General features: G+C 69.8%; 50 protein-coding genes and 1 pseudogene (1 of these 51 running past the window's edge). 37 read left to right on the top strand and 14 right to left on the bottom strand.

What is annotated here, in order from left to right:
* The 13 genes from ACFZCY_RS13915 to ACFZCY_RS13855 form a co-directional block, all read left to right on the top strand.
* Positions 1-3,371, top strand: the 3' portion of a protein-coding gene (locus ACFZCY_RS13915; protein WP_391172263.1) for a DUF4157 domain-containing protein. It extends 3,169 nt beyond the left edge of the window; the window shows 3,371 of its 6,540 coding nt (coding positions 3,170-6,540); its start codon lies beyond the left edge, outside the window; the stop codon is at positions 3,369-3,371.
* A 7-nt stretch (positions 3,372-3,378) separates the two neighbouring features.
* On the top strand, positions 3,379-4,089 hold the full coding sequence (locus ACFZCY_RS13910; RefSeq protein ID WP_391172261.1) for a hypothetical protein: 711 nt from the start codon (positions 3,379-3,381) through the stop codon (positions 4,087-4,089).
* Positions 4,086-4,772, top strand: coding sequence for a hypothetical protein (locus ACFZCY_RS13905; protein WP_391172258.1), 687 nt, complete (start codon positions 4,086-4,088; stop codon positions 4,770-4,772). Before ACFZCY_RS13910 ends, ACFZCY_RS13905 begins: the two co-directional genes overlap by 4 nt.
* 6 nt (positions 4,773-4,778) lie before the next feature.
* Positions 4,779-5,153: a hypothetical protein gene (locus tag ACFZCY_RS13900; protein ID WP_391172256.1), complete on the top strand. Its 375-nt coding sequence runs from the start codon at positions 4,779-4,781 to the stop codon at positions 5,151-5,153.
* On the top strand, positions 5,143-6,282 hold the full coding sequence (locus ACFZCY_RS13895) for a hypothetical protein (protein ID WP_391172254.1): 1,140 nt from the start codon (positions 5,143-5,145) through the stop codon (positions 6,280-6,282). The genes ACFZCY_RS13900 and ACFZCY_RS13895 overlap by 11 nt, the downstream gene beginning before the upstream one ends.
* 31 nt (positions 6,283-6,313) lie before the next feature.
* A complete protein-coding gene (locus tag ACFZCY_RS13890) occupies positions 6,314-6,847 on the top strand; it encodes a phage baseplate assembly protein V (RefSeq protein WP_391172252.1) in 534 nt (177 codons plus the stop codon).
* A 32-nt stretch (positions 6,848-6,879) separates the two neighbouring features.
* Positions 6,880-7,230 carry a hypothetical protein gene (locus ACFZCY_RS13885; RefSeq protein WP_391172250.1) on the top strand — a complete coding sequence of 117 codons (351 nt, stop codon included), beginning with the start codon at positions 6,880-6,882 and terminating at the stop codon, positions 7,228-7,230.
* Positions 7,227-7,610 (top strand): GPW/gp25 family protein, encoded by a 384-nt coding sequence (locus ACFZCY_RS13880; protein ID WP_391172248.1) that lies wholly within the window; start codon positions 7,227-7,229, stop codon positions 7,608-7,610. Before ACFZCY_RS13885 ends, ACFZCY_RS13880 begins: the two co-directional genes overlap by 4 nt.
* Positions 7,607-10,783, top strand: a complete 3,177-nt coding sequence (locus tag ACFZCY_RS13875) for a putative baseplate assembly protein (RefSeq protein WP_391172246.1) — start codon at positions 7,607-7,609, stop codon at positions 10,781-10,783. Before ACFZCY_RS13880 ends, ACFZCY_RS13875 begins: the two co-directional genes overlap by 4 nt.
* Positions 10,780-14,592, top strand: a complete 3,813-nt coding sequence (locus ACFZCY_RS13870) for a putative baseplate assembly protein (protein ID WP_391172244.1) — start codon at positions 10,780-10,782, stop codon at positions 14,590-14,592. Before ACFZCY_RS13875 ends, ACFZCY_RS13870 begins: the two co-directional genes overlap by 4 nt.
* Positions 14,589-16,757 carry a hypothetical protein gene (locus tag ACFZCY_RS13865; protein WP_391172242.1) on the top strand — a complete coding sequence of 723 codons (2,169 nt, stop codon included), beginning with the start codon at positions 14,589-14,591 and terminating at the stop codon, positions 16,755-16,757. The genes ACFZCY_RS13870 and ACFZCY_RS13865 overlap by 4 nt, the downstream gene beginning before the upstream one ends.
* 64 nt (positions 16,758-16,821) lie before the next feature.
* Positions 16,822-18,375 carry a DUF6519 domain-containing protein gene (locus tag ACFZCY_RS13860; protein ID WP_391172240.1) on the top strand — a complete coding sequence of 518 codons (1,554 nt, stop codon included), beginning with the start codon at positions 16,822-16,824 and terminating at the stop codon, positions 18,373-18,375.
* A gap of 86 nt (positions 18,376-18,461) precedes the next feature.
* Positions 18,462-19,343: a peptidoglycan-binding protein gene (locus tag ACFZCY_RS13855; protein ID WP_391172238.1), complete on the top strand. Its 882-nt coding sequence runs from the start codon at positions 18,462-18,464 to the stop codon at positions 19,341-19,343.
* A gap of 115 nt (positions 19,344-19,458) precedes the next feature.
* Here the strand turns inward: ACFZCY_RS13855 and ACFZCY_RS13850 are convergent, their stop codons facing one another.
* The 4 genes and pseudogenes from ACFZCY_RS13850 to ACFZCY_RS13835 form a co-directional block, all read right to left on the bottom strand.
* Entirely contained in the window at positions 19,459-20,400 is a 942-nt protein-coding gene (locus ACFZCY_RS13850; RefSeq protein ID WP_391172236.1) for a bacteriocin fulvocin C-related protein, read from the bottom strand.
* A gap of 122 nt (positions 20,401-20,522) precedes the next feature.
* Entirely contained in the window at positions 20,523-21,515 is a 993-nt protein-coding gene (locus tag ACFZCY_RS13845; RefSeq protein ID WP_391172234.1) for an ArsR family transcriptional regulator, read from the bottom strand.
* A 343-nt stretch (positions 21,516-21,858) separates the two neighbouring features.
* Positions 21,859-22,026, bottom strand: a pseudogene (locus tag ACFZCY_RS13840) (ADP-ribosylglycohydrolase family protein); the annotation flags it as partial.
* A 57-nt stretch (positions 22,027-22,083) separates the two neighbouring features.
* Positions 22,084-22,929 carry a putative RNA methyltransferase gene (locus ACFZCY_RS13835; RefSeq protein ID WP_391172232.1) on the bottom strand — a complete coding sequence of 282 codons (846 nt, stop codon included), beginning with the start codon at positions 22,927-22,929 and terminating at the stop codon, positions 22,084-22,086.
* Positions 22,930-23,360: 431 nt separating this feature from the next.
* Here ACFZCY_RS13835 and ACFZCY_RS13830 point away from each other — a divergent pair, with 431 nt between their 5' ends.
* The 3 genes from ACFZCY_RS13830 to ACFZCY_RS13820 all read left to right on the top strand — a co-directional run bounded on the left by ACFZCY_RS13830 (position 23,361) and on the right by ACFZCY_RS13820 (position 26,189).
* Positions 23,361-24,089, top strand: coding sequence for a short chain dehydrogenase (locus tag ACFZCY_RS13830; protein ID WP_391172230.1), 729 nt, complete (start codon positions 23,361-23,363; stop codon positions 24,087-24,089).
* 147 nt (positions 24,090-24,236) lie between these two features.
* Positions 24,237-25,301: a pyrimidine utilization protein A gene (gene rutA / locus ACFZCY_RS13825; protein WP_391172228.1), complete on the top strand. Its 1,065-nt coding sequence runs from the start codon at positions 24,237-24,239 to the stop codon at positions 25,299-25,301.
* Positions 25,302-25,400: 99 nt separating this feature from the next.
* The gene (locus ACFZCY_RS13820) at positions 25,401-26,189 is read left to right on the top strand and encodes an IclR family transcriptional regulator C-terminal domain-containing protein (protein ID WP_391172226.1); all 789 of its coding nucleotides are present in this window, start codon (positions 25,401-25,403) and stop codon (positions 26,187-26,189) included.
* 114 nt (positions 26,190-26,303) lie between these two features.
* Here ACFZCY_RS13820 and ACFZCY_RS13815 read toward each other — a convergent pair whose 3' ends face one another.
* The gene (locus ACFZCY_RS13815) at positions 26,304-26,813 is read right to left on the bottom strand and encodes a nuclear transport factor 2 family protein (protein WP_391172224.1); all 510 of its coding nucleotides are present in this window, start codon (positions 26,811-26,813) and stop codon (positions 26,304-26,306) included.
* Entirely contained in the window at positions 26,810-27,403 is a 594-nt protein-coding gene (locus ACFZCY_RS13810) for a ribonuclease activity regulator RraA (protein WP_391172222.1), read from the bottom strand. Before ACFZCY_RS13810 ends, ACFZCY_RS13815 begins: the two co-directional genes overlap by 4 nt.
* Before the next feature lie 194 nt (positions 27,404-27,597).
* Here ACFZCY_RS13810 and ACFZCY_RS13805 point away from each other — a divergent pair, with 194 nt between their 5' ends.
* The 4 genes from ACFZCY_RS13805 to ACFZCY_RS13790 all read left to right on the top strand — a co-directional run bounded on the left by ACFZCY_RS13805 (position 27,598) and on the right by ACFZCY_RS13790 (position 32,387).
* The gene (locus ACFZCY_RS13805) at positions 27,598-28,926 is read left to right on the top strand and encodes an MFS transporter (protein WP_391172220.1); all 1,329 of its coding nucleotides are present in this window, start codon (positions 27,598-27,600) and stop codon (positions 28,924-28,926) included.
* Positions 28,927-28,952: 26 nt separating this feature from the next.
* Positions 28,953-29,780, top strand: a complete 828-nt coding sequence (locus ACFZCY_RS13800) for a fumarylacetoacetate hydrolase family protein (protein WP_391172218.1) — start codon at positions 28,953-28,955, stop codon at positions 29,778-29,780.
* Positions 29,781-29,973: 193 nt separating this feature from the next.
* Entirely contained in the window at positions 29,974-31,026 is a 1,053-nt protein-coding gene (locus ACFZCY_RS13795) for an enolase C-terminal domain-like protein (RefSeq protein ID WP_391172216.1), read from the top strand.
* Between the two features lie 563 nt (positions 31,027-31,589).
* Positions 31,590-32,387: a BTAD domain-containing putative transcriptional regulator gene (locus tag ACFZCY_RS13790; protein WP_391172214.1), complete on the top strand. Its 798-nt coding sequence runs from the start codon at positions 31,590-31,592 to the stop codon at positions 32,385-32,387.
* 48 nt (positions 32,388-32,435) lie between these two features.
* On the opposite strand, the gene ACFZCY_RS13785 is transcribed toward ACFZCY_RS13790, so the two are convergent.
* The 6 genes from ACFZCY_RS13785 to ACFZCY_RS13760 form a co-directional block, all read right to left on the bottom strand.
* The gene (locus ACFZCY_RS13785) at positions 32,436-33,173 is read right to left on the bottom strand and encodes an SDR family oxidoreductase (RefSeq protein ID WP_391172211.1); all 738 of its coding nucleotides are present in this window, start codon (positions 33,171-33,173) and stop codon (positions 32,436-32,438) included.
* 132 nt (positions 33,174-33,305) lie between these two features.
* On the bottom strand, positions 33,306-34,538 hold the full coding sequence (locus tag ACFZCY_RS13780; RefSeq protein ID WP_391172209.1) for an AMP-binding protein: 1,233 nt from the start codon (positions 34,536-34,538) through the stop codon (positions 33,306-33,308).
* Positions 34,539-34,681: 143 nt separating this feature from the next.
* Entirely contained in the window at positions 34,682-35,233 is a 552-nt protein-coding gene (locus ACFZCY_RS13775) for a methylated-DNA--[protein]-cysteine S-methyltransferase (protein WP_391172207.1), read from the bottom strand.
* 30 nt (positions 35,234-35,263) lie between these two features.
* Positions 35,264-36,079, bottom strand: coding sequence for a methylated-DNA--[protein]-cysteine S-methyltransferase (locus tag ACFZCY_RS13770; RefSeq protein ID WP_391172205.1), 816 nt, complete (start codon positions 36,077-36,079; stop codon positions 35,264-35,266).
* On the bottom strand, positions 36,076-36,663 hold the full coding sequence (locus ACFZCY_RS13765) for a sigma-70 family RNA polymerase sigma factor (RefSeq protein ID WP_391172203.1): 588 nt from the start codon (positions 36,661-36,663) through the stop codon (positions 36,076-36,078). The genes ACFZCY_RS13770 and ACFZCY_RS13765 overlap by 4 nt, the downstream gene beginning before the upstream one ends.
* A 143-nt stretch (positions 36,664-36,806) precedes the next feature.
* Complete coding sequence (locus tag ACFZCY_RS13760) at positions 36,807-38,504, bottom strand: BBE domain-containing protein (RefSeq protein WP_391172201.1); 1,698 nt, start codon at positions 38,502-38,504, stop codon at positions 36,807-36,809.
* 305 nt (positions 38,505-38,809) lie between these two features.
* On the opposite strand from ACFZCY_RS13760, the gene ACFZCY_RS13755 reads away from it, so the two are divergent.
* The 13 genes from ACFZCY_RS13755 (at position 38,810) to metF (ending at position 53,851) form a co-directional block, all read left to right on the top strand.
* Positions 38,810-40,273 (top strand): MFS transporter, encoded by a 1,464-nt coding sequence (locus tag ACFZCY_RS13755; RefSeq protein ID WP_391172199.1) that lies wholly within the window; start codon positions 38,810-38,812, stop codon positions 40,271-40,273.
* Between the two features lie 80 nt (positions 40,274-40,353).
* Positions 40,354-40,794, top strand: coding sequence for a heme-binding protein (locus ACFZCY_RS13750; protein ID WP_391172197.1), 441 nt, complete (start codon positions 40,354-40,356; stop codon positions 40,792-40,794).
* A 90-nt stretch (positions 40,795-40,884) separates the two neighbouring features.
* On the top strand, positions 40,885-41,532 hold the full coding sequence (locus ACFZCY_RS13745; RefSeq protein WP_391172195.1) for a cupin domain-containing protein: 648 nt from the start codon (positions 40,885-40,887) through the stop codon (positions 41,530-41,532).
* 183 nt (positions 41,533-41,715) lie between these two features.
* The gene (locus ACFZCY_RS13740; protein WP_391172193.1) at positions 41,716-42,363 is read left to right on the top strand and encodes a class I SAM-dependent methyltransferase; all 648 of its coding nucleotides are present in this window, start codon (positions 41,716-41,718) and stop codon (positions 42,361-42,363) included.
* Between the two features lie 33 nt (positions 42,364-42,396).
* Positions 42,397-43,212: a 2-amino-3,7-dideoxy-D-threo-hept-6-ulosonate synthase gene (locus tag ACFZCY_RS13735; protein ID WP_391172191.1), complete on the top strand. Its 816-nt coding sequence runs from the start codon at positions 42,397-42,399 to the stop codon at positions 43,210-43,212.
* Positions 43,209-44,312: a 3-dehydroquinate synthase II family protein gene (locus ACFZCY_RS13730; protein WP_391172189.1), complete on the top strand. Its 1,104-nt coding sequence runs from the start codon at positions 43,209-43,211 to the stop codon at positions 44,310-44,312. The genes ACFZCY_RS13735 and ACFZCY_RS13730 overlap by 4 nt, the downstream gene beginning before the upstream one ends.
* Before the next feature lie 120 nt (positions 44,313-44,432).
* Positions 44,433-45,317, top strand: a complete 885-nt coding sequence (locus ACFZCY_RS13725) for an Ada metal-binding domain-containing protein (RefSeq protein ID WP_391172187.1) — start codon at positions 44,433-44,435, stop codon at positions 45,315-45,317.
* 13 nt (positions 45,318-45,330) lie between these two features.
* Positions 45,331-47,094 carry an AMP-binding protein gene (locus tag ACFZCY_RS13720; protein ID WP_391172185.1) on the top strand — a complete coding sequence of 588 codons (1,764 nt, stop codon included), beginning with the start codon at positions 45,331-45,333 and terminating at the stop codon, positions 47,092-47,094.
* A gap of 149 nt (positions 47,095-47,243) precedes the next feature.
* Positions 47,244-48,251 (top strand): methyltransferase, encoded by a 1,008-nt coding sequence (locus ACFZCY_RS13715; protein ID WP_391172183.1) that lies wholly within the window; start codon positions 47,244-47,246, stop codon positions 48,249-48,251.
* 44 nt (positions 48,252-48,295) lie between these two features.
* The gene (locus ACFZCY_RS13710) at positions 48,296-50,155 is read left to right on the top strand and encodes an FAD-dependent monooxygenase (protein ID WP_391172181.1); all 1,860 of its coding nucleotides are present in this window, start codon (positions 48,296-48,298) and stop codon (positions 50,153-50,155) included.
* 1 nt (position 50,156) lies between these two features.
* A complete protein-coding gene (locus tag ACFZCY_RS13705; RefSeq protein WP_391172179.1) occupies positions 50,157-51,839 on the top strand; it encodes an FAD-dependent monooxygenase in 1,683 nt (560 codons plus the stop codon).
* A 51-nt stretch (positions 51,840-51,890) separates the two neighbouring features.
* The gene (locus ACFZCY_RS13700) at positions 51,891-52,874 is read left to right on the top strand and encodes a PfkB family carbohydrate kinase (RefSeq protein ID WP_391172177.1); all 984 of its coding nucleotides are present in this window, start codon (positions 51,891-51,893) and stop codon (positions 52,872-52,874) included.
* Positions 52,871-53,851 (top strand): methylenetetrahydrofolate reductase [NAD(P)H], encoded by a 981-nt coding sequence (gene metF / locus ACFZCY_RS13695; RefSeq protein ID WP_391172175.1) that lies wholly within the window; start codon positions 52,871-52,873, stop codon positions 53,849-53,851. Before ACFZCY_RS13700 ends, metF begins: the two co-directional genes overlap by 4 nt.
* On the opposite strand, the gene ACFZCY_RS13690 is transcribed toward metF, so the two are convergent.
* Entirely contained in the window at positions 53,778-54,257 is a 480-nt protein-coding gene (locus ACFZCY_RS13690) for a nuclear transport factor 2 family protein (RefSeq protein WP_391172173.1), read from the bottom strand. The genes metF and ACFZCY_RS13690 overlap by 74 nt on opposite strands.
* A 131-nt stretch (positions 54,258-54,388) precedes the next feature.
* Between ACFZCY_RS13690 and ACFZCY_RS13685 the strand changes: the two genes are divergently transcribed.
* The 4 genes from ACFZCY_RS13685 (at position 54,389) to ACFZCY_RS13670 (ending at position 56,844) form a co-directional block, all read left to right on the top strand.
* Positions 54,389-55,183 (top strand): 2OG-Fe(II) oxygenase, encoded by a 795-nt coding sequence (locus tag ACFZCY_RS13685; protein WP_391172170.1) that lies wholly within the window; start codon positions 54,389-54,391, stop codon positions 55,181-55,183.
* Between the two features lie 744 nt (positions 55,184-55,927).
* Positions 55,928-56,059: a hypothetical protein gene (locus ACFZCY_RS13680; RefSeq protein ID WP_391172168.1), complete on the top strand. Its 132-nt coding sequence runs from the start codon at positions 55,928-55,930 to the stop codon at positions 56,057-56,059.
* Between the two features lie 36 nt (positions 56,060-56,095).
* Positions 56,096-56,383, top strand: coding sequence for an NAD(P)H-binding protein (locus ACFZCY_RS13675; RefSeq protein ID WP_391172166.1), 288 nt, complete (start codon positions 56,096-56,098; stop codon positions 56,381-56,383).
* A complete protein-coding gene (locus tag ACFZCY_RS13670; protein ID WP_391173618.1) occupies positions 56,359-56,844 on the top strand; it encodes an NAD-dependent epimerase/dehydratase family protein in 486 nt (161 codons plus the stop codon). Before ACFZCY_RS13675 ends, ACFZCY_RS13670 begins: the two co-directional genes overlap by 25 nt.
* 211 nt (positions 56,845-57,055) lie before the next feature.
* Here ACFZCY_RS13670 and ACFZCY_RS13665 read toward each other — a convergent pair.
* A partial coding sequence (locus tag ACFZCY_RS13665) for a transposase (RefSeq protein ID WP_391172164.1) occupies positions 57,056-57,671 on the bottom strand: 616 nt, incomplete at its 5' end.

The following is a 57,671-nucleotide window of genomic DNA, read 5'->3' as shown; positions in this document are numbered from 1 at the left end:
GCGGCGGTGCGCCGCAGGGCGGTGCGGCGACCGGGGCGGTCCCGCCCGAGGCCGCGTCGGAAGTGGCGGAGCACGAGCGCGGACCGCAGTTCCAGGCCGCGTTTTCCGACGGCCAGAAGAGCATGTCCGAGGGCCGAAAGGCCAAGGACCGCGACTTCCGGAACGGTCAGCAGAAGCACAAGCAGCAGGTCAACGCGGAGATCGCGACCAACACCAAGAGCCAGGCCGGCGAGCGCCAGAAGGCGATGACGGAGGTCACCGCCAAGCGCGCGGACTGGCGCACGGAGCAGGACAAGGAGCTCCAGTCACTCGGCGACAAGAAGACCGAGCGCCACGAGAAGATCCGCAAGGACGTCAAGGACAAAGAAGAGAAGACCGACAAGGACGTCGACAAGGAGAAGGACGACAGCGACAAGAAGATCCGGGACAGGGGCGACCGGGCCGAGCGGGATGCCGAGAAGAAGCGCGACGCCAGTGTCAGCGACTCGGGCAACTGGGTCACCAAGGCCTTCGACTGGATCAAAGAGAAGGTCATCGAGATCAAGAACGCGATCGTCCGCGTCATCAGGGAAGCGCGTGACGCGGTCGTCGGCTTCATCAAGAACTTCAAGGACACGGTCGAGCGCTGGATCAACGACGCCCGCAAGGCCATCGTTGACGCGATCAAGAACTTCATCAACGACCTGATCGAGTTCGCCAAGGCGATGGTGCGGGCCGTCATCGCCCTGGCCAAGCGCATCCGGAACTTCATCACGGGACTCATCGAGGCGGCGATCGCCCTCGTCAACAAACTCGCCACCATGCTCAAGCAGGCCATCACCGACCTGCTGAACGCCCTCGGCAAGCTGCTGAGCAGCATCTTGGACGTCCTGAAGAAGGCGCTGCTCGATGTGGTCAAGGCCGTCGTGGACGCGGTCAAGCAGGTCCTGGACTTCGCCTCCAAACTGCTGGGCGCGCTCGGTGACTTCATGCTCATCGCGGTCGACTTCCTCTCCGACCCCGGGGGCTGGCTGAGCGGTGCGAAGAACTCGGCGGTGGACGGTGCGAAGAACCACCTCTTCCGCGAGGTCAAGTCAGCCGTCAAGGAGTGGTTCCAGTCCAAGATCCAGGAGATCATCGGCGTCCCCAAGGCCATCCTGGACAAGCTGTTCAAGGGCGGCTTCACGCTGGAGCAGATCGTCAAGGAGACGTGGGACGCGGTCGTCCCGCAACTCCCCTTCATCATTGGCGAGATCGTCATCACGAAGGTCATCGCCAAGCTGATCCCGGGAGCCGGCTGGGTGATGGCCGTCATCGACGCCATCCGCACGGCCATCGGCTCGCTCGGCGCGATCCTGCGCGCGATGGGCGCGGTCCTCGACTGGCTGAAGCTCGTCCGCATGGGCGGCGCGGGCCTCCTCTTCGCGAAGGCCGTCGCGGCGGGCATCGTGGCGCTCCTGGAACTGGCCTACCAGGCGCTGCTGTCCGGCATCGGCAAGTACGTCGCGAAGGTGGGCCGACGCTTCAAGGCCATCGCCGCGAAGCTGGGCCGCGGCAAGGGCGGCAAGGGCGGGGTGGGAGGCAAGGGCGGCGCGGATGGGGAGGGCGCGGGCGGTCGGGGCGGCAAGCCGAAGCCCGACGAGAAGCCCGAGCAGCCGGCCGCACCGAAAACGACGACGCGCCCCACGTCAACGCCAACGACCACGAAACCGAAGCCGGGTGTCGAACCGACGCCCAGGAAGCCCACAACGCAATCGCATCCCCCAACCAAGCCCGGGCCCGAAACCCCCGGCAGGCCCAAGCCCACACACGACACCAAGACCCCATCCCCCACCACGAAGGACAAGAACGGCAAACCCAAGCCCGAGGAAGACCACCCGGACACCCGCCCAACCCCATCCCCGAAACCCAGGCCCAAGCCGGAACCCCCGGCAAAGCCGAAGCCCGAGCCGCAGACCAAGCCCGCCCCCAAGGACGACAAATCCCCGGGCAGCTCCAAGGACGACAAGGGCTCGGAGAACAGGCCGAAGAACGACGAAAAGCCCGCGACTAAGGACCCCAAGGACCAGGACCCGACCAAGCCCAAGCCCGACAAGGGCGAGCCGAAGAAGCCCAAGCCGGACAAGGACGGCGACAAGCCAGGCCCCCGAAAGCCCAAACCCGACAAGGACGGCTCCGGCAGGCGGCCGAACAAGAAAGGCCCAAACAACCGCAAGCCCCACCCCGACAAGAGCGGCCCGGGCAGGCCCAAGTCCAAGCCGGACAAGGACAGGCAGAAGAAGGAGGAGGACTCAAAGGAGTCCAAGGAGGACCGGCTGGATGAGATCATCGCCCGGATTCGGCCACGCATTAATGAAAAGCTTCTCCCTGGAATTGTTGAGAAAGATTTCCAGGGGATGCTTGACAGGCTTCAGTCTTGGTATCGACTTACCGGCCTCGAAAAACGTGGCGGGAAAAACTTTTCGGTGATCGCCTCACTGAATCCGGACCGAATTTCCAATACGGGTCACGAAGAAGAAGAGCACATCGTCGCTCACGACCAGAACTCGTACAAAACCTACGTGAACTACCTGGAGGAGCAGAAAGACCCGGATCTCCCGTCACCCGTGGCGCCCGATTTCAACGACGACCAATTGGCTAGTAATTTCGAGGCTAAGTACCTCAATAGGCTGTGGGCAAAGAAGCACGGGGAATGGATAAATCAGGATGCGCACCTGCAGATTCCAAAGCCGTTTCAGTACATCTTGCAGAACGACCTGAATCAGCGTCACCCCAAGGGGCGTTGGGTTCGCATGCATATGCTTCCAGCCGCACTCGGTGGGCCGGCTAAGGGGTCAAACCTTGTCCCCGCGAGAAGTACAGTGAATAATCCTGACTTCTATCAGAAGATCGAGAAGTTCGCGGAGGCGCGAATTGCAGAAGAGGATGATACTCGCGACGACAAGCTAACCATGATCTCTTATAAAATTAACCTGACGTACCACAAGGCGGAGATAGAGGGATTTCCTCGAACCATTGAGGCGGAATGGAAAACCTATAACTATGATCGCAGCAAAAAGCGCTGGGATGAGGTGACGCCTGTCGCGCCACATAAGCACGACTCAGGGATTCTTGAACCTCCACCTACGCGCGAAGGTAGTGCACCCGAGGTATATATTAATTCTTATGATGCGATGAAACTGCGGAAGTTGTTGGGGATCAACAAGGAATTCGCCAGTGCCATAACAAAGGTTCGCAATAACGGAACGAAGCCACAATCTGTCCCTGAGTTGATCGAGCGCATCGAGAATGATCCGAAAATCACTCTCGCTGGCGAAGTGTTCAATGAAGGGAAGGCTGTGTTGGTGCAAGAGCAGAATCGCATCAATTGGGGAACCCATAGGGGGAGGTGAAGGGTCAATGCGAAAATTGAGTGGCATCGAATCGGATCTCTTTCGCGCCTATCAAGAAATAGAGAGCGCGGTGCAGCTGCAAAGCCAGTACGCCAACCTTGGAGAGTTGGGTATGGAATTTCGTGAAAGGCCGGCTCTTTTTACGGGCCTGCCAGGGTGGCAAGATATCATACTCAGTCAAGACCTCTGTCAGAACACCCCTCGCGTCACGGAAATAAAGGCCTACTGGAGCACTGTCGCCCCGCTTCCCAAGCTCCAAGGTGAATTCTGCGTGGGTGACGTCTTCACCGACCTTATTCAACCTCCACCTGAGCCGCTCTGGGAAGGAAGCCCACCCGAGGACGGGACCTTCTTCCCTTCGATCCGGGTAGTTGATGACGCTCCTGTGGCCGGGACCGGGCACTGGGCCGGAATACGGATTCTTCCGCGCACAGACCCCCTTGAGATGTGGTTCTACGATCCGCAGCTCGTGCGCATACCAGAGGCGGATAAGTCATACTTTCGGATCCATCTCACATATCCTGAATATCTCCGGAATCTCGCCATCACCAAGGGTACTCTGGGGTGGCAGTACTTGTTCACGGACGCAGTTCCCCTCAATTCTCCCGGTCTCCGGGAGACATCGGTGCGATTGCAGAACATGATGGAGATCATGCCCGCGCTCTTTCCTGACTGGGAATATAGGCCGATTTTCGAACGGTTGGAGGCCCGCCTGTGACCCGCTACGCCGACATACCCAAGCCCATCCGCTCCGGCATCGTCATCGTCGACCCCGACCGCGGCACCCCCCAACGCATCATCGTCCTCCAATTCAACCCCGACACCCTCGAACGCTCCCTCGCCCCCCAATCCGCCGGCGACCAGGCCGACGGCGGCGGAGGGGGCAGCGGAAGCGGGGACAGGAACGAGGCGCTGCGCCTCAAGGGCCCCGCCCAGGAGACGTGGAAGTTCACCGCCGAGATCGACGCCACCGATCAGTTCGAGGTGGCCGCGCCCGACGGGATACACCCGCAGCTCGCCGTGCTGGAAATGCTCGTGCAGCCCACGACCGCAAAGTTACGGGAGGCTTCGCGGCTGTCGAAGAAGGGGACCATCGAGATCACCCCCATCGAGATGCCGCTGACCCTCTTCACCTGGGGGAGCAAGCGCGTCATGCCGGTCCGCATCACCGAGCTGTCGATCAACGAGTCGGCGTTCGACGTGAACCTCAACCCGATACGGGCCTCGCTCAGCATCGGGCTGAAGGTGCTGACCATCAGCGACCTGCCCGCCGGGCATCGGGGCGCGGAGCTGTACCTCGCGCATCTCGCGCAGAAGGAACGACTCGCGGCGGCGGCACGCGGAGGGGCACTGAGCGCACTGGGGCTCAGCAACGGGGACATCGGGCTGGGGAGGGTGTAGAGGCAGATGGCCGGGATTCAGCCGTACGAGAGCGCGCTGGACGGGATACCGGGGTCGCACCCGTACCCCCGCACCAGCCGGTATCACGACGCCGAGATCGGGGTGCACACCCAACCCGACGGAACGGAAGTCCGCTACGCCAAGCGCCGGTTACTGCCACCCCTCGCCGAAACCGAGGACGAGACGGCACCGCACACCGTCAGCGGCGGCGAGCGGCCGGACCAGCTCGCCCAGAGGTACATGGGGGACCCCGGGCAGTGGTGGCGGATCGCCGACGTCAACCCCGCTCTCGACCCCCGGGAGCTGACCGCCGAGCCCGGCCAGGACATCGCGATTCCGCTGCCCGGCGGGTTCACGGGAGGAGGTGCCCGTGGCCGATGAGCCCGTGGGGCAGGGGCCCATCCACCTGGAGCTGCGGATGGGCCCGCAGCTCACCCGCCCCGTACCGCCCGAGGTGACCGAGGCACTGCTCTCCGCGCAGATCACCATGACCGCGGGGGAGCGCAGCGGGTTTCAGATCGCCTTCGACCTGACCAAGAAGGGCGCGATCATCGACCGCCTGCTGCCCGAGGGGTTCTTCGACCCCCGGACCAGGGTGATCATGACGGCGGCCGTCAAGGGCACGCCCATCGTGCTGCTCGACGGCCTGATCGTGCGGCAGGAGGTCGGGGCGAGCAACCAGCCGGGGCAGACCACCCTCACCGTCACCGGCGAGGACCTCACCCTGCTGATGGACCTCGAAGAGCGGACCGACCGGTACCCCGGCCTCCGCCCCGCCAGGCGCGTCGAGCGGATCCTCGAGAAGTACAAGGACTACGGGATCCGCACCCGGATCATCGACGAGAAGATCCCGCAGACCCCCAACGTCCAGCAGCGCGTGGACTACCAGACCGGCACCGACCTCCAGTACCTGAACGAGCTGGCCCGCGCCAACGGGTTCACGTTCTACCTCGAACCCGGGCCGACCCCCGAGCGCTCCCTCGCCTACTGGGGCCCCGAGCGCCGCATCGGCAGGCCGCAGCACGCGCTCAACGTCAACATGGACGTCAACTCAACCGTCGACCAGCTCACCTTCGCCTACGACGGCACCGCCCGCGAGGAACCGCAGGCCCGAGTGCAGGACCCCAGGACCCGGGACTCCACGCTCCTCCCGCAGCCCGATATCAGCCCCCTCCGCCCGCCCCTCGGCAAACGGCCCACGCCCGCGCTGAAGCGCAAGACGCTCACCGGGACGGCCAAGATGGACCGGGGGCAGGCCGAGGCCGAGGCGATGGCGCGGGCGGCGACGTCCGCGGACGCGATCTCCGGGTCCGGATCGCTCGACGTCAACCGGCACGGCTACATCCTCCAGCCGCGCCAGCTGGTCGGCGTGCGGGGCGCCGGCAAGACGTACGACGGCGAGTACTACGTCAAGTCCGTCACCCACACCATCCGGCCCGGGTCGTTCCGGCAGAACTTCACGATCTCCCGCGAAGGACTCATCGCCCGCAACAACGTCGTTCGACCCTAGAGCCCCCGCCAGGAAGGATCAGGAGCACCACATGGCCGTTGCGCCCAACAACCGCTTCCTCGGCAAATTCCGGGGACGGGTCCGCGACAACCAGGACCCCCTCGGCATCGGCAGGATCACCGCCGACGTGCCGGACGTGCTCGGCGACGAGCCCAGCACGTGGGCCATGCCGTGCTTCCCCTTCGCCGGGGACCAGCAGCGTCCCGCCGGGCAGTACGTCGTGCCGTCCGTCGGGGCGGGGGTATGGGTGGAGTTCGAGCAGGGGGATCCGAGCTTCCCCATCTGGACCGGGTGCTGGTTCGGGGTGCGGGAGCAACTGCCCGAGGACGCGCGGCCCGACCCCGCGACCGCCCACCCCGTGGTCATTCAGACCCCCGGCAAACACAAGATCGTGCTGTCCGACGTGCCCGCCGAAGGAATCCTCCTTCAGGCACCCGGGGGCGCATTTGTCCGGATCGACGCCACCGGAGTGCACATGGACAACGGCCAGGGGGCGTCCGTGTCGCTCCTCGGCGACCAGGTCGACATCAACCAGGGCCGGTTGACCGTGCCCAAGAAGCGATAAGCGCGGAGCGTCAGCAGAACGGGGAGGGGACAGTGCCGTCCGGGAATCTCGTCAACCACACCGCCACCATCGGCTGCCCGCACGGCGGACGGGCGCAGCCGATGTCCGTCCCGTCGTCCGGCGGGGTGCTGCTCGACGGGCAGCCCGTGCCGAACGCGACCGACACCTACGTCGTCATCGGCTGCCCGCACACCGTCGACGGGCTCCCCGCGCCCTGCACCACCGTCCGGTGGATCCCGGACCGCGACGGCGTGCTGGTCGACGGCCGACCCGTGCTGCTCGACAGCACTCCCGCCCAGTGCTTCACCGCAGCGATGGTGCCCCAGGGACCCCCGGTCGTGGCCGCCACGCGAGACGGACGACAAGGAGTGGTGTGCCAGTGAGGGCACAAACATCGCGTACCGATATCGCGTTCCCGTTCAGGGTCGATCGACGCGGGCGCACCGCGCACGCGGACTACGACGACCACATAAGGGACCTGATCGAGCAACTGCTGTTCACCAGCCCCGGCGAGCGCGTCATGCGGCTCGACTTCGGTTGCGGGCTGCTGGACCTGGTGTTCACGCCCAACAGCCCCGAGCTGGCCTCCGCCCTCGAACTCTCCGTCCAGGCCGCGCTCCAGCGCTGGCTCGGCGAGCTGATCGACGTGGAGGCGCTGGACGTGGTGAGTGAGGAGAACGTCGTGCGCGTCCACCTGCGGTACGTGGTGCGCTCCACCGCGAGCCTCCGCGACGAGGTGTTCGAGGGGAGGGGCGCGGCATGACCCCGCACACCCAGCACACCCCGACCCGGCGCCACCGCGTCCGCGCCGCCCACTTCAACGGCATCGACGCCGTCGAAGTGGCCGACGACGGCCTCACCCTCACCGTGTCCTTCCTCGGCAAGGCCCCCCACGGCCTCCGCCCCGAGAACGTACGCATCGACGGCGGGCGGCGGATCACCGATATCACCGTCGATGACATCTCCGTCGAGCGCGAGGAGGACCCCGAACTCGACGACAAGTTGTACGTCACCGTCGATCGGGCCGGGGATACGTCGCCGTACACGCTTTCCCTCGTGGAAACCGACCCGTACGGCCGTCCCGGCGACGAACCCTTCCCCGGGTTCGACCAGCGCTACTACCGCGCCGAGTTCCGCTTCCGGCCCGACTGCCCCACCCCCTTCGACTGCAAGGAGGGGGAGGACGACGAACCGGCTACCTTCGCGCCCGCACCCGTCATCGATTACACCGCCCGCGACTACGACACCCTCCGCGCGGTCGTCCTCGACCGGCTCCGCCTCACCACCCCCGACTGGATCGAGCGCAACGCCGCCGACCTCGGCACCACCCTGGTCGAACTCCTCGCCTACACCGCCGACCAGATCAGCTACCACCAGGACGCCGTCGCCACCGAGGCCTATCTCGACACCGCCCGCCGCCGCGTCTCCGTACGCCGCCACGTGAGGCTCATCGACTACCCGATGCACGACGGCTGCGCCGCCCGCGCGTACGTCGCCCTCGAAACCGCCGACCGGCTGACGCTGCGCCCGGGCACCTACCGCTTCGCCGCCGTCGACGTCCGTACGCTCGCGCCCCGCGACCGGCCCGAGATCGGCACCGTCATCGACGACCGCGACCTCGCCGTGCTGGACGAGCGCGGCTCGGTGGAGGTCTTCGAGCCGGTGTCCGACCGGCCCCTGCGGCTGCGGCCCGCGCACAACGCGATCCGCCTGTGGACCTGGGGCGACGAGGTGTGCTCGCTGCCGAGGGGCGCGAGCGCCGCGACCTTACGCGACGAGTGGACCGACGACGGCTGCCAGGAGCGGGCCCTCGACCTCCGCCCCGGCGATCTGCTGCTCTTCGAGGAGGTCCGCGGCCCCCGCTCCGGCACCCCCGGCGACGCCGATCCGGCCCACCGGCACGCCGTACGCCTCACCTCCGTCACCCCCGCCGTCGACCGGCTGGCCGAACAGCCGGTATTGGAGGTCACCTGGGCCGAGGCGGACGCGCTGCCGTTCCCGCTCTGCCTCACCACCCGCGCCGGTACGGAGTGCGCCCTCGTCGAGGACGTGACCGTGGTGCGCGGCAACGTGGCCCTGGCCGACCACGGCCGCTCGCTGACCTGGGGCTGCAAGCCGGGCCTGCCCGAAACGGTCACCGTCCCTCCCGTTCCGCCCGTCGCCGGGTCCTGCGCGCCGCCCGCCTTCGGCTGCTTCGAGGCGGACGCGGGCAACGAACCCGCCCGGCTCATCGGCTCCCTCCTCGACACGACCCGCCACGGCGGGCAGCTCACCCCCGACGACGTGACCGAACTGTTCACCGTCGTCGGCCAGGACCGAACCGAACGCGCCGGACTCGGCCTGGAGCGCGCCGGGCAGCGCCGGGAGCGGGTCGTGCCCGGCACCGCGTACGCCCAGGCCGACGCGCTCAGAACGCTGCTCGCGCAGGGCCTCTACCCGGGCATCGCACCGCGCTTCCGGCCGGTGCTCCAGCGCTCGCCCGTCGCCCAGACCGTGCCGTTCCCCGACCCGCGCCACATCGCCGCCGGGCAGGCCGAGCGGCTGGCCGCCATCCCGGACCGGGTCAGGCACCGCCTGCTGGAGCTGTGGCGCGGCGCCCGCGACCACGATGGGCTCCCGGACGAGGAGATCGCCGAACTCACCGTCCTGTTCGGGCTGCGGCTGCTGGAACGGCTGGCCCTGTCCCGCCATCCCGTACGCGCGCTCCGCGAACTGCTGCACCGCTCCGGCCAACTGCTCGCCGCGAAGCTGCGCCGCCTCGCCGTGCTGACCGCACGCGCCGGGGCGGGCACCGTACTCGGCCCGCACATTGCCTGGGAGATCAGCCACAGCTGGGGCCGGGCGTACGCGCACGGGCTGCACCCGGACGATCCGGTGCTGCACGGCCCCGCCGCCGCGCTCACCCCCGACCCCCGGGCCGCGCTCCCGGCCGTACACCTCACGGAGGGGGACACCGACACCGTGTGGATCCCGCAGCGCGATCTGCTCGCATCCGGCCCCCGCGACCGCCACTTCGTCGGCGAGCTGCAGGACGACGGGCGGATCGCGCTGCGCTTCGGCGACGGACGCCACGGTGCCAGGCCGGCCCCCGGGGCCCGGCTGCGCCTCCACTACCGGCTCGGCGGCGGCACCGCGGGCAATGTCGGCGCGGAGGCCATCAACCACCTCGTCCTCGCCCGCGACCCGGACGACCCCGAGGACCCCGACGACACGGCCACCGGGGAGCCGATGCCCGTCGCCAAGGTGCGCAATCCGCTGCCCGCCGTCGGCGGCACCGGACCCGAGCCCGTCGAGCAGGTACGCCAGCTCGCCCCGCTCGACCTCAAGCGGACCCGGCAGCGCGCCATCACCGCCGAGGACTACGCGGCGCTCGCGGCCGGGCTCCCCGGCGTACAGCGGGCGGCGGCCGAGATCCGCTGGACCGGCAGCACGGGGGAGGCGCACATCGCCATCGACGCGTACGGGACCGGGGCACCGCGGCAAGCCCTGCTCGACTCCGTCGCGCACGCCCTGGAGCGGTACCGCCGGATCGGGCACGACCTGGTCGTCGGGCCCGCCCACCCCGTACCGCTGGACATCGCCGTCGAGGTGTGCGCCGCGCCGGGCCATCAGCACGGGCAGATCCTGGCCGAGCTGTACCGGGTGCTCGGCAGCCGCCCGCTGCCCGGCGGACGGCTCGGCTTCTTCCATCCCGACGCGCTCACCTTCGGCGAGCCGGTCCGCCTCAGCCGCCTGGTGGCCGTCGCCGCGGCCGTACCCGGTGTCGAGGGCGTGGCGGTCACCCGGCTGCGGCGGATGTTCCACCCCGACGACGGAGAGACGGAGGCAGGCGTGCTGCGGCTCGGCCCGCTGGAGGTCGCCCAATGCGACAACGACCCCGACCGGCCGGAATGCGGCCGCGTCGAGATCACCCTGAACACCGGAGGTGCGCGATGAGCGGCGGCTGCGCCTGCGGCTGCGGCGGCCACGACGAGCGCCGCGCCCCCGACGCCCTCTACAACCCGCCGGGCCGCGCCGCCCTGGACCACCGGGTGGGGGAGTACGGCTCGCTCCTCGCCGCCATGCTCGACCGGCTCGCCTCGCCCGCCTACCCCGCGCTGCGCGGCCTGACCGTCCGCACCCCGGACGACCCCGCCGTCGGACTGCTCGACGCCTGGGCCGTCCTCGGCGACCTGCTGACCTTCCACTCCGAGCGGATCGCCGACGAGGGATATCTGCGCACCGCCGACGACGACCGCTCGCTCGCGCTGCTCGGCCGCCTCGTCGGGCATGAGCCGCGCCCGGGCGTCGCCGCCGACACCCACCTCGCGTACACCGTGGACCGCGATCCGCGCGCCGAGGACGTCCTCGTCACGATCCCGCGCGGCGCCATCAGCCACAGCGTGCCCGCCGCCTCCGACGAGGAGTCGCACACCTTCGAGACCGACGAGGACCTGACCGCCCACTGGTCCTGGAACGAACTGGCGGTACGGCGCCGCCGCCCCGCCCTGCTGACCCCCGACGACCTGAAGCAGCGCTCCGAACTGCTCGTCGCCGGAACCTCCACCGGCCTGGCCACCGGCGACCAGCTCCTCTTCGTCTTCGCCGGCTCCGACGACGGCACCGACGGACAGCGCCTGCTGCTGCCGGTCGCCCGGATCCGGATCGACCGGGACGACGAGGTGACCGCCATCGGGCTGCCGCAGTCCCCGCCCGCCTCCTTCAAGGAGCTGGTGGACGAACTCCGGCAGTGGATCACCCCATCGGAGCCGGACCCGGACACCGGTGACCCCGAACCCACCCCCGACCACCCGAACCCCCGCCCCATCAGCCGGCTGATCGAGGAGTTCGACACCCAGGTCCTCGCCCCGCTCCGCGCCGACCTCGACGACATCACCCGCCCCGGCCAGCTCGCCCGGCGGCTCGCCGAACCGCACGCCCGGCTGGCGGAGGCGCAGGCGCTGGCCGCCCCGTACGAGGAGGTCGCGGCCTGGTTCGAGCGGCTGGAGGCGGTGATCGGCGAACTGGCCGAGCGCGCCGGGGAACTGGACACCGCCCAGCCCGCCCAGGCCGGCCCGCGCTCGCAGCTCACCCACGACCGCCCGGAGGAGACCGGCCCCCGGGCCCCGGCCGCCCTCCGCGCGCTCGGCGCCGTACTCCCCGCCCTGCGCACGAGCGTCGTACGGCCCCCGTCAGGAGCCGCCGGGGCCCCATCCGCCGGGCACCTCTTCGCGCCCGGCTCCGACCTCGCCCCGCAGCTCCTCGCCGCCCTCGACCCGCGCCTTCGGACCGGGCTGTACGCCGCTTGGCGGCAGGCCGCCCCGCCCCAGCAGGCCACCACCCTGCTCCGCGAACTGCTGGCGATGCGCGTGACCGCCGCGCCCTTCGGCGCGACCGCGCCGCTGAAGGCCGTGCAGGACGACCGCGGCCGCGTCATCCGGCAGGTCGACTGGCCGCTCACCGGCGGCGCGCTGACCAGCATGCGCGTCGTGTACGACACGGCGGGCAAGGTGCCGGTGAAGGCCGAGTTCCAGCACACCGAGACCGGAACCTCGGTGCAGCGCAGCGAGAACCTGCCACAGAACGAGACGTTCGACCTCCCGCCCGGCCGGATCGAACTGTCCACCCGCACCGGCCAGGACCACGACCTGAGCTGGCTGAGCCGCCGCCCCGTCGACACCCAGGAGCCCGGCGTCACCGCCAGGCTCCTGCCCGGCCTGCCCGCGTACACCCTGTTCGTCTCCCGCCCCGCCGAGGACGGCCGGGTGCACATCGCGGTGGAGGTGGAGGGCGGCGAGTCCCCGCAGTGGCGGCTCGCGCGCGGCGAGCAGAAGCAGGTCCCCCTCGGCCGGTACGAGCTGACCATCCGTTACACCCCGGGCAGCGAGCCGCCGGCCGTCGAGATCGGCATCGCGACCGTCCCCGAGCCCGCCGACCGCTACGTCCTGGCGCTCGACTCCGTCCAGAGCGGCATCACCGTCGGCAGCTGGGTCGCCATCGAGCGCCCCCGCAAGGGCGTGGAGGGCGGGGTACCCGGCGACAGGAAGCTGGCCTTCGTCACCACCCGCGTCACCGCCGTCCGCACCGCCGCGTACACCAACTACGGCATCACCGGCCGCGGCACCGAACTCACCCTCGCCGACCCCTGGCTGGACGAACACGACGTCGTCCTCTCCGCGATCCGCGACACCACCGTCCACGCGGGCGGCGAACCGCTCCGCCTCGCCGACGAACCGCTCGGCGAGGACGTGCACGGCAACGAACTCGAACTGGCCGAGCTGTATCAGGGGCTGCGCCCCGGCCGCCGCGTCGTCGTCTCCGGCGAGCGCACCGACCTCCCGGGCTCCGCCGCCATCCGCGGCACCGAACTCGCGGTCGTCGCGGCCGTCGAACAGCGCGTCGACCCCGACCTGCCCGGCGACCACGTCCACACGGTCCTCACGCTCACCGCCGACCTCGGCTACCGCTACCGCCGCGACACCGTCCGCGTGCAGGGCAACGTCGTACCGGCCACGCACGGCGAGAGCCGCGACGAGCCGATCGGCAGCGGCGACGCCACCCGCGCCCACCAGACCTTCACGCTCTGGCAGTCCCCGCTGACCTGGCTGCCCGCCGACAACCCGCTGGGCGCGACCCCGGCCCTCGAAATCCGCGTCGACGGGCTGCTCTGGCACCGGGCCGACAGCCTCGCCGGACGCGGGCCGCACGAACGGATCTACGTCACCGGGACCGCCGCGGACGGGCGTACGACGGTGACCTTCGGCGACGGCGTCCACGGCGCCCGCCTCCCCACCGGCCACGAGAACGTCCGCGCCCGCTACCGCTTCGGCACCGGCGGCCCCCACGGCGCGGCCAACGTCGCCGCCCACCGCATCACCCAGCCCCTCACCCGCCCCCTCGGCGTCACCGCCGTCACCAACCCCCGGCCCGCCACCGGCGGAGCCGTGGGCGACGGCCCCGGCCTCACCCGCCGCACCATCCCGCTCGCGGTCTCCGCGCTCGACCGCCTCGTCTCCGTCCAGGACTACGAGGACTTCGCGCGCTCGCGGGCCGGCATCGGCCGCGCCCACGCCGCCGAACTCCACGACGGGCGACGCAAGGTGCTGCACGTGACGGTCGCCGGAGTGGACGACGTGCCGATCGCCGGCGACGCCGAGGTGCTGCGCGCCCTGCGCGGCTCACTCGCGGAGTACGGCGACGCGCGGCTCCCGGTCCGGGTCGAGCCGCGTGAACTCGTGCTCCTCCTGCTGGCCGCGCGGGTGAAAGTGGCGCCCGACCACACCTGGGCGCTCGTCGAGCCGCGCGTGCGCGCGGCGCTGCTGGCGAAACTCGGCTACCCGGGGCGGGAGCTGGGCCGGCCCGCCCGGCTGTCGGAGGTGCTGGCCACCGCGCAGTCCGTGCCCGGCGTGGACTACGTCGACGTCGACGCCTTCACCGGCGTCCCGGCCTCCAGCACCCCGCAGGAGCTGAGCCGGCTGGCCGAACAGCTCACCACACCCAGCGTCACCGTCCCCGCCCGGTCCGCCACATACGCCGAGGACACCTACCGCGTCACCGCATCCGACGGCGAGACGCTCACCGACATCGCCGCGCACAACGGCATCACCCTCGCCGAACTGCTGCGCCTCAACCCCGACATCACCGACACCGCCCGCCTGCCCAAGGGCCGCTCGGTGTTCGTCTTCCGCGGCATCAGGCCCGCACAGCTCGCGCTGTTCACGCCCGACGTCCCGGACACGCTGATTCTGACGGAGGTCACATCATGAGCAGGGAGCCGGACGGGCTCGCCGAGCTGCTCCCGCAATGGCATCGGCTCCGGGACGCCGAGGCGGGCGAGCCCTTGCGCGCGCTGCTCGCGGTCATCGCCGAGCAGGCCGACCTCGTACGCGACGGGGTCGAGCAGCAATACGAGGACTGGTTCGTGGAGACCGCCGCCGACTGGGTGCTGCCGTATCTCGGCGACCTGGTCGGCTACTGCCCGCTGCCCGGCTACGAACGGGTGCTCGCCACCGGGCTGCGCGACGGCGGACGCCCCGACGCCTCCCGGCGGCGGCTCGCGGAGGCCCTCGCCCCGCGCCGGGACGTGGCCGCCACGGTCGGCTACCGGCGCCGCAAGGGCACCCTCGCGCTGCTGGAGGAGCTGTCGGCGTCGGTCGCCGGATGGCCCGCACGGGCCGTCGAGCTGTCCCGGCTCGTCTCCCACCAGCAGCCGGTGAAGCTCTTGAAAGGCAACGGGGAGGCCGACGCCCGCAGGCTCTCCCGCGGCCGCCTCGCCGACCTGCGGGACGGCTCGGCGCTCGACCTCGCGGGCGGCCCGTTCTCCACGGTGGCCCGCTCGGTGGACGTACGGCGCGCCGGCTCCCGGCGCGGGCAGGGCGGCTACACCCCGGCCGGCGTCGGTGTGTTCGTGTGGCGGCTGAAGCCGTACCCGGTGACGCGGGCCCCCGCGTACTGCGTCGACCGGGCCCGCAACCTGTACACCTTCTCCATCCTCGGCAACGACACACCCCTGGTGACCCGGCCCGAGCCGGAGCCGTCGGCCTCGCACATCGCCGCCATCGACAACGTCCCGGCGTACATCCGCCGCAGACAGCTCGCCGACCGGCTCGCCGACTATTACGGCCCGGGCAAGTCCTTCGCCATCTGGCGCGACGGACACCAGGACCCCGTACCGCCGTCGGACCTCGTCGTGGCCGACCTGACCGACTGGCGCTACCGCCCGAAGCGGGGGCAGGTGGCCATCGACCCGGTGCTCGGCCGGATCGCCTTCGGGTCGCGCTCCGCGCCACGGCAGGGCGTCTGGGTGACCTACCACTACGCCTTCGCCGACGACCTGGGCGGCGGCGAGTACGCGCGCGAGGACCGCGAAACCCCGCCGGACGCCCAGATCTACCGGGTCGGCCCGGGATGCGGCCATCGGCGGATCATGGACGCCTACGAGCAGTGGAAGAACGACCGCCGGGCCGGGCGGTGCGGCCCCGAGGGCATCATCGAGATCACGCACAGCGGTGCCTACCAGGAGCAGCTGGACTTCGACCTCGACCCCGGCGACCGGCTCCAGGTGCGCTCCGCCGAGGGCACACGGCCCGTGATCCGGCTGCTCGACTGGTACAGCAACCGGCCCGACGCGCTCAACATCCGGGCGCCGGAGGAGTGCGCGGGACGCCGCGACGCCCCGCGCATCGTGCTGGACGGACTGCTCATCGCCGGACGCGGGCTCAACGTCACCGGCCCGGTCGGCACCGTCGTTCTGCGCCACTGCACCCTGGTGCCCGGCTGGTCCCTGGAGCCGGAGTGCGAGCCGCGCTCCCCGGACGAGCCCAGCCTGGTCCTGGAGCGCACCACCGCCTGTGTGCAGATCGAGCGCAGCATCCTCGGCACCATCGAGGTCATGGGCGACGAGGTGCACACCGACCCGCTCGCCCTCCACATCCGCGACAGCATCCTCGACGCCACCGGCCACGACCGCCCCGCCCTGTCCGCCCCGGACTGCCGCCACGCACACGCCGTGCTGCACGCCCACCGCACCACCGTCATCGGCGAAGTCCACGCGCACGCCGTCGAGTTGGGCGAGAACAGCGTCTTCACCGGCCGGATGCACGTGGCCCGGCGCGGCATCGGCTGCCTGCGCTTCTCCTACGTCCCACCGGGCTCGCGCACCCCGCGCCGCCACCGCTGCCAGCCGGACCTGGTGGGCGCCAGTGAGGCGTGGCGGGTGCGGCCGCACTTCAGCGGCGAGCGCTACGGGACCCCGGTGTACGGGCAGTTGGCCACCGGATGCGCCGACGAGATCCGCCGGGGCGCGGAGGACGGGGCCGAGATGGGCGCCTTCCACGACCTCTATCAGCCGCAGCGTGCGGACAGTCTGCGCGCCCGCCTCGCCGAGTACACACCGGCCGGAACCGACGCGGGAGTGGTCCACGTGACCTGACGCCGAGCGCCCGCAGCGCCTTCTCCACAGCTTTCACGAACCTGATCGAGGGGGACCCCTTCCGATGCACGCAGACCTCTCCCGCGTCACCTTCCGGCCCGACCGGCACTACTCGGCGGTCGTCGCCCAGCAGGGCCGCGTCCAGCTCGACGCGGACGCCAACGAACAGACCGCGATCCAGCTCCAGCAGGCCCGTACGCTCGCCGCCGACCTGATCGGGCAGCACGGCGGCCCGGCCGGGAACACCGGTTTCAAGCTCGACTTCAAGGGCGGCAGCCGCGAGCTGGACGACCTCGTCATCGGCGGCGGGCGCTACTACGTCGACGGCATCCTGTGCGACGCGAGCCGGCCGCGGCCCGACGAGGCGGTGGACGACGAGGCGGAAGCGCCGGGCACCGGCAACGCCGCCGACGAGTCCGGACCGGACGGCGAGCCGTCCGCGTCGCCCGCCACCTGGACGTACTGGGACCAGCCGGACGCCCACCGCGACCCGGAGCGCCCGGCCGACCGGCTGCCCACGCGGTTCCCGTACCTGGCCTACCTGAAGGTGTGGGAGCGCACGGTCACCGCCGCCGAGGACCCGGCGTTGCGCGAGGTGGCCCTCGGCTCGGCGATGCCGGACACCGCCGCCCGGCTCAAGGTGGTGTGGCAGGTGCTGCCGCTGGAGGGTTCACAGCTCGACATCGAGGACGGGCCCGGTGACCAGCGGGACCTGGTCCGCAAGGCGTTCACCCAGTGGGCGGCCACCGCGGGGGCGCCCGCGTCCCGGCTCGCCGCGCGCAGCGAGCGGCCCGACCACGCGGACGAGGACCCGTGCCTGGTCACGCCGGACGCCCGCTACCGGGGCCCGGAGAACCAGCTCTACCGGGTGGAGATCCACGACGGTGGCCCCGCCAAGGGCGCCACCTTCAAGTGGTCGCGGGAGAACGGCTCCGTGGTCTTCCCGGTCGACGAACTCGACGGAACCTGGGTGGAGTTGGCGTCGCTCGGCGGAGACGACAAGCTCGATCTGAACGTGGGGGACCGGGTCGAGTTCGTGGACACCGCCACCGTCAGCCGTGGTGAGCCGCTGCCGCTGCTGCGCGTGGAGGAGGTCGACCTGCCGGGCCGTCGGGTACGGCTCTCCGGTGAGCCCGAGCCGGGAGTCGGGCGGCGCCCGGAGCTGCATCCGTACCTGCGCCGCTGGGACCAGCGGGACGCGTCCCGGCGCCCGCGCAAGGGCGGCGGGGCGACCACCGCGAGGCTCCGGGGCGGCGCGGTCCCGGTCGAGGAGGGGCGCTGGCTGCCGCTGGAGGACGGCGTCGAGGTGTACTTCGCGCCCGGCGGCACCTACCGGACCGGCGACCACTGGCTGGTGCCGGCCCGTACGGCCACCGGCGCCGTGGAGTGGCCGGTCGACGCGGCACGCAAGCCGCTGCTGCGGGCCCCGGACGGAATCCAGGTGCACTACGCGCCACTCGGATGGGTGTTCGGCGAGGGCGAGGTGTCGGACCTGCGGATGACGTTCGCGCCCCTGGCCGCCCCGGTCCCGGCGGCGGACGCGGCGGCGCTGGCCGCGGAGTCGGAGGCGACGGCGCGGACCGAGGCCGCGGAGTCCGAGGCGGACGCCGGTAGTTGATGCGTCGCACACCGACCGCAACTGAGTCATGCCATGACGGCATCCGTACATGACGGATACCAGTAACACCGAAGGAGCACCTCACTATGGCAACACCCCTGAGCGCCGACAGACTTCTGAAGGCCCTGCGCGACGAGGGCCTGACCGTCCACGAATACCGCAACTGGCGCTCGCACAACCGCAACTCCAAGGGCCCGTGGGGCCCGGTGAACGGCGTCATGATCCACCACACCGTGACCTCGGGCACCGCGAGCTCCGTCGAACTCTGTTACGAGGGCCACGCGTCGCTGCCGGGGCCGCTGTGCCATGGTGTCATCGACAAGAAGGGCGAGATCCACCTCGTCGGCCACGGCCGCGCCAACCACGCGGGCCTCGGCGACAACGACGTCCTGAACGCGGTGATCAACGAAACCAAGCTGCCGACCGACAACGAGGCCGACAAGGACGGCAACGCCCGCTTCTACGGCTTCGAATGCGTCAACCTCGGCGACGGCGACGACCCGTGGCCGGAGGCGCAGAAGCTGGCGATCGAAAAGGTGTCCGCCGCCATCTGCCGCGCCCACGGCTGGAGCGAGCGGTCCGTGATCGGCCACCTGGAGTGGCAGCCGGGCAAGGTGGACCCCCGGGGCTTCACGATGAGCTCCATGCGCACCCGCATCGGCAAACGCCTCGGCAACAAGCCGGACGGCCCGACCGAACCCAAGCCGAAGCCCCCGGCGACGTACGAGCCCTTCCCGGGCGCCGACTTCTTCCGCACCGGCCGCGAGAGCAAGATCATCACTGCCATGGGCAAGCGGCTCGTGGCCGAGGGCTGCGGCCGCTACGAGGAGGGCCCGGGCCCGGAGTGGACGGCCGCCGACAAGAAGTCGTACGCGGCCTGGCAGCGGAAGCTGGGCTACTCCGGCGATGCCGCCGACGGCATCCCGGGCAAGAAGAGCTGGGACAAGCTGCGCGTCCCGAACGTCTAGAGCACCACCGCCCGGGCCGGTGCGCGGCCCCCGCCGCGCACCGGCGCCCGCTCCCCGAAGTGACCCCAGCGATCCGTCCCCGCCGTTACGGCCGGCCGGCTCCGGACGACATGGCCTAGTCGTAGCAGAGACCGTCGCAGGTCTGCCCGTACCACCAGCCGCAGCCGCTGGAAGACGTCTGGCAATTCCCCGGACGGCAGTGGTAGCCGAGCCCGCAGAAGCCGTCCTCTTGATGGCAGGCGCACCCCGAGAGCGGTCCGGCGGCGGCGCTGTGGGCATCCACAGGTCCGAGGACCGAGACGATCGCGCGAGTCTCCTCCTGGCCGAAGGCCTCGATCGTCGCGTCCTTGAGGCGCTGCGGGGGTTGGTACGGCCCGTTCCCGCGATCGAAGATCGAGGGGTTGGCGACTTCGGCGCTGAGCTTGTCGAGTGCGCTGATCTGCTCGGCCGACAGGCCGGAATGAGTCGCCCGGTAGTGGCTCAGGTGTTCCTGCCAGACCCTGCTCGCCTCCGGCGGGGAAAGCCGTGCGTGAATGGCCCGCCGGTAGGTCATCGGATAGGCGATGATCGCCGTGTACGTCTTCGGGAGGCGGTCCTTGTTGTCCTCCGCCCATCCGTGGGCCTGTTCCGCCAGGGCGGGCGTCCTGCCCATGAAGACCAGCCCCACGGCTACGGCCGCTCCGGCGCCCACCCGCAGGAACTGCTTACGGCCCATGGCGTCCCGGTCCAGTGGATGTCCGTTGTACTGATGACGCAACTGCCCCAGGGACTGCAGCACCTTCACCGTGGAGCGAGGCCCCAGTCGGCGCAGGAGCGGTAACGTCATGTGGGCTCCGGTCCAGGCGCGTACGGCACCGCCGTTGACGCGCAGCAGCGTCGGAGCCCAGGCAGCTTCGCTGCCGAGTGCCATGTGCCGCCAGTTCTCGACGTCCGGATGGGTCAGTGGCAGCACCGTCAGCTTGTTGGCGCAGGCGCGTGCGACCGCGCCGGAGAGCACCTGGCACGTCTCACATCCGGCGTCGAATGCGAGCACCCATCGCGCAGTGCGATCCCTCATCGGTCCTCCGGGTTCTGTTCGGCGTCTTCGGTAGGCGCACCGGTCACGATTCCTGATATGAACCTGCCAGGCCATGCCTTTGGACGCTGGTCGAAAAGCACGCGCCGCGGGTGTGACGGCGTTCAGCCGTGCATCAGCCGTGTCCCGAGGGAGGTGATGGCGTGGCGGACGCTGGCCCCGGTGCGGTGGGTGGTGATGAGCCCGGCCACGCGCAGCACCTGGGTGTGGTGGGAGACGGTGGCCGGGGAGAGCCCGGTGCGGCGGGCGAGTTCGGTCGTGCTGCCGTGCGCGGTGGAAAGGGCCTCCAGCACTGTGGCGCGCCCGAGTCCCAGAAGCGCGGCCAGCCGGTTGCAGGGGGTGTTGCCGGCATTGCCGAATGCCGGGGAGGGAATCCATACGGTGTCGTGTGTGACGGGGTAGATCACGACAGGAGGCAGGGCCGGATCAAGGTTGATCGCGGGCTCATGGCCGATGAAGAAGGAAGGAATCAGGCACAGGCCGCGGCCACCGAGGTGAATGTCCCAGTCGTGGTCCGGACAGGCCAGTTCGAGGACGGGCGGTGTCCATCGGATCGTGGGGTGCAGATTCGAGAGCATGCCGTCCAGGCCCTCTGACAGCAGTGATCGTGCCGCCGACGACCGGGCCGCCTCGAACCGCGCATGCAGGTGATGCCACAGGGGAGCGACCGCCGCCTCATGCCAGTCCCGCACGGCCCCGCCCACGGCCTTGAGGGCCACCGGGTCACCATTGGCAAGCGAGGTCACCCAGGCAGGCAGCGGCTTGCCGGTGAGACGGGCGAACGCCGCGAGATCAGTGCGCAGAAACGCCTTCGGCGTGTGCAGCAGCTCGTCCAGGCCCACCTCGAGATCGGTGGCACCGGTCGGAGTCAGAAAGTCCGGGCAAAACCCGTGAGGTGCCGGCACCAAGGTGCGCAGCAGGTGAACGGAGCGAGGAATACGGGAGTGCGCCCAACGCCGCCACTGCCCGAAGGAAGCTCCCGGATGCCGTCCGTGCAGATGCCTCAGGCTGAAGATCGTTTCACTCAGCGGATTGACTTCCTCCGCCAGGGAGATCCGGCGGAGATCATCCTGAGTGAAATGCACCCGAAAGGCCATGCGGTACCTCCCCGTAGGCCGCGTCAGAGGCTCGCTGAGGACGTGGCAGCCTCCCCCGCCACATTTGCCACGCGCACACCGGCCAGCAAGAGGGCAAACAGGCCATGTGCCGGTGGGGGAGCGGCCGTTACGCGGTAATTCCGTCGCCGAGCGGACGGGCGGATGGTGCGTGAGGACGAACACGGGCCCCTGCCCCCCATCGCCGGGCCGACCACAAGGATGAACGGGGTCAGGTGCCCGCAAACCCGCGGGTCGAGGCCCAGTTGAGCAGATACTCGCCCAGCGCTTGCCCGACGCCCCGGCCGCGTGCCTCGGGCGCCGCCATGAAGTTGCCGCCGGCGATGTGGGCACCGGCGAGGCCACCGGTGACCGCAGCGACGGTGTCGGTGTCGCCGCCGAGATCGGTCGCTGCCCGTATCGCCTCTTCGAACGTGCCGGTAGCGCGCAGCGCCCATACCGCGGAGCCCAGACAGGGCCGGACAGCGCCATTGAACTCGGTGGCGTGTTCCGGCCGCCCTGTCTTCCTTGCGGGGAAGGCAGGGCGCCAGGCGAGCCCACGGCTCGTTCGTCAGCGGGCCCGGAAGGCGGTGGCCAGTACGGAGACGGTGACCTGGTCGGGCAGGTACGCGCTGTCGGCCAGGTCTGCCGGGGCCTGGTGACGGGCGCTCGGTGTCATTCCGACCAGGTCGAGGGCCTGCTGCCTGGTCAGGGGCATGGTGTACTCGACCCGTTCGGTGACGACGGCCTCGAAGCGGGGGTTCAGCGCCTGGTGCAGACGCTGTTCCTTGGCGGGGTCGATCGTGACCATCGCGGGCAGCCCGCGCAGCTCGGCCAGGTGCCGGCTGGTGGGACGTACCACGACCAACCGCCCCCCTGGGCGCAGCACTCGGTGGAAGTCGGAGGGGTTGCGCGGGGCGAACACGTCCAGCACGACGTCCGCCGCGCCGTCGGCCAGCGGGAAGGGGCGGAAGACGTCCCAGGTCGCCGCCGCCGCTCGCGCATGCGCTCGGGCCGCGAAGCGCAGCGTGCGCGCCGAGGTGTCCAGCCCCAGACCACGGGCGCCCGGCAACTGGTCGAGTACGCCCGCCAGGTAGTAGCCCGTGCCGCATCCGGCGTCCACGATCGTGCCCGGTACGGGCACGTCGTCGGACGCCAGCTGGGCCACGGCCCGGCGGACGGGCTCGTAACCGCCGGTGGACAGGAACCGGGCCCGGGCCCGCGCCATGGGCCCGTCGTCGCCGCTGGTGGCGCGGCTGCCCGTGAGCAGGCTGACGTAGCCGTGGCGGGCGATGTCGAAGGTGTGGCCCGCCGGGCAGCGCAGTGCGCCGCGGTCGGGGTGCAGGCGGGCCTGGCACATCGGACAACGCAACAGGTCGAGGGACTGTTCGAGGGCAGGGCGAAGCAACACGGGCATGGGGCACTCCTGGCAACGGTGAAGGGAACGGGCCGTGCCTGCACGCGCGCGGAAGGGCATCGCCTACGCAGCAGGCACACCGAGGAGGGCGACGCCGTCCGGCATCGCCCTCAAGTCCTTCCCGTCAAAGGAAGTTGCAGTGCGGGGTGCTCATGAATGCCATGCCGCCATTCTATGAGCTCGAGTCGCGGCGGAGCGTGTCCACCCCGGTCGACGTCACCCCGGTGTCCTCGCGGCGCCCGCGGATCACGAACACCGCGACGAGCGCGAGCAGCTCCGCGCGAGCGGTAAACCGGCGCGAACAGCGGGGCCGGCAAGGAAGCCGCCAAGCGCCTGGCCGGAGCAGGTGCTCATGTGGTGCTCGCGGTGCGGACACCGGCCAAGGGCGAGCAGGCCCGCTCCGAGTCCTTGGCCTGCACCCATCGGGCCGGGTGGAGGTCCGCCGTATCGGCCTGGCCGATCTCTCCTCGGTCCGAGATTTCGCCGATGGCCTGATCTCCGACGGCAGGCCGCTGGATCTGTGGGTGAACAACGCCGGTGTCATGACCCCACCCCGCCGCATCGAGACGGTCGACGGGGTCGAGTTGCAGATGGGCAGCAACCACCTCCGCCCCTTCGCGCTGACTGTCCGCCTGCTGCCGTTGCTCCTGGTCGCTCCGGTGCCGCGGGTGGCCACGATGAGCAGTGTCATGGCCAGTATCGGCCGGATCAACTTCGACGATCTGCAATGGGAGCGCGGCTACCGTCCGCCCGCGGCCTACGCCCAGTCCAAACTGGCCGACCTGATGCTCACCCGCCGGCTGGCCGGGATCGCGGCCGAGCGCGGCTGGCCGCTGCTGTCCACCGGCGCTCACCCCGGCACCACCCGCACGAACCTGTCGGTCACCGGCCCCCGTCTCGGCGGCAAGCCGAACCTGCTGACGCGGGTGGCGGTGAGGATCACACCGTCGCAGGGCGTCGAGCAGGGCGCGGAACCGTTGCTGTACGCGGCAACCAGCCCGGACGCGGTGGCGGGAGGCTACTACGGCCCCCGCTGGTCGATGGTCGGTCCGACGGAGGCCGCCTCCCCACCGCGCCGGGCGCTGGACGCGGCGGTCGCGGCACGCCTGTGGGCCGTATCCGAACGTCTCACCGGCGTCTCCCTGTCCGCCCAGGTCTGACGAAGCGTTCCCCGCACCGAGCTGTCCACCGGTTACTCCCGGGAGCAGGCCTCCCTCCGCCGTCGGCGAGGCAAACTTGATCTTGACCCGGCACCACGTGACACGGTTGCTGTTCCGGATCACACCACGGGACCGTTCAGGAGCGGCATGGACATCGGTGTCTTCATCCCCATCGGCAACAACGGCTGGCTCATTTCGAAGAGTTCTCCGCAGTACATGCCGTCCTTCGAGCTGAACAAGGCCATCGTGCGGAAGGCCGAGGAGCACGGCCTCGACTTCGCGCTGTCGATGATCAAGTTCAAGGGGTTCGGCGGCGAGACCGAGTTCTGGGACCACTGCCTGGAGTCGTTCACGCTGATGGCGGGCCTGGCCGCCGTGACGGAGCGGATCAAGCTGTACGCCTCGACCCCGATCCTCGCCCTGCCCCCGGCGATCACCGCGCGCATGGCCACGACGGTCGACTCGATCGCCCCCGGCCGGTTCGGCGTCAACATCGTCACCGGCTGGGCGCCCGGCGAGTACTCCCAGATGGGTCTGTGGCCCGGCGACGAACACTTCGCCAACCGCTACGCGCGTGCCGCGGAGTACGTCACCGTGATGAAGGAGCTGTGGCGCGAGGGCGTCAGCAATTTCAAGGGCGAGTTCTACACCATGGACGACTGCGTGCTGTCGCCGCGCCCGGCGAACGGCCACATCGACATCGTCGCCGCGGGGCAGAGCAGCACCGGCATGAAGTTCTCCGCCGAGCACGCCGAGTACAACTTCATCCTGGGGAGCGGCGTCAACACCCCGCTCGCGCTCACGGACACCACGGCCGCGCTCGCGGACGCGGCGCGTGAGACCGGCCGCGACGTCGGCGCGCTCTCGCTGTTCATGGTCATCGCGGACGAGACCGACGAGGCCGCCCAGGCCAAGTGGAAGGACTACCACGACAACGCCGACCACGCGGCGCTGGCGTACATGGCGGGCGAGACGGCCACGGACAAGACCGCCGACGACTCCTCGACCGCCAGGACGATCTCGCTGCCCGAGGGTGCCGTGAACTTCAACATGGGCACGCTCGTCGGCTCCTACGAAACCGTCGCGGCGATGCTGGACGAGGTCGCCGGGGTCCCCGGCACCAAGGGGATCATGCTGGTGTTCGACGACTTCGTCGAAGGCATCGAGAACTTCGGTACGCGCATCCAGCCACTGATGAAGTCCCGGCCGTGACCTGCTGACGGCCCCGGGCGGCGTGCCGCCCGGGGCCCGTACGGGATCTCCGCGGGGTAGTCTCAATGATTGATAATAAGTTTCACTCGTGGAGGCTGTATGACCTCGCCCGCCACCGCCACATCCTCGCTCGGACCGGGCTCGGGGGCTCTGGACCGCGGTCTGGCCATGCTCGCTCACCTGGCTGTGGTCCGTACCTGTTCCACGCAGGACCTTGCCGCGGCGCTGGGGCTGAGCCGCAGTACCGCTTACCGGCTGGTCGACCGGCTCGTCGAGGGCGGCTGGCTCGCTGTGGAGCAGGGGAGCGGGCTGTTGCGGCTCGGTCCTTCGGCCACGCGGCTCGCCTCCGCGGCGGTGTCCTCGACGGATCTGACCGCCACGGCGATGCCCATCGTCTCCCGGCTGATGCGGGAGACCCGGGAGACGGCCGGCCTCGCGGTCCCCAACGGCGTGCACATGGTGTTCGTGCACCGCGAGCGCGGTCCGCGTCCGGTGGCGGTGACGAGCGAGCTGGGCGCGGGGCGGCCGCTGCACTGCACATCGCTGGGGCGGGCCTATCTGGCGGCTCTCCCGCAGGAGGCGCTGGAGGAGAAGCTGGCGGAGCTGGTGGCCTCGGTCGACTCCCCGGTGGACGAGGGTTCGGTCGGTACGCTGCGGAAGGTCCTCCAGGAGACGCGGGAGCGCGGCTGGTCGGAGGACCGGCGTGAGTTCGACGAGTCCAGTTGCTGCTGTGGGGCCGCGGTCTACGACCACACCGGCCTGCCCGTCGCGGCGATCAGCGTCGCGGGGGTGGCGGAGCGGATGGAGCGGGTCCTGCCCGAGGTCGGTCCGCTGGTGGCCGAGGCGGCCGCTGAGATCTCGGCGGGCCTCGGCCACGTGCGGCGCTGAGCGCCGGGGAGCCGGCGCGCTCGTTCCGCAGGCTTCCCGGGAACGCCACCTGGGGAGCGTTCTGCCGGGTGACAGGGGGCCGGAAGCGCCGTACCGCGGACGGGCCCCGTGCTGTCAGTGTTCGGTGTCGGCATACGCGGCGTCGGGATGGGGCCGCGCGACGGGCGGCTTCAGGTGGTAGCCGTTGCCGGAGTAGTCGTAGCCGTCCAGGGTCACCTCGGATCGCCCGTCGGACGCCGAGGCGTAGAAGGCGCGGATCTCGGTGATCAAGCCGGTTTCGGCGTCGAAGCGGTACCACTCGTCACCCCGGAGGTAACCGCCGGAACGGGTCTTCCAATGTGTCCACTCGATGACGGCCTGGAGTGTCTCGGGCTCGGCGATGAGGCGTGCGATGGACCAGGCGGAGCCGATGGTGAGGGTGAGCCGGCGCCAGTTCTCGCCGATCGTGGTGTTGCCGACCCACGGTCCTGCCAGGCCGGGCGGGAAGTAGTGGACCGCGTCGGGGGTGAACTGGGCGGCCATCTTGGCCACGTCGGCCTCGTTGCAGCCGTCGAAGTACGTGCGGATCGTGGCCTCCATCCGGGCGCGCCGCGTGGCCGGGGGGAGATCGGCGAAGGAGCTCATATACGGGCCTCCTGGTTCTGGTGCGCTTGGTGCTCCTGGTGGGCGGCCTTCCACGCCTCGTATTCCTTCAGCGTCTCGGCGCTGGGCGGGTAGGTGCCCCACAGCGGTTCCCCGTCCCGCACCCGCTGGTGCAGCCATGCCTCCAACCGCTCCTGCTCGACGGAGGGTTCGGCGATCTCCGCGGCGAGGGACCGGGGCACGACGATGACCCCGTCGCGGTCGCCCACCAGGATGTCCCCGGGGTAGACCGCGACATCCGCGCAGGCGATGGGCACGTTGAGGTCGGCCACGTGGAACGCCGCGGGCCGGGTGGTGGCGGTGGTGGCACGGGCATAGGCGGGGAAGCCCAGTGCGGCGATCGCGGCGCCGTCCCGGAAGGCGCCGTCGGTGACGAAGCCGACCGCGCCGCGCTTCATGGCCCCTGTCACGAGCATGTCGCCGGCCGACGCCGCCGAGGTGTCGTTCCGGCTGTCGACGACGAGCACCTGGCGGGGGCCGACGCTCTCCACCGCCTCCCACTGAAGGACGTTTCCCGTCCGGTAGGGGTCGCCCACCGGGTCGACATCCTCGCGGGAGGGGATGAAGCGCATGGTGAACGCCTCTCCCACAAAGCCGTCGAACCCGCCACCGACGGGGGGAGAGCCCCACGAGGAACGGCTGCCGGATGCCGCGCTTGTACGGAAACGGCCGCACCATGACACCCCAAACCGGAGGCGTCGGTTCCGGCAGTGCCGCGTCACCAGCCCCGAAAGCGACACCGCTCCAGGGCGCCGTTGCCAAGGTCATGCGCAGAGTCACCCCGCTGTTCGCCATCATGATGATGTGCAATCAGCTCAACCGCTCCAATATCGGTTACGCCGAATCACATCTCGAAGCCGATCTCGGAATAGGCGCCGCGGCCTATGGGCTCGGCGCGGGGATCTTCTTCATCGCCTATTTCCTCTTCGAGGTGCCGAGCAATCTGCTGATGAAGCGGTTCGGCCCCAAGATATGGCTGTCCAGGATTTGTGTGAGCTGGGGCGTCGTCTCGGCCTGCATGCTGTTCGCCCAAGGCCCCATCAGCTTCTACGTATTGCGGTTCCTGCTCGGCATGGCCGAAGCCGGTTTCGTACCCGCCGTCCTGTACTACCTGGCGAGGTGGCTGCCCAATGCCCACCGGGGCAGGGCCAACGCGCGGTACGCCGTCGGCGCGCTCGTCGCGTTCTCCATCTCGGGCCCCCTGTCGGGGCCGCTGCTGCGGATGGACGGCACGCTCGGACTGCGCGGCTGGCAGTGGATGTTCCTGGTCGAGGGCACCATGTCGGTCGCCATCGGCCTCTTCGCCTTCTTCCGCCTCGACTCCCGGATCGAAGACGCCCGCTGGCTCACCGCCGATGAGAAGCGTGAGCTCACTGCCGCCATCGACGCGGAGGACGCGGAGCACGGAAACCGGCGCGACGACGAGCGTCGGCCCCTGTGGTCCGTGCTGAGCGACGCGAAGATCCTTCTGTTCGTCTTCGTCTACTTCTCCGTCCAGATGTCGATCTACGCGAACACCTTCCGGCTGCCGTCGATCGTCCGGAACATCAAGGGCACCAGCGACCTCACGGTGGGGTTGCTCTCCTCCGTGCCATGGGTCTTCGCCATGGTCCCGATGTTCCTCCTCGCCCGGGTCGGAGACCGTACCGGCCGGCGCAAGCCGCTGCTCATCGGGGCCCTCGTCGCCGCGGCCGTCGGATCGTACCTCGCCGCTGTGACCTCCCCCTGGCTCGCCCTGGCGATGCTCACCATCGCCGCCATGGGTTTCAAGAGCATCAGCCCGGTCTTCTGGCCCATCGTCCAGCGCACCGTCCACCCCATGGTGATCGGCGTCGCCATCGCCGTCATCAACTCCATAGCGAACCTGGGCGGTTTCGTCGCTCCCTATGGATTCGGAATCGTCAAGGAGCAGACGGGCAGCACGCAATGGGGACTCATCGGGCTGGCCGTCTTCTCGCTCATCGCCGCGCTCGCCTCCTGCCTCATCCGGGAGAACGACGACCGCGACTCGGCGCGGCCCCGCGGCGAAGAATCCGGAAAGGTCGCGCCCGGCCCGCCGGTGACGGCCGTCGACATATCGAGCAACGGCTCCTGAAACGCGGATCCGGGAGGGTCCCCTCCATGCGACTGAGCACCATCGTCCATGACGGCCGCCGCGCACTGGCCACGGCCGAGGGGCCCGGCGCCCACTGGCGCCTCGCCCCCGGCGACCTCCGTCTGGAGGGCGCCGTAGCCGGGGCACCCGTCCCCGGAGGCGGCGAACCGCTCTCCGGCGACGAGGTCGCGCCCGTTCTGCCCTACCGGCCCGGCACGATCTTCGGCATCGGTCTCAACTACCGCGACACGATCGCCGAGATGGGCCGGCCGCGGCCCAAGGCCCCGTACCTCTTCACCAAGCTCTCCTCCAGCGTCATCGGCACCGGCGAGTCCATCACCTTCGACCCCGCGATCACCCAGCGCGTCGACTGGGAAACGGAGCTCGCGGTCGTCATCGGCTCCGAGGCCAGCGACATCCCCGAGGAGAGGGCGCTCGACGTCGTCTTCGGCTACACCGTCGCCAACGATGTGTCGGCCCGCGACCTCCAGTCCGACGACGGGCAGTGGGTGCGCGGCAAGGGACTCGACACGTTCTGCCCGCTCGGGCCCGTGGTCGTCAGGGCGGACGAGATCGAGGACCCGCAGCGGCTCGCGGTGCGGACGTGGGTCAACGGAGAGCAGGTGCAGGACGGCACCACCGCCGACATGCTCTACGGCGTCCGCACGCTCATCGCCTACCTCAGCCGATTCTTCACGCTCCGCCCCGGAGACGTGATCCTCACCGGAACGCCCTCGGGGTGCGGTGACTTCATGGATCCCCCGCGCGCTCTGCGGCCCGGGGACGTAGTGGAGTCGGAGGTCGAGGGCATCGGCCGCCTCGTCAACCCGGTACGCGCGCAACATCGTCCGTAACCGTCACCCCTCACCCGCTCGCGTTTCGAGTACCGAGTATCGAAGGAGCACGCCATGAGCACTGCCCCCAGCGAATCGGTCGCCTTCAAGCCCTGGGCCTCCGCGCCGGGCTGAGGCGACCACCGACCGCATCGAGTCGGTCCGCCTTTCCCTCGTCCACCTGCCGCTGTACGCGCCCATCAGCGACGCCAAAGTGCTGACCGGCCGCCAGAAGCCGCTCACCGAGATCGCCTTTCTCTTCGCCGAGATCAGGACCGAGGGCGGGCATGAGGGCCTGGGCTTCAGCTACTCCAAACGGGCCGGAGGCCCCGCCATCTATGCCCACGCCAAGGAGATAGCCCCCGAGCTGATCGGCGAGGACCCCAACGACATCGGCAGGCTGTGGAGCAAGCTGATGTGGGCCGGGGCCTCCATGGGCCGCAGCGGCGTGGCCGTTCAGAGCATCGGCGCCCTCGATATCGCCCTGTGGGACCTGAAGGCGCGGAGGGCGGATCTGCCGCTGGCCAAGCTGCTGGACGCACACCGCGACGCGGTGGACGTCTACAACACGAGTGGCGGCTATCTGTCGATGCCGATCGAGCAGGTACTGGAGAACATCGACCTCGCCCGCGCCCGGGGAGTCGGCGGCATCAAGCTCAAGGTCGGCTCACCGGTCCCGTCGGTCGACCTCAAGCGGGTCGAGGCGGTCCGCGAACACCTCGGCGACGGTGTTCCCCTGATGGCCGACGCCAACCAGCAGTGGGACCGGATCACGGCGATCCGGGTCGGCCGGGTGCTGGAGAAGTTCCATCTCACATGGATCGAGGAACCGCTCGACGCGTACGACGCCGAAGGCCACGCCGCACTCGCGGCCGCGCTCGACACCCCGGTGGCCACCGGCGAGATGCTGACCAGCGTCGGGGAACACGCGGCGCTCATCGAGGCCGGTTCCTCCGACTTCGTGCAGCCCGACGCGCCACGGGTGGGCGGTATCACTCCGTTCCTGCAGATCGCCGCCCTCGCCGACCACAAGGGCCGGGCGCTGGCCCCGCACTTCGTCATGGAGATCCACGGCCACCTGTCCGCCGCCTATCCGCGCACGGCCTGGGTGGAGCACTTCGAGTGGCTGGAGCCGATGTTCAACGAACGCCTCGAGCTGAAGGACGGCCGTATGGTCATCCCCAACCGTGGCGGACTCGGACTCTCCCTCAGCGCGCAAGCCGCCGCATGGACCAAGGAGTCGGCGGTGTTCGGCAGCGGCGCCTGATCCTCGCGTTCTCACACAGCGCCGCCACCGTCGCCTCGACGGGGGCGGCGCTGTTCGGTGCGGTGACCTTGGCCGTGTTCGCGAGGGCCCCGCGCGGAAATCGATCTTCCTCGTCGATTGGCTGGATTCATTGCTTGCCTTGGCGGTCCTGGGGACCGGCATGAGGGCCGGACCCCTTGATCGGCGTAGTATTCCGCCCTGTGTTACATGGGTAGTAAAAGATCATGTAGTAGGGATTCCTAGGTATTCCCCTACTTCAAGGAGGGTAGGGTGCGTCTTTTTCCTTGCCGACCCTTCTCGGCGTCCGCGAGTTCATGCTGTGGATTCCGTCACTCACTGTCGGCTCGTCAGGTAATTGACCTGGTGGAGGCCGTCGCGCGCCCGGAAACCGATTCAGGTGCTTTTATTCCCAAAATGCGCGCCGACGTTCATGGTCTGTCACGTTAGTTGACACATGAATCATGCAGTCGTACCGTCCCTTGCCGAGGGGGGTAAGGTGAATGTCTGTCCATGCAGGCCTCTGAAAAGCATTGCACTGTATGCAACGGCAGGGGGGAGCTCGGATGGGGAATTCAGGCGAAATGGTTGTGAAGGTTCTCGGCGCGATGCGTATCGCTCAGGACGGTGAGGACAAGAGCCTGGCGTTGGCCCACAAGCCTCGTACCGTGCTGGCGATGTTGGTGACTCACCCCGATCAGGTGGTCTCACTGCCTTCGCTCGTTCGTGAGTTATGGGGTGACAGGCCTCCGGCCAGCGCCCTGAGAGTCGTGCAGAACTACATACTCCAGGCGAGGAAGGCTCTTGGTCAGGCCACCGGGCTCCCTATCAAGGTCATCATTGAAGGCGCCCTCTCCACTCATGCGGGCGGCTACATGTTCAGCGAGTCGTTCGCACGACTCGACTACCACGTCTATCAAGGGCTCGTCGACTCGGGGCGCAGGGCGCTGGTGAACGGAGATCTCGCCGCTGGGGTCAGCTACCTGAGTGAGGCCCTGGCGATCTGGCAAGGGTCGGCGTTCGCCGATGTGGTCGTCGGAAGGATGCTGGAATCCCGTCGGCTGCAGTATGAGGAGTCCCGGCTGGGAGCCTTGGAAACGCTCGCCGAAGCGAAGATCGGGAGCGGTCGCCACTTGGAGGTCACCGCCGACCTCGCGGCCCTTACCGCCGAGTACCCCTATCATGAGGGGCTGCACTCCCAATATATGCGTGCCTTGGAGAAGGCCGGGCGCCGGGCACAGGCACTCGAAGTGTTCCACCGACTGCGTGTCGGTCTCGTATCCGAACTGGGTATCGAGCCCGGCTACACGATAAGCCGTCTGCAATACAGCATACTCAACTCCTCCCCGGTCAATGGCGTCTGATGTGCCCGGACGCGCCCGGTCCTCGTCCCGCTCCAATATCGGGCCCTTTTATGCGACGGTGTATCCGCCGTCCACGGCGAGGATGGCGCCCGTCGTATAACCGGCCAATGGGTCCGTGAAGTTCACGATCCACCATGCGATCTCCTCCGGTGTGCCCAACCGGCCCAGCGGTATCTCCTCCTGGGTCTGGTGGATGGTCATCACCGCCTGATCATCAAGCCCGTTGTTCTCCAGAATCGGCGTCTCGATCGGCCCCGGTGCCACGGAAACCACGCGGATGCAGCGCCCGGCCAATTCGCTGGCCCAGGAGCGGGTGAAGAAGTCGAGCGCCGCCTTGGTGGCGCCGTATACGGACAAGCCCGGACAACCGTGCTGGCCGATGGCCGCGCTGATGTTCACCACGGTTCCTTCCGCGTGCTCCAGAAAGGGCAGCGCGGCCTGAGTGCACAGCAGGGGAGCCCGGAGATTCACGGCGACGAATTGATCGAACTCCGACGGAGTGATCATGCCGAGGTGTGTCGGCCGGAAGACGCTGGCGCTGTTGACCAGGATGTCGACGCCGCCGAAGGCCGCCACTGCCTGCTCGATGATCGCCTGAGGGGCACCCGGTTCGCTGATGTCCGCCCTCGCCGGTGTGATCGACGGCCGCCCCTGCGCGGTCGCCTGGAGCTTCTCGAGCGTCCTTCCCACGGCCAGCACATTCGCCCCGTGATCAGCGAAAGCATGCGCTGTGGCGCGACCGATCCCGCTGCCGGCACCCGTGATGACAACGGTCTTGCCGGTCAAGGTGGACTCCATCGACAAGCTCTCCCTGGCTGTATCGGCAATGTGTTCTACACTCTGAACACCGTATGCTCCCAGGAAGTTGCATACCGTTAAGCGTAGCTTTGAGGGAAAGTAACCAAGGAGTACGCCCCGTCAGCCCACCGGGTGGCCATTGCGCTCGAAGTGCCGGACCAGGGTGCGGTCGGCGAGCAAGATCTGATCGAGACCGCGAGTGAGCGCACGCCGGTCGGCCAGCGGGTCGAAACGGCCGAGGACGCGCAGTGCCCCGCTCGCCGGATCCTGCTCCACCAGGTCACGGGTCCGCAGCCAGCCGGCCCGGGTGTGCTCACCGTCGGGAAGGAAGCGGCCGGGAGGCCCCGCCTGCGGCAGATACGGCGAGCGGTCGAGGCGCACCTGCAACTCCCCGTCCACCAGTCGCAGCTCCAGGCCGGGCACCGGCATCCCGACGGTGTCGGGCCCGTACCAGCTGGTGGGGTCCAGGGCGATGATCCCGGTTTCCGTGGTGCCGTACGCCTGCCCGATCCGCACCCGATGACGCTCGGCGAAGCGGGTGTACACCCGGTGGGCCATCTGCTCGCCGCCGGAGATCGCCAGCCGTAGCCGGGGTATCCGCAAGGGGCGGTCGATCTGTGTCAGAGCGGCGAAGTGCTGGGGAGACCCGAGGATGGTGTCGGCCCCCGACCGGATGGCCGTACGGAGCACGGCGCGGCGGCCCGAGTTGGGAGCCAGCAGGACCGTGCTCCCGGTACTCGTCGCGTACAGCACGCCGCCGACGAGGCTGAAGGAGTGCGCGAGCGGGCCGAGGACCAGAACCCGGGACCCCGGCTCGGGCATACCGCCGACGGCCTTGAACCGGTCCACTTCGGTCAGCAGCGACTCGGGTGTGCGGCCGATGGCCTTGGCGAACCCGGTGCTCCCGGAGGTGAACTGGATCAAGCAGTGATCGGTGCTGGCGGGGCGGCCTTTGAGGAGGCGGCGGACGAAGACCTCGCACTCGTCGTGGAAGGTCTCCATGCCATGGCCCGGCGCGTCGAAGGAGACGTGGAACTGGGGCCGGCACCAGTCCAGCTGGCGGCCGAGCTCCTTGCCGCGCACATGTGGCCCCATGAGCATGACCTGAGCGCCGCAGGACCATAGGGCGAACAGGGCCCATAGCTGGCTGAAGCTGTGGGCACCCTGCAGGGCGACGGTGTGTCCGGAACGGATCCCGTAGGCCTCGAAGAGCCGGCGCATGGAGGCCACTTGGGTCCGCAGTGCCGAGAAGGTGACGCCGTGCCGGGCTTGGGCCCAGAGGGCACTGCCCGGTGGTGCGCCCAGCAGATCGGCACCCCACCAGTCGGGTTCCGGGTCCACATATGCAGCCATGACGGGTTCCCCTTCCCGCTTCACCGCTCGGCGCCGGAGAGGACCTCATGCGCCGTCCCTCGGGAAACACCGGACAGCCGCGGAAGGTTGCGTCCGAGGTTGAAAAGGGCGCGGGGGAAGGAACCGGCGGCGTGAGACTCCGATCAGGCGGCCCCTTCCCTCGCCAGCAGGAAGCGCTTGGCGTCGACACCACCGGCGTATCCGGTCAGGGAACCCTTCGCTCCGACGATGCGGTGGCACGGCAGCACCACGCACAGTGGATTCGAGCCGAGCGCCATCCCCACCGCCCGCGCGGCGCGCGGGCGGCCCAGCACGGCGGCCAGCTCACCGTAGGTGGCGGTGTGGCCATAGGGCACGAACGACTCCAACGCGAGCACGGTCCGCGCGGTGAACGCGGAGGCGAGGGAGAGATCCAGGGGAACGGAGAACGACCGGAGATTCCCGGCCAGATACGCGGCGAGCTGAGCGCGCGCCTCGGTCAGCACGGCCAGCTGCCCGGGTGTGGCATCTGCGTCCGTACGGAACTCCACCCCGCTCCCACCCGCACGGGCGGCGCGCCGGCGCACGGCCTCCGCGGTGTCGTACACGCAGGCGAGCAAAGCCTCGTCCGTGGCCGCGAGGACGAGCCGGCCGCACGGGCTCGGCTCCTCGGCGAGTGCCACGGAGGTCACCGGGGCACGGACTTCGGACTGCATGGATCTTCCTCCTTCTCCGGGCCGGACGGCTCAGGCCGTAGCGGGACGACAGCTCTTGCAGGCGCGGTAGCCCGCCTGCCGGGCATCACCTGCGGTACGGAACGGCACCTGGTGCGGCCGGGTGATGCGGCGGGCGTGCGCACACGTCGGATGGCAGTAGATCCGCGTGGTGTCGCTGCCGAGGAAGACGGCCCCGCGCTGGGTCAGCTCCTTCAGCCGGTGCATGTCGATGCCCTCCGCGCTCCGCAGGGCATCCCCGACGCGCTCCGCATAGGCGGCGTCGCACGGCGCGCCGCTCTCATAGGTGACGCGGTGGCACGGGATCAGAAGCGGCACCGGATTCTTGGCCAGGGCCTCGGTGATCGGCCTGGTGGCGGAGGGCAGCGACGCCTCTCGCGCGAGCCAGGTGATCGGCCGCAGCTGCCCGGAGGGGATGGACCGGACCGCGTGGAGCACGGCGCGCTCCAGGTCGGTGAGGCCTCCCAGATCGATCGGCAGCCGCTTCGCCCGGCCCGTGCGCAGGGCGGGGCGGAGCCCCGGGAAGGGCGCTGAGGCGCGGATGGCCGTCCGGCCGGTGCGGGCGTGATGCAGCCGCTCGAACTCCTCCGAGCCGGTCACCATCGTGTCGATGGCCGAGCCGGTCACCGCGTCCGGGCTGTAGGCCACGTAGACCCCGCCCGCCGCGCTGTCAAGATGGCTGTAGGTGTCATAGCGCTCTCGCGGAATTCCTACGCGCTGCAGTACCCTCAGGGCGAAGTCCGCCGGGGCGGGGGCCGCGAGATCGGCCAAGGCGTGCTCCAACTGTCCCTCCGCGGACCGCTCTTCCTCATCATTCCGGTAGTTCATCTCGTCACCTCCCCCAACACCGACGCCTCGGGTGTCAAAATCTCACGAAGCGTACCGATCCCTCTCGATACTTGTGCCTTGACCGTGCCCACAGGGCACCCCTGGGCCTCCGCCATATCGCTGTAACTCATCCCGATGACATGGCGCATCACCACCGCGACGCGATGCTTCTCGGGCAGCTCGGTGAGTGCCTTGACCAAAATCGTACGGTCGGCGGATGTCGCCGCCCGCTCCTCCGGGCCCGGACTCTCGTCCGGCCAGCTGTCGCAGGCGTCCTCCGCACGGGTGGCCGACACCGGGTGACGGACGCTGGTACGCACATGATTGCGCCAGACGTTCGCCGCGATCGTCATCAGCCAGGCGCGCGGTTTCAGCCTGCGCCGACGCTCCGGGGAGTAGGTCTGCAGCGCCGAATAGGCGCGTAAGAAGGTGTCCTGGCCCAGGTCGTCCGCCTCGGCGGCCGATCCTGAGACCCGGAACAGAAAGGCACGCACCGCCGAGGCGTGGACCCTGACCAGCTCCGTGAAGCCGTCATCCAGGTCCGACGCCAGGCGCTCGGTCAGCTGCTCCGCCATATCGTCCATCAGCTACAGAAACACCAGGACTTCCGCAATGGTTGCACAGCGCCCGTCGGGGTGCCCTGGAGCCGAGCCGGACCGGCATGACACAGCACCGCACCGGCCGCCGGATCGGCAGCCGGTGCGGTGCCCGCGCGAGGGCGTACGGATCAGTCGGGCAGCTGCACCGACTGGCTGTGCCGGAAGACGTTCCGCGGGTCGTACTTCTTCTTGACCGCCTGCAGCCGCGGGTAGTTCCCCTTGTAGTAGAGGTCGTGCCACGGAACCTTCGATGTGTTGTACTTCGGGTCGCCGAGGTCGATGTCCGGGTAGTTGACGTAAGCGCCGTCGGTGATGTCGTTCGGCACCGGCACGCCGCCGGTCCCGGCGTAGACCTCCTGGTAGCAGTCCCGTATCCAGGCCAGGGACTTGGCCTCGTCGGCCGCCTCCGTCCAGTACAGCATCCACGACATCTTGAACGCCGAGCTGCGGTGCGAAGAGGCCGTCGCGTTCTCGGCGACCGCGTTGACCTGGCCGCCGAACGAGCTCAGCTGTACCGACGCGGTGGGGTTGTCGATGGCGTCGCTGGTCAGATGCTTGTAGAGCGCGTCAAGGTGGGAGTCGGGGAAGTTCGCCCGCATATAGGCGGACTTGAAGTCTCCCTTCAGCGTCGGGTCGTTGAGGGTCAGGGTCGAGGTGCCGAGGTAGCGGGTCGCCTGGAGCCAGGGCATGCGGCGCGGCTTCACGAGCTCGGGCATGGCGGCGAGCTCACCCGTCCTGGTGGTGGCCGCCTCGTGCGCGACGGACACGCCCCTGCCGATGACGGCCACGAAGTCCGCGAGCAGCTGCTCGGCGTTCGGCACCGTGGCGTCCATCTGGGTGATCATCCCGATGGCGCCGTTCGACCGGTGATTCAGCCCCAGATAGCTGCACATCCCGGCATACGGGTCGCCCGGAGCGCTGTGCGCGACATGCCAGGCGCCGTAGTTCTTGACCAGGGTGTCGAAGTCCTTGCGGGAGAGCGAGCTCCACGGCCAGGAAACGGCGTTGATGAGCACCTCGGCCGGAGGGCGGGGGAGCAGGGCGGACGGCTCGGAGCCCTTGGCGTCGGGGCTGCGGAACCAGTAGCGGGTGACGATGCCGAAGTTGCCGCCGCCCCCGCCGGTGTGCGCCCACCACAGGTCGCGGTTGGGGTCCGACTCCTCCCGGGTGGCGACGACCGCCCGGGCGGTGCCCGAAGCGTCCACGACGACCACCTCGACCGCGTACAGATGGTCCACGACAAGGCCCAGCAGGCGGCACAGCATCCCCCAGCCGCCGCCGCTGACGTGGCCGCCCGCGCCGACCTGGTGGCAGATGCCCGCCGGGATGACGACGCCCCAGCGGCGGTAGAGCCCTTCGTAGACGTCGAGCAACTGGCAGCCCGACTCGACCATGAACGCCTTGCGCTCGGCGTCGAAGGTGACCTGGCGCATCTCCGACAGGTCGACCACGACCTTCGCGTCCGGGTGGTAGACGAAGTCCTCGAAGCAGTGCCCGCCGCTGCGCACCGAGAGGCGCTTGCCCTCCTTCACCGCCTGCTGGGTGACCGCCACCACCTGGTCGGTCGTGGTGACCAGATGCACTCTCTCCGGCTTGCCGATGTACCGCTGGTTCCAGCCTCTGACCACATCCGCGTAGTTCCGGTCGGCGGGTGTGATCGCGACGCCGTCCCGCGCCGCCGCGGCACGCGTCGTGGCGGCCGCCGCGTCCTGGCGCGTGGCTGCCGCCGCGGTGCCGGCCGTGCCGCCGAGCAGCATTCCCCCACCAACGGAGGCGCCCCCGTAAAGGAAACGTCGCCGTTCCATCCCGCCTCTGCTGTCTGTCATCGCATGGCCTCTCTGGCCGCCGTCGAGGAGGCTGTGAGCCGGTTCCGGCGCAGCGCGCGGCGGCCGCGGGCGACGCTACTTGCCGCCGAACGGGGCCCTCACCCGGAATATTGCTCCGCAATTCTCCGGCGGAAGCCGTCGGTCACTCGGCTTCCGCGGCGATGCAACCCGCCGGCGCTCGACGGTGTTTCTCCTCCGTCGGTTCGATCACGAGCCGCGCCGTGGGGCCATGACCGGCCCTCGAGACACCAAGCGGCGCGGTGCGAGCCGGCGGACGTGAGAGTCACCAGAGGAGAGGGAAAGCGATGACCGAGCTCGATGCCATCAGTGAGGCGCGGGACAAACCCGCCGAGGAGCGGATGACGCCCCGGCACCGGCTGATTCTGGTTCTCCTGCTCGGTGCCCAGTTCATGCTCGCGGTCGACTTCTCCGTGCTCAACATCGCCGTGCCGACCATCGGGGCCGACCTCGGCTTCGAGCTGAGCACCCTGCAGTGGATCGTCACCGGCTTCATGCTGCCCGCCGCGGGCTTCACGCTGCTGTTCGGCCGCATCGCCGACCTCTTCGGCCGGCGGAATCTCTTCCTGGTGGGCATGGTCATCCTCGGCGCCTCGTCGCTGGTCGGTGGCCTTGCCCAGTCGCCCGGCATGCTCCTGGCCGGCCGCACCGGACAAGGGCTCGCCACGGCCATGGCGACGCCCGCGGCGATGTCGCTGCTCACCACGTCGTTCCCCGAAGGCCCCCTCCGCCAGCGCGCGCTGGGGCTCAACGGCACCCTTCTCACCGGCGGCTTCGCGCTGGGTTCGGTGCTCGGCGGGGTGCTGACGGAGCTGTTGAGCTGGCGCTGGGCGTTCCTCATCAACTTGCCGGTCGTCGTGCTGATCCTGGTGTTCGCCCCGCGCGTCCTGAGCGACAGCAGCGAGCGGACCCGCAGCCGCCTCGACGTTCCGGGCGCGGTCGCGGTCACCGGTGGTCTGGTCAGCCTGGTCTACGGCATCTCCGCGACCGAGCAGGACGGCTGGGGAGACCCCGTCGTCATCGGTTGCCTGATCCTCGCCGCGGTGCTGCTGGTCGCCTTCTGGTTCATCGAGCTGCGCAGCTCCAACCCGCTGGCGCCGGTGAGCGTGCTCAAGCGGCCCACCGTGCGCTGGGGCAACTTCGCCGGGCTCCTCGTCGTCAGCATGCCGAGCGCGGTGGTCTTCCAGATGACGCTCTACCTGCAGGACGTCCTCGACTACAAGCCGCTCGCCGCCGGGCTGGCGTTCGGCGGGTCCAGCATCGCCGCCATCGCGGGCGGGCTCCTCGCCCCCAAGGTGATCGGTGCCATCGGCAGCAAGCGCACCCTCGTCACCGCCCTCACCGTCCAGGGGCTCGGCCTCATGGGGCTGCTCACCGTGGACGAGGGTGACGCCGGGATCTACATCGTCCTCGTCGCCGTCGCGGTCGCCTTCTTCGGCCACGCCATGGGTCTCGTCTCCTACACGGTCATCGCCACCTCCGGCCTGCCGAACGAGGAGCAGGGCCTGGCGACCGGTCTGAGCACGATGAGCCAGCAGATCGCCCTGACGCTCGGCACCCCGGTGCTGGCAGCCGTCGCGGTCTTCGGCGCCGACGCGGCCGAGGGCGCGAAGGCGAGCATCGCCGACACCCTCGACGGCATGCACCTGGCGGTGCTCGTGGGCGCGGTGGCGAGCCTGGCGGTCGCCGGTCTCGTGGCCGCCTTCTTCCGCTCCGGGGCGGCGGCCCGGAGCGAGGAGTCGACTGCCTGAGCCCGGCTCCTCCGCCCGCTCTGTTCTTCCTCCCCTTGTTGTCCACTCCGGCTCCGGCCGGTTCCATGAAAGGCACCACCATGACCTCTGTCGAGCAGCTCGACGCCACCATCGTCGAGACCCGCACGATCACTCTCGCCGGCGCCCAGCAGGGCATCACCGCGGCGCTGCGCAAGGCCGAAGAGCTGGGTGCCCGGGTGGCGGTAGTCGTCCTCGACGTCGGCGGTCACGTTCAGGCCCTGGCGCGCATGGACGGTGCCGTGGCCGTGGCCACCAGCGTCGCGCAGAACAAGGCGAGCACCGCGCTTGTCGTCCGTACACCCACCAATGAATTCGCGGAGGCCATCAAGCAGGACTCGGTCCTGGTGAGCAGCCTGGCCAGCCAGCCCGGCATGGCGCTGTTTTCCGGCGGCCTGCCGCTGGTATCCGAAGGCACCCCGGTCGGCGCCATCGGCGTCAGCGGCGGAATGGGGGACGAGGACCTGATCGTCGCTCGCGCGGGAGCGGCGGCCATCGTCTGACCGACGGGCGGTGGTGAATGCGAGGGCAAGAATGTGAGTGCGTGCCCGGGGCCTTGGCGCGCAGGCTGTAGTCACGTTGCGAGAAGCGTCGTGGACGAAGGAGAGATTCCGGTGAACGTCAGCCCTGGAGAGGTCTACGAGAACCCCCGCTGCGGCGAGCGGATCGTGGTCCGCACGCCGGCCTCGGAAAGCGGGGGCAAGCGCTCGGTGATGGATCTGTATGTCGAACCCGGTGGCTTTGCCGCGGGCGAGCACATTCATCCGATCAGCCATGAGCGCTTCACCCTCGTGCGCGGAAAGCTCGCCGTCATCCAGGGCGGTCGTAAGACGGTGCTCGACAAGGTGGGACAGAGCATACTGATCCAGCCGGGAATCGAGCACCGTTGGTGGAACCCGACGGGTGACAAGACTTACGCGATTTGCGAGGTCATCGGAAACGGGACGCGCTTCGAGCAGATGGTCATGCGTCAGCTTTTTTGCCTGGCGCAGGACGGAAAGACGAACGCCGAGGGAATGCCCAAGCTGCTCCAGCGGGCGGTGACCTCCCTGGAGTTCCAGGACGTGCTGCGGTTCGTCAAGCCGTCCTGGAAGCGGCAGCGCATTCTCTACGAGATCCTCGCACCGGTCGCCCGCCGGCTGGGGTACATGGGATGCAATCCCGAGTACATGAATCGCAAGCCGTCGGAGGTGGCCATCCTGGAGGACCTCCCCGAGGAGGTTCTGGCCTGGCACTACTGACCTGGGATGTCCCGGACTGAATCGGCCGCTCGCAGATCCGGGAAGGGCAGCACGGACCATCATGTGGTCCGTGCTGCCTTTTTGCATGCCATTTTCATGTCGCGGGACAAGCGAAATGCTTAAGTCCACTTTTCTAGACAGTTATGAGACGGCCTCTAGTGCCACTCCTGCAAGACTTCTCGCATGAGACCAACGACGGTATCCGAGCGCTTGTACTCGTACATGGTCGAAAACAGCGTCCCGGTCGATGAGCCGCAGCGGAATCTCATCCGGCGGACCGCCGGGGTCGGTGAGCGGTCGCGGATGCAGATCGGCACTCCGCAGGGTTCGTTCTTCACCTTCCTCACGCAGATCATGGGGGCACGGAAGGCGATCGAGGTGGGGACCTTCACCGGGTACTCCGCCCTGTGCATCGCCAAGGGCCTTCCGGTCGACGGCCACCTCATCACCTGCGATGTGAGCGAGGAATGGACCAGTCTCGGCAGGGAGGCGTGGAAAGAGGCCGGCGTCGACGAGAAAATCGAACTCCGCCTCGGCCCGGCGCTGGAGACGCTGCGTTCCCTGCCGGCCGATCCGGTCGTGGATCTGGCCTTCATCGACGCGGACAAGCAGAGCTACATCGCCTACTACGAGGAATTGGTGCCTCGTATTCGTCCCGGCGGCGTCATCCTCGTCGACAACGTCTTCTGGTTCGGGACCGTCGTCGATGACCGGGACGGAGAGGGCGCCACGATGCACGCGTTCAACGCCCATGTGGCGGCGGACGAGCGGGTCGAGGCCGTCATTCTGTCGATCGGCGACGGATTGACGATGGTCCGCAAAAGGGCGTGACGCCCGCACATCGGCAGCACAAGGGAGTGTCTGATGCCGAGCACGTCTTCATCGGGTAAATCACTACGACTAGCCAGACTTTCCGGGCATGGCGACGAGCGCTATCTCTTCGTGCCACTCGATCACTCCGTCTCCGACGGGCCGATCGCGACGGTGAGCGGCTTCCAGGAACTCGTCCGTGACGTGGTCGCCGGCGGGGCCGACGGAATCGTCGTCCACAAGGGCCGGGCCCGGGTGCTCGCCCCCGAACTGCTCTCGGACTGTTCGCTGCTCATCCACCTGAGCGCCAGCACGGCACACGGCCCGGACGTCAACCGCAAAGTGCTCGTGGGCGACGTCGACGAGGCCATCAGCCTCGGGGCGGACGCGGTGAGCGTGCATGTCAACATCGGCTCCGATACCGAAGCCGACCAGCTGGCCGACCTCGGTACGGTCGCCGCGGCCTGCGATCGATGGGGCATGCCGCTGCTGGCCATGGTCTACCCCCGGGGCCCGCGGGTCACCGATCCCGCCGACCCGGCTCTGGTGGCGCACGTCGTCAACATCGCCGCCGACCTCGGCGTCGACATCGTCAAGACCGTGTTCGCCTCACCCGTGGAGCGCATGGCCGAGGTGGTCGAAAGCTCCCCGCTCCCCATCATCGTCGCGGGCGGTGGCGACGCGTCGCAGAGTCTCCAGGACTTCGCGGTCTCGGCGCTCGCGGTCGGATGCAGCGGACTCGCCATCGGCCGGCGGGTCTTCAACTCGGCCGCTCCCCGCACGACGGTTCAGGCACTCGCCGAGATCGTCCACGGGCCCCAGGGCTCTCCCGTCTCCATCCAAACCCCGCGAATGGCAGGTGCACTGTGAAGCTCAGTTGGGTCGACATCCGCTCGGTCGGTTCGGCGAAGGACGCCATCGTCCAGGAGGCGATTCACGCCCGGGTGGAGGGAATTCTCGCCGCCGACCCGGCGGACCTGGAGAAGCTGCCGCCGACGGTGAAGAAGGTCCTCTTCCCGCAGGGCCAGACGCTCCCCGAGAGCTTCGGCGCCGCGGACGTCGTCATCGTCGACCCCGCCAAGCACGGGGAGCCGGCCGAACTGGCCCTGGCCCACCCCGATGTGGAGTTCGGCCGGTTCGTCGAGATCATCGACGCCGAGACGCTGGAGGACGCCTGCCAGTCCGGCCGCGTCGACAAGTGGAGCGTGCTGCTCTTCCGCGACCCCACCAAGATCCCGCTGGAGATCGTGATCGCGGCCGCCGCCCGTGCCAACGGCAGCCTCGTCACCGTCGCCAAGGACGTGGAGGAAGCCGAGATCATCTTCGGCGTGCTGGAACTCGGCTCCGACGGCGTGCTGATGGCCCCCGCGAAGGTCGGTGACGTCACTGCCCTCAAGGCCGCCGCCGAAGGCGGCATACCCGACCTCGAGCTGGCCGAGCTGGAGGTCACGGCCACCACACATGTCGGCATGGGCGAGCGGGCCTGCGTGGACACCGCCACCTACTTCGGCAAGGACGAGGGCATCCTGGTCGGCTCGCACTCTAAGGGCATGATCCTCTGCGTCAGCGAGACCCATCCGCTGCCGTACATGCCCACCCGCCCGTTCCGGGTCAACGCCGGCGCCATCCACTCGTACACCGTCGGCCAGAACGAGCGCACCAACTACCTGAGCGAGCTGAAGGCCGGCAGCAAGGTCACCGCGGTGGACATCCACGGGAAGACCCGCCTGGTCACCGTCGGCCGGGTCAAGATCGAGACTCGCCCGCTGCTCTCCATCGACGCGGTCGGCCCCGACGGCCGCACGGCCAATCTGATCCTCCAGGACGACTGGCACGTCCGGGTGCTCGGCCCGGGGGGCACGGTGCTCAACAGCACCGAGCTCAAGCCCGGCGACAAGGTGCTCGGCTACCTGCCGGTCGAGGACCGCCACGTCGGCTACCCGATCAACGAGTTCTGCCTGGAGAAGTAGCCGCCCCGGGCGGGCCGGTCGGCACGCACGGCGCGACCGGCCCGCCCCGGCGGGGCCGCGGGACCCCAGTACCTCCGAACGACCCCCACACCGGAAACAGCGCATCCCGGAGGAACAGTCTTGGACGGGACAGTGTCGTCCTACGTCGATGACGAAGAACGGTGGCGAGCCGTTCTGCGCCGAGACCGGCAGGCGGACGGAATCTTCTACTACTCGGTGCGGACGACGGGCATCTACAGCCGGCCCTCCTGCGTCTCCCGGCCCGCGCGCCGGGCGAACACCGTCTTCTTCACCGACCCGGAGGCGGCCGAACGCGCCGGATACCGGCCCTGCCGCCGGTGCAGACCGCGCGAGGACAGCGCGCTCGACTCCTCCGTGACCGCCATCGCCAGGACCTGCGCGCTGATCCACCGGGCGAGCGAGACACCGAACCTCGACACCCTCGCCGAGGCGGCCGGTTTCAGCCGCTTCCACTTCCACCGGGTCTTCAAACGGCTGACGGGAGTGACCCCGCAGGCGTACGTGGCGAGCTGCCGGGCCGACCGGCTGCGCCGGGTGATCTCCGAGGCCGAGACGGTGACGGAGGCCATCTACCGGTCGGGCTTCACCTCCCAGGGCAACTTCTACGCCATGTCCACGCAGATCCTGGGCATGACGCCGACCAGCTTCCGCACCGGCGCGGACTCCGTCGCCATCAGCTTCTCCGTCGCGGCGAGCCCCCTCGGCCCCGTGCTGGTCGCGAAGACCGAGAAGGGCATCTGCTCCGTGCTCACCGGCGACGACGAGCCGGAGCTGATCGCACGGCTGAGGGATCGTTTCCCCAAGGCCCATCTCCTCCGCGCCGACCGGGAGTTCGACGAGCGGGTCGCCACCGCCGTACGCCAGGCGGAGCCACCGAGGCCGGGCCGTGACCTGCCGCTGGACATCCGCATCACGGCCATGAGCGAGCGCCTCAGAAAGGCGCTGCGCGACGCACCGAGCGAACTATCCGTCCAGACACGGTGAAAGAGGATTGGTGATGTTACTCTTCGGCACTCATCGGTCGGCGGCCCAGCGACTGCGGCTGCACACCGACCGAGGGCTCGGCGCGGGCAACTTCTTCTGGCGCGCCTGGCGCATCGCCAAGGACCGGGACCGGCCGCTCCTCTACCACCCGGATGTCACCGCCCCCGGCTGGGCGGAGACCGAGCCGCCCGGCCTCTCCCTGAACGACATGCGCATCACCGTCATCCGGTACGCCACCTGGTACCGCGACCACGGGGTGGGGCCCTCCTCCCATGTCGGGGTCTACACCCGCGACGGGCTGGCCGGACTGCTCCACCACATAGCGATCAACAGCCTCGGTGCCGCCGCCGTGCACTGCAACCCCAAGATGGCGTCCCCGACCGCGGCCGACTACTTCCAGCGCACCCGCACGACGGTCCTCGTCGGCGACAAGGACCTGCTCGACGGCTGCACCGAGGCCTGGTCGGGGCAGGGCATCGCCGTCGCCCGGACCCCCGTGCTGCAGGACATCCGGGAGCTGGACGAAACCGCCCCGCTGCCGCCCGCCCCGCTGCCCGGCTTCCCCTACCGGCACCGGCCCGACGACCTGGTGATGGTCTCCCACTCCTCCGGGACCACTGGCCGCCCCAAGGCGCCGATCTTCAGCCACCGCGGGTTCTTCGTCGGCAAGCGCGAACGCCTGTGGAGCTTCCCGTCCCTGCGCACCGACCGCATGCTCACCGCCCTCCCGCACAGCCACTCGGCGGGCATCAGCTATCTCAGCATGGCGCTGCTGCTGGGCATCCCCACCCTGATCCTGGACGACGCGAGCGGACGGTCCGTGGTCCGGGCGATCAACCAGTTCCACCCCACCTTCGTCCTCGGCTTCCCGCTGACCCTGGCGGAGATCGACGTCTCGGCCATCGACCCCGGCGCCGCCCGGAACATCCACTCGTGGAACGGCATGGGCGACGCCTCGCACGAGCGGCACATCAGGCCCCTGATGGGCCTCGGCTCCCGCCCCGGCAAGACCGGTTCCCAGTACAACGACGGCCTGGGCTCCTCCGAGATGGGCATGGTGCTCTTCAGGCAGGTGTACGTCCCCGAGTCGACCGAATACGGACGGCTCATCGGCCGCCCGGCCGGTGTGGTCCGCAAGGCCGCCGTCCTCGACGAGCAGGGGAACGAACTCCCCGACGGGCAGGCCGGGATGCTCGGCATCCGCACCCCCAGCGTCACCCCCGGCTACTGGGACGACCCCCAGCTCAGCCAGGAGTCCCTGCTGAACGGCTACTTCCTCACCGGCGACATCGTCCGCCGCGACGACCAGGGCCGCTTCTTCCACCTCGACCGCACCACCGACGTGATCGACTCCACCGCGGGGCCCGTGCACAGCCTCCTCCTCGAGGAGGTCCTGCTGCTGACCACCCAGGCGCTCGACGCCGCGGTGGTGGGTGTCGAGGACCCCGAGGCCCTGGGGAAGTCCGCCCCCATCGGCATCGTCCTCTTCCGCGACGACCGCGACGACCGCGGCGACCGCGACGACCGCGGCGACCACGACCACCGCGACAGCGGAGGGGATCGCCCCGAGCGCTCCTCCGAGGGCCTGCTGGAGGCCGTCAACGCCGAACTCGGCCGCAAGCGGCTGCCGCTGCTGCGCGCGCTGCTCATCGCCGCCGACCGCGCCGAACTGCCCGTGGGCGTCACCGGCAAGGTGCTCAAGCGGCAGCTCCGCGAGCGCCACCGCACCCTGCTGCACGACGCCGCCGCCCACGGGGCCGCGCCACGGGCGAACTGACCGTCGCCGCCCGTACGCCGCGCACCGCAGCAACCCCGCGCACCCCAGCGATCCCGCGCACCCCAGCGATCCCGCGCGCCCCAGCGATCCCGCGCGCCACCGTACGGAAGCGGCCTCACCACCGCCCCACCCGATCAGAAGGGCCAGTCATGCACGACGGACACGCCGCGCGCCAAGTAGTCGACATCATCACCGGCTCCTGGCAGTCACAAGCGCTCTACGCCGCGGTCGCCCTGGAGATCCCCGACCACATCGCCGCCGGACACACCACCGACACGGCCCTCGCCACGGCCACCGGCTCGGGCCCGGACGGCATCACCCGGCTGATGCGGCTGCTGCTGGCCATGGGCGTCTTCAGCCGATCACCGGAGCACGGCTACGAACTGACGCCGGTGAGCGAAGTGCTCCGCGCCGACAGCGACGTGTCGATGCGCGACATGATCCAGCTCTACGGCGAGGAGTTCCACACCGCGTGGGGAGCGGTGGTGCCCGCCGTCCGCACCGGATCCTCCGGCTTCGAACACGCCCTCGGCACCTCGCTCCACGCGCATCTGGCGAACGCGCCCGGCGCGGGCGCCAAGTTCCAGCGCGCCATGAACGCGGGCAACGTCTTCTTCCCCGACGTCCTGGACGCCTTCGACTTCTCCCGCTGCCACACGGTGATGGACGTCGCGGGCGGCAGCGGTCAGCTCCTCTCGATGGTCCTGCGGGCCTACCCCCAACTGCACGGGGTGCTCCTCGACCTGCCGCATATGATTCCCGTCGCCCGCGCTCACCTCGACGCCTCCGTGGGCCCCGACCGCTACGAGGCCGTCGAGGGGGACATCTTCGCCTCGGTGCCCGAGGGCGCCGACGCGTACCTCCTCTCCCGGGTGCTCCAGGACTGGGACGACGACCGGTCCGTGACCCTCCTGTCCAACATCCGCAAGGCGCTGCCCGAAAACGGCCGGCTGCTCGTCGTGGAGCGGGTCATCCCCGAGGAAGGCGCCCCGGAGCTGCTTCCGCTCCTGTACGACCTGCATCTCCTCATGGCCGCCGGAGGGCGCGGGCGGACCCTGGACGGCTACCTCGACGTCCTCACCGCGGCCGGGCTGCGCCTGGAATCCGTACACCCGCTGGCCCTCGAAACCACGTTACTGGTCGCCGCCGCGGCCTAGACCCCGCGCCGACGACCCACGAGAAGGCGAAGACGAGGCACGCGATGAATCTCCCACCCCCATCCCGACCGAGCGACGACCCCCGCGTCCCGGACGTCCCCGTGCTGATCATCGGCGGCGGCGGCGCGGGCCTGACGGCATCCGTTTTCCTCTCCGACCTCGGCGTCGGCTCGCTGCTCGTCGAGCGCCACGCGACGACGTCGATCCAGCCCAAGGCCCATATCCTCAACGCCCGCACCATGGAGATCTTCGGCCACCACGGACTGGCCCGGGAGATCTACGCCGAGGGCTCCCCGCCCGCCAACTGCGGCGCCATGGCCTGGCTGACCAGCCTCGGCGGCGACGAGCCGTACGACCGCAAGGTGCTCCACCGCGCCGATGCCTACGGCGGCGGCGCCCTGGCCGAGCGGTACGCCGAGGCCTCCGCGTACCCGCACGCGAACCTCGGCCAGCGCTGGCTGGAGCCGCTGCTCCGCCGCCATGCCGAGGAGCGCAACCCCGGCGGGATCCGCTTCGGACACGAGATGGTGGAATTCGAATACGACGGGGACGGCGTCACCGCGACCATCCTGGACCGTGCCGCGGACCGTACCTACCGCGTCCGCGCCGGGTACCTGATCGCCGCCGACGGCGGCCGCGCGGTGAGCAAGGGGCTCGGCATCCGCATGCTGGGCACCCCCACCTTCCTGGAGTGGATCAACCTTCACATCCGGGCCGACTTCTCCGAGTTCATCCCCTTCGACGACACGGTGGTCAACCGGGTCTCCAGCCTCGCCGACGACGGCAGCCTGGAGCACTGCGGCGTCGTGCCCATGGGCCCCAAGCGCTGGGGGCGCCACTCCGAGGAGTGGACGCTGATGTTCTCCCGGCCACCGGGCGCGAAAGGAGCGGCGGAACTGGACGACGAGACCATAGTCAAGATGGTCCGCCGCACGCTGAAACTCCCCCAGGACCACGCCATGGAGGTGCAGAGCATCAGCCGCTGGCCCGTGGAGGGCACGGTCGCCGAGCACTTCCGCGTCGGCCGCGTCTTCCTCGTCGGCGACGCCGCCCACCGCCATCCGCCCTCCGGCGCGCTCGGCCTCAACACCGGCGTCCAGGACTCCCACAACCTGGCCTGGAAGCTGGCCCGAGTGCTCTCCGGCGATGCCGCACCCGCCCTGCTCGACAGCTACGAGGCCGAGCGGCGCCCGGTCGCCGAGCGCGTCGTCGAGCGGGCGCTGTACTCGCTGTTCAACCAGATCGCCTTCACCGCGGGCACCGGCGTGGTCCCGGGAGCCCGCCCCGAGTGGAACCGGGCCCAGATGACCGCCCTGTTCTCCGACACGGCCGACGGCCGGACCCGGCGCGCCGTCCTCGCCGAGTACTTCGAGACCAACCGGATCACCACCGCCCACCTCGGCCTGGAGATGGGCTACGACTACGCCGACGCGGGCTTCGTCACCGGCGACGGCACCGAAAAGCCCGAGACGGATCCGCTGGGCCTGGACTACGTCCAGTCCTGCCGCCCCGGCAGCCGCATGCCGCACGCCTGGCTGCGGCGCGGCGGACAGCGGACGGCGACCCACGACCTCATCGACCACGGGGCGTTCCTGCTCCTCACCGGCGCCCGGGGCGAGAGCTGGGTGCGCGCCGCGGCCGAGGTCTCCGGAACCCACGGCCCGGCCGTCACCGCCCACGCCGTGGGCCCGGAGCACGAGGTGACCGACCCCGACGGCGTATGGGCGAACTTGCGCGGCCACGGCGAGGAGGGGGCCGTCCTGGTCAGGCCCGACGGGTTCGTCGCCATGCGGCTGCACTCGGCGCCCCCGGACCCGGTGCGGGAACTGCGCCGGGGGCTCGACGTGGCCCTGGGGCGCGCCGTCCCCGTGACGGCCGCGCCGGGCGGGAAGGGGGACCGCTGACATGGCCGACGTCCAGCGCACTCCCGTCGCCATCGTGGGCGCCGGCCCGGTGGGCATCATGCTCGCGCTCTTCCTCGACCGCTACGGCATCGAGTCGGTCCTCTTCAACGCCGAGCCCACCATGGAGGACACCCCGCGGGGCAACACGCACAACGCCCGCACCATGGAGCACTACCGGCGCCTGGGCATCTCCGGCCAGATCCGGCGGCTGGGACCGCCCGCCGATCACACCCTCGACATCGCCTACTTCACCCGCTACAGCGGCTTCGAGCTGTCCCGGCTGTCACTGCCCTCGCCGGGGGAGCGGATGCGGGCGCTCGCCCGCACGCCCCGCACCGACCAGACGCCCGAACCGGTGCACCGCGCCAACCAGATGTACGTCGAGAAGTTCCTCTTCGAACACGCCATGACCCGCCCCAACATCACCCTCCGCTTCGGCTGGCGGGTGACCGGCCTCAAGCAGAACGCCACCGGCGTCACACTCGACGCCGAAAGCGTCACCGGCGGGGCCCGGGAGAGCTGGCAGGCGCCGTACGCGGTGGGCTGCGACGGCGGCCGCAGCTTCGTGCGCCGCGCCCTGGGCGTGCACTACGAGGGACCCGGATCGCTGGAGCAGGAGATCCTGGGGCGCCGCGCCACCGCCGCCCATCTGCGGCTGCCGACCTTCCACACGGACGTCTTCACCGGCCGGCGGGCCTGGAGCTATTGGTCGCTCAACCCCGAGCTGGTCATGAACCTCATCGCGCTCAACGGCCGGGACGAGTTCTTCCTGCTCACCAGCTCCGTCGACCCGGACACCACGGACGCCGCGGAACTGGCCTCGCTGGTACGGCGCGCGGCGGGCACCCCGCTGCCCGTCGAGGTGCTCAGCCATCGCCCGTGGACACCGGGCGCCGCCCTGGTCGCCGAGCGCTTCACCGTGGGCCGGGTGTTCCTCGCGGGCGACTCGGCCCATCTGTTCACCCCCAACGGCGGCTTCGGCATGAACACCGGGGTGGACGACACCGCCAACCTCGCCTGGAAGCTCGCCGGGACGATCCAGGGCTGGGGCGGCCCCGCACTGCTCCGTTCCTACGAGAGCGAGCGGCGGCCGATCGCCCTGCGCAACACCGCCGCCGCCCGCGAACTCAACACCGGCCTCGCCGACATCGAGCGCCCCGCCGTCATGGAGGCCGACACACCGGAGGGCGCGAAGGCGCGCGCCCGGGTCGGCGCGCTCGTACGCGCCTACGGCGAGCGCACGCACTCCATCGGTGTGCAGCTCGGCGCACGCTACGACGGCTCCCCGCTCATCGACACCGACGAGGAGCCGCCGAGCGACTCCATGGGCACCTACACGCCCAGCGCCATACCCGGCGGACGCGCCCCGCACGTATGGCTCGACGACTGGCGCGGCCCCGGCAGTTCGCTCTTCGACCGCTTCGGCCCCTACTACACCGTGCTCCGGCTCGGCCCCGAGCCGCCGCCCGTCAAGGAGCTTCAGGCCGCCGCCCAGGCCGCCGGCCTGCCCCTGCGCACCCTGGACGTCGAGGATCCGGTCGTCCGCGACCTCTACGAGCGCGACCTCGTGCTCATACGCCCCGACCAGCACGTCGCCTGGCGCGGCAACGTCCTGCCCACCGACCCCGGCGACCTCGTGGCCCGGGTGACGGGACAGCGCCCGGCGGCCACCGCCGGTCCGTAGCCCGCGACTCCTCGTGCCCCTACCGACCGCTCTCCCAAGGAGGAGACCGACGTGCGCATCGCCGTCACCGGATCGATCGCGATCGACCATCTGATGGTCTATCCCGGACGGTTCGCCGAGCAACTGATCGAGGGACAGCTCGACAAGGTCTCGTTGTCCTTCCTCGCCGACGAGCTGGACATCCGGCGGGGAGGCGTCGCCGCGAACATCGCCCTCGCCCTGGGCCGGTTCGGGCTCGACCCCCTCCTCGTCGGCGCGGCCGGGGTCGACTTCGCCGCCTACGGCTGCTGGCTGCGGTCCAACGGCGTGGACACGGGCTCCGTGCGGGTCAGCGAGACACGCCGGACCGCGCGCTTCGTGTGCACGACGGACGCCGACCAGAACCAGATCGCGACCTTCTACGCCGGTGCCATGACCGAGGCGAAGGAGATCGAGCTGGAACCGACCGCGCGGCGCGCCGGCGGGCTCGACCTCGTGGTGATCGCCCCCAATGACCCCGAGGCCATGCTGCTCCACGCCGACGAGTGCCGCAGGCGCGGATACGCCTTCGCCGCCGACCCCTCGCAGCAGCTCGCCCGCACCACCGGTGAGGAAGCGCGCAGCCTGGTCGAGGACGCCCGCTACCTGTTCACCAACGCCTACGAGGCGGCGCTCCTCCGGGACCACACCGGCTGGAGCGACGGCGACATCCTGGGCCGGGTCGGCACCTGGATCACCACCGCCGGAGCCGACGGCGTCCACATCAAGACGGCGGGGCGGCCGACGCTGCGGATCCCCGCGGTCCCGACGTCCGGGGTGGCCGACCCCACCGGCGGCGGCGACGCGCTGCGCGCCGGATTCCTCGCCGGGGTCGCCTGGGGCCTCGGCCACGAGCGGGCGGCCCAGCTCGGCTGCGCCCTGGCCACGGTGGTCCTGGAGTCGGTCGGCACCCAGGAATACCAGCTCTCCGCGGACGACCTGCTGGGCAGGCTCGACAAGGGCTACGGCGCCGAGGCCGCCCAGGACCTCGCACCACACCTGGTACGGCCGGTATGACCGCGCCACCGCGGACGTACCCCGACCACAGGGGCCCCGCCCTGCCCTCGGCGACCGCCTCCGCCACACGGGTGCGCACACCACGCCGCTCCCTGGCCGAGGTGCTCGCCGCGGGCGAGCGCTCGTACTCCTTCGAGTTCTTCCCGCCGAAGACCGGGGCGGGGGAGCGGACCCTGTGGAACGCCATCCGACGGATCGAGCGGTACGCGCCGACCTTCGTCTCGGTGACCTACGGGGCGGGCGGCTCGTCGCGGGACCGGACCATCGGGCTCACCAAGCGGATCGCCGCGGAGACCACCGTGCGGCCGGTCGCCCACCTCACGGCGGTCGGGCACTCGGTCGGCGAACTGCGGCACATCATCGGCCAGTACGCGGACGCCGGAATCCTCGACGTCCTCGCGCTGCGCGGCGACCCGCCCGGCGACCCCCGCGGACCCTGGCTCGCGGAACCGGACGGGCTGACTTACGCCGGCGAACTGGTGGCACTCATCCGTGAGTCGTGCGACTTCAGCATCGGCGTGGCGGCCTTCCCGGAGCGACACCCGCGCTCCCCGGACTGGGACAGCGACGTCCGGTACTTCGTGGCCAAGTGCCGGGCGGGCGCCGACTACGCCATCACGCAGATGTTCTTCGACGCCGAGGACTACCTGCGGCTGCGCGACCGGGTCGCGGCCGCGGGCTGCGAGATCCCGATCATCCCCGAGATCATGCCCGCGACCGACTTCCGGCAGGTGCGCCGCTTCGCCGAGCTGAGCGACGCCCACTTCCCCGAGGACCTCGCCCGGCGACTGGAGGCCGCCCAGGGCGACGCCGAAGCGGGGCACCGGATCGGCGTCGACCAGGCCACCGCCATGGCCCGGCGGCTGCTGGACGAGGGCGCCCCGGGCCTGCACTACATCACGCTCAACCGATCGGCCGCGGCGCTGGAGATCCATCGGAATCTGGCGCCACGACCCGGCCACCGCACGCCTCGCTGATGGCGGCGGGGTCCCAGTAGTAGGGCCGGATCTCGCGGATGCGGCCGTCCCGGAGGGTCACCGTCTGCACGATCGAGGTGACCACTTCGCGGCCGGTCGCCCGCGCGACGAAGCGCACCCGGTTGGTCGCCACCACGGTGTCGCGGTCCACGAGCTGCCGCTGTTCGAGGAATTCCATCGACTCCCACAGCTCGCCCATGACCGCGATGAACCGCTCCATGCCCGCGGGGCCGTGCCAGACGCCGGTGAAGGGCAGGCCCGGTGCCTGGTGGAGCTCGACCTCCGGGTCCAGGCACGCGGCGATCTCGTCGAACCCGGCCCGGCCGGCGCCACCCGCCATGACATAGGCGCGTTCGGCCTCGTAGAACCGCTGCATCACGGCAATGGCGCTGTCGTTCGAAGACATGGTGTGACGACTCCCGGGAAACTTGCGACGCTTCGTTTTTCGTGTCCCAGCCAAGCGCCCGGGCTCCCACATTGCTGGCGGGATTCGGCCATCGCGCTCCGCGCCCGCGTCCAGCCGGAAGACTGTCACCCATGGACCAGACCGAACTCCCCCTCGACCTGCCCGGCCGTACCGCGGGCGGCCGTACCGCGGGCGCCGGGGACGCACCGCACACCGCCCACGACGCCGTCCCCGCCCTCGCGGAGCTGGACTGGCCGCGGCTGTACGCCCAGCTCAACGAGGACGGTGTGGCGCTCACCCCTCCGCTGCTCTCCCGCGAGCAGTGCCAGCTGCTCATCGACACCTTCGACAACCCCGCGCTGTTCCGCTCGACCGTGGTGATGCAGCGCTACGACTTCGGCCGCGGCACCTACAAGTACTACGCCGACCCCGCCGCCGTACCGCTCGTCCAGACCCTGCGCGAGCGGCTGTACCCGCCGATGGCGTGGATGGCCAACCAGTGGGCGCCCCTGCTGAACGAACGCATCTTCCCCGCCACCCTGGACGAGCTGCTCGCCGAATGCGCGGACAACGGCCAGAGCCGGCCCACCCCGCTCATCCTCCACTACGGCCCCGGTGACTACGCCTGTCTGCACCAGGACATCTACGGCGACATCGTCTTCCCGCTCCAGATCGCCATCATGCTGCGCGAGCCCGGCCAGGACTTCACCGGCGGGGAGAACGTCTTCGTCGAACAGCGCCCCCGCTCACAGTCCCGTGCCATCGTCCTCACGCCACGCCTCGGCCAGGGCATGATCTTCCCCGTCCGCCACCGGCCCGCGCGGGGACAGCACGGCTACCGCCGCCACCCCATGCGGCACGGCACCAACGCCGTGGCCTCGGGACGCCGGACCACACTCGGCATCATCTTCCACAACGCCCGCTGACCTCGAACCGGCCAAGGTGTATTGACCATGAGCGTTGTTGACAGGGGTGATGGAACGTCACAATGACGGCCGGCGGCTGCCACGGTGCTGCATGCCACGCATCTGCCCATCGACCCGGTCGATGCTCGGCCATCTGCAGCAAGGAGAACGGTTTGTGCACTCGCTGCGCGATGGGAGATCACACTCACGACGATCCCCGGCCACCCAGGCCCCTTGCAGGGACCGACCTGAGCCCGTTGGCACGGAGGCGCGTCTGATGGAGCTTGGCCCGGCGAAGCACTTCGGTCGCGGGCCGGGGAACGCGGCCGAGGGCCGCAGCCAAGTGAGTGGTCTTTGCCAAGACGGCAAGGAAGATGGTCGAGGGCTCGACTCGACTGGCACTTTTCACCCATGACCGACGAACAACAACCGTGCAAGAGGTCATGAGCCTCCTGACGCCGTCCACGGCAGCGGACAGCCCCGTTCACCAGGTTGCCACCCGGTTCGTGCAGACCTACAGCCTGACGCGTGTCGACCCCGACTTCCACGCGTTGTTCGCCGAGACCGTCGAGGTCTGGCACAGCTTCGACCACGAAACGGTGTCGCTGCCCGGCGGCGAGTTCGCCGGGGCGATGGTGCGGATGCTCCGCGCGGCCAAGGACGTGGGTTCATGGCCACTGCGACCGGATCCGGTCCCTCAAGGTCGACCACGACGGCTTCGCCCTGGCCGCGACCGCCTCCGGCGGACTGGAGGACGGCACCCCGGTGCGCATCTTCCGCTGCCTGCTGGTGACCGTTCGCGAGGGCCGCATCACCCGCATCGAGGAATTCGGCGACCACCAGCAGCGCACGCCGCTCGACGAGGCCCTCCACGCGGCCGGAAGATTCCGCAGCTAGACCCCACCCCCGAACACATCCCGGCAAGGATCCACCATGGACATCTTCCTCACGGGCGCGAGCGACTACATCGGCGGAGCCGTCGCCCAGGGCCTGATCCGCGACAAACACACTGTCCGCGGCCTGACCCGCACCCCCAGCGCGGTCGATGCTCTCGCCGCGGCGGGCATCGAGCCGGTCGTCGGCGACCTCGACGACACCGCTCTGCTTGAGCGGGAAGCCCGGCGCGCGGACGCGGTCATCAACACCGCCAACAGCGACCACCGCAGCACCGTCGAAACCTTCATCGCTGCGCTGCGCTGCGCGGTTCGGGAAAGGTCCTGATCCACACCAGCGGCACCAGCGTCATCGGCGATGACGCTCAGGGACAACACGCCTCCGACACGGTCTTCGACGACTCCATTCCGTTCAGTCCGGGAGACCATCCCATCCGCCGTGCCCGCTATGACATCGAGCGCACTGTCGTCGATGCCGACGGCACGGGGCTGCGCACGGTGGTGCTGTGCAACTCGCTGATCTACGGCAACGGAACGGGGCCCCGCCCGCAGACGGTGCTGATCCCACCGCTGGTGAACCAGGCTGTCGGCAGTGGCATCGTCCGCGTGGTCGGACGCGGCCTCAATCGCTGGTCAACCGTGCATCTCGATGACATGGCCGACCTCTACCAGCTGACTCTCACCGAGCCCGCGGCCGCCGGATTCTACTTCGTGGAGGGGGGGAGAGGACGCTTCGTTCGCCGAGATCGGACAGGCGATCTCCCGCCGTCTTGGCCTGGGGCCGGTTGAGCCGTGGAACCTGGACTCGGCCGGGGCCGCGTGGGGCGAGGGATTCGCCCGCAATGCGCTCGGCACCAACAGCCGCGTCCGCGCCACTCGCGCTCGTGCCCTCGGCTGGCGACCCTCGCGTCCATCCGTCACCCACTGGATCGAACACGACATGCCCCTGCCGTGATCCGGACAACCCAGAGTAGGGCCCGCGTCCGTCACTAGTGCCGCATCAGGCAACGTTCGCCCTGTTCACGACCTTTCGGAGGCGGTCGTCGGCGGCGTGCTTGTTGCGCCAGATGATGTAGCGGCGGATCATGCTTTCCTGTTCTTTGTGGCTGGCGTGGTCGGTGCCGTCGAGGGCGAAATAGCGCAGGGCGGTGAACTGCGCCTCGATCCGGTTGAGCCATGAGCTGTTGGCCGGGGTGTAGGCGATTTCCACATTGTTCGCCGCGGCCCACGTCCCGACCCGCTGGCACCGCTTCGTCGTCAGGTGCGGTGAGTAGTTGTCGCAGACAATGGCGATGCGCACGTTCGCCGGGTGCAGCGAGCGCAGGTAGCGGCAGAACTCCAGGAACTTCGACCTGTTCTTGGTCTTCTTGATGTGCCCGTAGAGCTGGTCTTTGGCCAGGTCGTAGGCGGCGAACAGATGCCGGACGCCGTGCGGGCGGGTGTAGGTGGCACGGCGGCGGGGCTTGGGCTCCCGGTCGGGGCCCTTATGGCGGCCGCCGCGTTCGGCCCATTGCCGTCCGGGGTGCGGCTGGAGGTTGAGCGGGCCGAACTCGTCCAGGCGTAAGACGACTTCGGGCTCGCCTTCCTCCGCTATGACCTCACCGTCGGCGATCGCG

The organism is Streptomyces sp. NPDC007983 (assembly GCF_042958345.1).
Lineage (GTDB): Bacteria > Actinomycetota > Actinomycetes > Streptomycetales > Streptomycetaceae > Streptomyces.
The sequence above is the reverse complement of the archived record's forward strand: the minus strand, read 5'-3'. Positions and strand labels throughout refer to the sequence as shown.

Coding starts and splice junctions, on each gene's coding strand:
- ACFZCY_RS13910 (WP_391172261.1), top strand. CDS start 3,379: ATGCGAAAATTGAGTGGCATCGAATCGGATCTCTTTCGCGCCTATCAA.
- ACFZCY_RS13900 (WP_391172256.1), top strand. CDS start 4,779: ATGGCCGGGATTCAGCCGTACGAGAGCGCGCTGGACGGGATACCGGGG.
- ACFZCY_RS13890 (WP_391172252.1), top strand. CDS start 6,314: ATGGCCGTTGCGCCCAACAACCGCTTCCTCGGCAAATTCCGGGGACGG.
- ACFZCY_RS13875 (WP_391172246.1), top strand. CDS start 7,607: ATGACCCCGCACACCCAGCACACCCCGACCCGGCGCCACCGCGTCCGC.
- ACFZCY_RS13870 (WP_391172244.1), top strand. CDS start 10,780: ATGAGCGGCGGCTGCGCCTGCGGCTGCGGCGGCCACGACGAGCGCCGC.
- ACFZCY_RS13865 (WP_391172242.1), top strand. CDS start 14,589: ATGAGCAGGGAGCCGGACGGGCTCGCCGAGCTGCTCCCGCAATGGCAT.
- ACFZCY_RS13860 (WP_391172240.1), top strand. CDS start 16,822: ATGCACGCAGACCTCTCCCGCGTCACCTTCCGGCCCGACCGGCACTAC.
- ACFZCY_RS13855 (WP_391172238.1), top strand. CDS start 18,462: ATGGCAACACCCCTGAGCGCCGACAGACTTCTGAAGGCCCTGCGCGAC.
- ACFZCY_RS13850 (WP_391172236.1), bottom strand. CDS start 20,400: ATGAGGGATCGCACTGCGCGATGGGTGCTCGCATTCGACGCCGGATGT.
- ACFZCY_RS13845 (WP_391172234.1), bottom strand. CDS start 21,515: ATGGCCTTTCGGGTGCATTTCACTCAGGATGATCTCCGCCGGATCTCC.
- ACFZCY_RS13835 (WP_391172232.1), bottom strand. CDS start 22,929: ATGCCCGTGTTGCTTCGCCCTGCCCTCGAACAGTCCCTCGACCTGTTG.
- rutA (WP_391172228.1), top strand. CDS start 24,237: ATGGACATCGGTGTCTTCATCCCCATCGGCAACAACGGCTGGCTCATT.
- ACFZCY_RS13820 (WP_391172226.1), top strand. CDS start 25,401: ATGACCTCGCCCGCCACCGCCACATCCTCGCTCGGACCGGGCTCGGGG.
- ACFZCY_RS13815 (WP_391172224.1), bottom strand. CDS start 26,813: ATGAGCTCCTTCGCCGATCTCCCCCCGGCCACGCGGCGCGCCCGGATG.
- ACFZCY_RS13810 (WP_391172222.1), bottom strand. CDS start 27,403: ATGCGCTTCATCCCCTCCCGCGAGGATGTCGACCCGGTGGGCGACCCC.
- ACFZCY_RS13805 (WP_391172220.1), top strand. CDS start 27,598: ATGCGCAGAGTCACCCCGCTGTTCGCCATCATGATGATGTGCAATCAG.
- ACFZCY_RS13800 (WP_391172218.1), top strand. CDS start 28,953: ATGCGACTGAGCACCATCGTCCATGACGGCCGCCGCGCACTGGCCACG.
- ACFZCY_RS13790 (WP_391172214.1), top strand. CDS start 31,590: ATGGGGAATTCAGGCGAAATGGTTGTGAAGGTTCTCGGCGCGATGCGT.
- ACFZCY_RS13780 (WP_391172209.1), bottom strand. CDS start 34,538: ATGGCTGCATATGTGGACCCGGAACCCGACTGGTGGGGTGCCGATCTG.
- ACFZCY_RS13775 (WP_391172207.1), bottom strand. CDS start 35,233: ATGCAGTCCGAAGTCCGTGCCCCGGTGACCTCCGTGGCACTCGCCGAG.
- ACFZCY_RS13770 (WP_391172205.1), bottom strand. CDS start 36,079: ATGAACTACCGGAATGATGAGGAAGAGCGGTCCGCGGAGGGACAGTTG.
- ACFZCY_RS13765 (WP_391172203.1), bottom strand. CDS start 36,663: ATGGACGATATGGCGGAGCAGCTGACCGAGCGCCTGGCGTCGGACCTG.
- ACFZCY_RS13760 (WP_391172201.1), bottom strand. CDS start 38,504: ATGACAGACAGCAGAGGCGGGATGGAACGGCGACGTTTCCTTTACGGG.
- ACFZCY_RS13755 (WP_391172199.1), top strand. CDS start 38,810: ATGACCGAGCTCGATGCCATCAGTGAGGCGCGGGACAAACCCGCCGAG.
- ACFZCY_RS13750 (WP_391172197.1), top strand. CDS start 40,354: ATGACCTCTGTCGAGCAGCTCGACGCCACCATCGTCGAGACCCGCACG.
- ACFZCY_RS13740 (WP_391172193.1), top strand. CDS start 41,716: ATGAGACCAACGACGGTATCCGAGCGCTTGTACTCGTACATGGTCGAA.
- ACFZCY_RS13735 (WP_391172191.1), top strand. CDS start 42,397: ATGCCGAGCACGTCTTCATCGGGTAAATCACTACGACTAGCCAGACTT.
- ACFZCY_RS13720 (WP_391172185.1), top strand. CDS start 45,331: ATGTTACTCTTCGGCACTCATCGGTCGGCGGCCCAGCGACTGCGGCTG.
- ACFZCY_RS13715 (WP_391172183.1), top strand. CDS start 47,244: ATGCACGACGGACACGCCGCGCGCCAAGTAGTCGACATCATCACCGGC.
- ACFZCY_RS13710 (WP_391172181.1), top strand. CDS start 48,296: ATGAATCTCCCACCCCCATCCCGACCGAGCGACGACCCCCGCGTCCCG.
- ACFZCY_RS13705 (WP_391172179.1), top strand. CDS start 50,157: ATGGCCGACGTCCAGCGCACTCCCGTCGCCATCGTGGGCGCCGGCCCG.
- metF (WP_391172175.1), top strand. CDS start 52,871: ATGACCGCGCCACCGCGGACGTACCCCGACCACAGGGGCCCCGCCCTG.
- ACFZCY_RS13690 (WP_391172173.1), bottom strand. CDS start 54,257: ATGTCTTCGAACGACAGCGCCATTGCCGTGATGCAGCGGTTCTACGAG.
- ACFZCY_RS13685 (WP_391172170.1), top strand. CDS start 54,389: ATGGACCAGACCGAACTCCCCCTCGACCTGCCCGGCCGTACCGCGGGC.
- ACFZCY_RS13675 (WP_391172166.1), top strand. CDS start 56,096: ATGGACATCTTCCTCACGGGCGCGAGCGACTACATCGGCGGAGCCGTC.